This is a genomic window from Nitrosomonas sp. Is37 (assembly GCF_033063275.1).
GTDB lineage: Bacteria > Pseudomonadota > Gammaproteobacteria > Burkholderiales > Nitrosomonadaceae > Nitrosomonas.
In genome coordinates this window covers 115,343-173,013 of record NZ_JAWJYP010000002.1, presented here as the reverse complement: position 1 = coordinate 173,013, position 57,671 = coordinate 115,343, and the positions used below count along the sequence as shown (strand labels likewise).

56 protein-coding genes, 1 tRNA gene, 1 other RNA gene and 2 pseudogenes (2 of these 60 running past the window's edge) are annotated in these 57,671 nt (G+C 43.4%); 20 read left to right on the top strand and 40 right to left on the bottom strand.

Annotated features, from left to right (window positions below; all coding sequences use genetic code 11):
• The 3 genes from R2Q26_RS01855 to R2Q26_RS01845 form a co-directional block, all read right to left on the bottom strand.
• A protein-coding gene (locus R2Q26_RS01855; protein ID WP_317534705.1) for a cytochrome P450 crosses the window boundary here: on the bottom strand, positions 1–222 show its 5' portion. The gene continues 1,041 nt to the left of window position 1, outside the view; the window shows 222 of its 1,263 coding nt (coding positions 1–222); it begins with the start codon at positions 220–222; its stop codon lies beyond the left edge, outside the window.
• 30 nt (positions 223–252) lie between these two features.
• On the bottom strand, positions 253–720 hold the full coding sequence (locus R2Q26_RS01850; RefSeq protein WP_317534704.1) for a hypothetical protein: 468 nt from the start codon (positions 718–720) through the stop codon (positions 253–255).
• Positions 721–1,034: 314 nt separating this feature from the next.
• Positions 1,035–3,077: a di-heme-cytochrome C peroxidase gene (locus R2Q26_RS01845; RefSeq protein WP_317534703.1), complete on the bottom strand. Its 2,043-nt coding sequence runs from the start codon at positions 3,075–3,077 to the stop codon at positions 1,035–1,037.
• 678 nt (positions 3,078–3,755) lie between these two features.
• Here R2Q26_RS01845 and R2Q26_RS01840 point away from each other — a divergent pair.
• Together R2Q26_RS01840 and R2Q26_RS01835 are read left to right on the top strand one after the other, a co-directional pair.
• Positions 3,756–5,927: a hypothetical protein gene (locus R2Q26_RS01840; protein WP_317534702.1), complete on the top strand. Its 2,172-nt coding sequence runs from the start codon at positions 3,756–3,758 to the stop codon at positions 5,925–5,927.
• A 311-nt stretch (positions 5,928–6,238) separates the two neighbouring features.
• Entirely contained in the window at positions 6,239–7,432 is a 1,194-nt protein-coding gene (locus R2Q26_RS01835; RefSeq protein ID WP_317534701.1) for a lipase family protein, read from the top strand.
• Positions 7,433–7,554: 122 nt separating this feature from the next.
• Here R2Q26_RS01835 and R2Q26_RS01830 read toward each other — a convergent pair.
• Positions 7,555–8,622, bottom strand: a pseudogene (locus R2Q26_RS01830) (IS110 family transposase).
• Between the two features lie 681 nt (positions 8,623–9,303).
• Between R2Q26_RS01830 and R2Q26_RS01825 the strand changes: the two are divergent.
• The gene (locus R2Q26_RS01825) at positions 9,304–9,747 is read left to right on the top strand and encodes a hypothetical protein (protein ID WP_317534700.1); all 444 of its coding nucleotides are present in this window, start codon (positions 9,304–9,306) and stop codon (positions 9,745–9,747) included.
• A 102-nt stretch (positions 9,748–9,849) separates the two neighbouring features.
• Here the strand turns inward: R2Q26_RS01825 and R2Q26_RS01820 are convergent, their stop codons facing one another.
• The 5 genes from R2Q26_RS01820 to purB form a co-directional block, all read right to left on the bottom strand.
• On the bottom strand, positions 9,850–11,151 hold the full coding sequence (locus tag R2Q26_RS01820; RefSeq protein ID WP_317534699.1) for a porin: 1,302 nt from the start codon (positions 11,149–11,151) through the stop codon (positions 9,850–9,852).
• 419 nt (positions 11,152–11,570) lie between these two features.
• Entirely contained in the window at positions 11,571–12,686 is a 1,116-nt protein-coding gene (gene dnaJ / locus R2Q26_RS01815) for a molecular chaperone DnaJ (RefSeq protein ID WP_317534698.1), read from the bottom strand.
• Positions 12,687–12,888: 202 nt separating this feature from the next.
• Entirely contained in the window at positions 12,889–14,814 is a 1,926-nt protein-coding gene (dnaK, locus tag R2Q26_RS01810; protein WP_317534697.1) for a molecular chaperone DnaK, read from the bottom strand.
• Between the two features lie 74 nt (positions 14,815–14,888).
• The gene (grpE, locus tag R2Q26_RS01805) at positions 14,889–15,476 is read right to left on the bottom strand and encodes a nucleotide exchange factor GrpE (RefSeq protein WP_090570868.1); all 588 of its coding nucleotides are present in this window, start codon (positions 15,474–15,476) and stop codon (positions 14,889–14,891) included.
• A gap of 198 nt (positions 15,477–15,674) precedes the next feature.
• Positions 15,675–17,051 carry an adenylosuccinate lyase gene (purB, locus tag R2Q26_RS01800; protein WP_317534696.1) on the bottom strand — a complete coding sequence of 459 codons (1,377 nt, stop codon included), beginning with the start codon at positions 17,049–17,051 and terminating at the stop codon, positions 15,675–15,677.
• Between the two features lie 107 nt (positions 17,052–17,158).
• Here purB and R2Q26_RS01795 point away from each other — a divergent pair, with 107 nt between their 5' ends.
• A complete protein-coding gene (locus R2Q26_RS01795) occupies positions 17,159–17,776 on the top strand; it encodes a glutathione S-transferase (RefSeq protein WP_317534695.1) in 618 nt (205 codons plus the stop codon).
• A gap of 39 nt (positions 17,777–17,815) precedes the next feature.
• Here R2Q26_RS01795 and mnmA read toward each other — a convergent pair whose 3' ends face one another.
• Both mnmA and R2Q26_RS01785 read right to left on the bottom strand, forming a co-directional pair.
• Positions 17,816–18,901, bottom strand: a complete 1,086-nt coding sequence (mnmA, locus tag R2Q26_RS01790; RefSeq protein WP_317534694.1) for a tRNA 2-thiouridine(34) synthase MnmA — start codon at positions 18,899–18,901, stop codon at positions 17,816–17,818.
• 4 nt (positions 18,902–18,905) lie between these two features.
• A complete protein-coding gene (locus tag R2Q26_RS01785; protein WP_317534693.1) occupies positions 18,906–19,355 on the bottom strand; it encodes an NUDIX hydrolase in 450 nt (149 codons plus the stop codon).
• Between the two features lie 90 nt (positions 19,356–19,445).
• Between R2Q26_RS01785 and R2Q26_RS01780 the strand changes: the two genes are divergently transcribed.
• From R2Q26_RS01780 to hemJ, 3 genes are all read left to right on the top strand, one after another.
• Positions 19,446–20,171 carry a glycosyltransferase gene (locus tag R2Q26_RS01780; RefSeq protein ID WP_317534692.1) on the top strand — a complete coding sequence of 242 codons (726 nt, stop codon included), beginning with the start codon at positions 19,446–19,448 and terminating at the stop codon, positions 20,169–20,171.
• Positions 20,155–20,895, top strand: coding sequence for an arginine N-succinyltransferase (locus R2Q26_RS01775; protein ID WP_317534691.1), 741 nt, complete (start codon positions 20,155–20,157; stop codon positions 20,893–20,895). The genes R2Q26_RS01780 and R2Q26_RS01775 overlap by 17 nt, the downstream gene beginning before the upstream one ends.
• Positions 20,896–21,052: 157 nt before the next feature.
• Positions 21,053–21,466, top strand: coding sequence for a protoporphyrinogen oxidase HemJ (gene hemJ, locus R2Q26_RS01770; RefSeq protein WP_317534690.1), 414 nt, complete (start codon positions 21,053–21,055; stop codon positions 21,464–21,466).
• A 13-nt stretch (positions 21,467–21,479) separates the two neighbouring features.
• Here hemJ and def read toward each other — a convergent pair whose 3' ends face one another.
• Genes def through ligA form a run of 4 tightly spaced genes read right to left on the bottom strand, consistent with a single transcriptional unit; the run spans position 21,480 to position 25,358 of the window.
• Positions 21,480–22,013 (bottom strand): peptide deformylase, encoded by a 534-nt coding sequence (gene def, locus R2Q26_RS01765; RefSeq protein WP_317534689.1) that lies wholly within the window; start codon positions 22,011–22,013, stop codon positions 21,480–21,482.
• On the bottom strand, positions 22,003–22,749 hold the full coding sequence (locus R2Q26_RS01760; RefSeq protein ID WP_317534737.1) for an S-methyl-5'-thioinosine phosphorylase: 747 nt from the start codon (positions 22,747–22,749) through the stop codon (positions 22,003–22,005). The genes def and R2Q26_RS01760 overlap by 11 nt, the downstream gene beginning before the upstream one ends.
• A 13-nt stretch (positions 22,750–22,762) precedes the next feature.
• Entirely contained in the window at positions 22,763–23,314 is a 552-nt protein-coding gene (locus tag R2Q26_RS01755) for a hypoxanthine-guanine phosphoribosyltransferase (protein WP_317534688.1), read from the bottom strand.
• A 1-nt stretch (position 23,315) separates the two neighbouring features.
• A complete protein-coding gene (gene ligA / locus R2Q26_RS01750) occupies positions 23,316–25,358 on the bottom strand; it encodes an NAD-dependent DNA ligase LigA (protein ID WP_317534687.1) in 2,043 nt (680 codons plus the stop codon).
• A gap of 326 nt (positions 25,359–25,684) precedes the next feature.
• Between ligA and R2Q26_RS01745 the strand changes: the two genes are divergently transcribed.
• From R2Q26_RS01745 to R2Q26_RS01730, 4 genes are all read left to right on the top strand, one after another.
• Complete coding sequence (locus R2Q26_RS01745; RefSeq protein WP_317534686.1) at positions 25,685–26,503, top strand: DUF2914 domain-containing protein; 819 nt, start codon at positions 25,685–25,687, stop codon at positions 26,501–26,503.
• 81 nt (positions 26,504–26,584) lie between these two features.
• Complete coding sequence (locus R2Q26_RS01740) at positions 26,585–27,124, top strand: NUDIX hydrolase (protein WP_317534685.1); 540 nt, start codon at positions 26,585–26,587, stop codon at positions 27,122–27,124.
• A gap of 83 nt (positions 27,125–27,207) precedes the next feature.
• Complete coding sequence (locus R2Q26_RS01735; protein WP_317534684.1) at positions 27,208–27,330, top strand: hypothetical protein; 123 nt, start codon at positions 27,208–27,210, stop codon at positions 27,328–27,330.
• Between the two features lie 95 nt (positions 27,331–27,425).
• Entirely contained in the window at positions 27,426–28,820 is a 1,395-nt protein-coding gene (locus tag R2Q26_RS01730; RefSeq protein WP_317534683.1) for a hypothetical protein, read from the top strand.
• Positions 28,821–28,910: 90 nt separating this feature from the next.
• On the opposite strand, the gene R2Q26_RS01725 is transcribed toward R2Q26_RS01730, so the two are convergent.
• From R2Q26_RS01725 to tadA, 3 genes are all read right to left on the bottom strand, one after another.
• Positions 28,911–29,861, bottom strand: coding sequence for a DUF5666 domain-containing protein (locus tag R2Q26_RS01725; protein WP_317534682.1), 951 nt, complete (start codon positions 29,859–29,861; stop codon positions 28,911–28,913).
• Between the two features lie 106 nt (positions 29,862–29,967).
• Positions 29,968–30,447 carry a L,D-transpeptidase gene (locus R2Q26_RS01720; protein WP_317534681.1) on the bottom strand — a complete coding sequence of 160 codons (480 nt, stop codon included), beginning with the start codon at positions 30,445–30,447 and terminating at the stop codon, positions 29,968–29,970.
• A complete protein-coding gene (tadA, locus tag R2Q26_RS01715; protein ID WP_317534680.1) occupies positions 30,444–30,914 on the bottom strand; it encodes a tRNA adenosine(34) deaminase TadA in 471 nt (156 codons plus the stop codon). The genes R2Q26_RS01720 and tadA overlap by 4 nt, the downstream gene beginning before the upstream one ends.
• A gap of 99 nt (positions 30,915–31,013) precedes the next feature.
• Here tadA and prmB point away from each other — a divergent pair, with 99 nt between their 5' ends.
• Entirely contained in the window at positions 31,014–31,940 is a 927-nt protein-coding gene (gene prmB / locus R2Q26_RS01710) for a 50S ribosomal protein L3 N(5)-glutamine methyltransferase (RefSeq protein WP_317534736.1), read from the top strand.
• Positions 31,941–31,949: 9 nt separating this feature from the next.
• On the opposite strand, the gene rluB is transcribed toward prmB, so the two are convergent.
• The 6 genes and pseudogenes from rluB to R2Q26_RS01680 form a co-directional block, all read right to left on the bottom strand.
• The gene (rluB, locus tag R2Q26_RS01705) at positions 31,950–32,816 is read right to left on the bottom strand and encodes a 23S rRNA pseudouridine(2605) synthase RluB (RefSeq protein ID WP_317534679.1); all 867 of its coding nucleotides are present in this window, start codon (positions 32,814–32,816) and stop codon (positions 31,950–31,952) included.
• 98 nt (positions 32,817–32,914) lie between these two features.
• Entirely contained in the window at positions 32,915–33,238 is a 324-nt protein-coding gene (locus R2Q26_RS01700; RefSeq protein ID WP_317534735.1) for a YbaB/EbfC family nucleoid-associated protein, read from the bottom strand.
• Positions 33,239–33,254: 16 nt separating this feature from the next.
• Entirely contained in the window at positions 33,255–34,856 is a 1,602-nt protein-coding gene (gene dnaX / locus R2Q26_RS01695) for a DNA polymerase III subunit gamma/tau (protein WP_317534678.1), read from the bottom strand.
• A gap of 60 nt (positions 34,857–34,916) precedes the next feature.
• Positions 34,917–35,016: signal recognition particle sRNA small type (gene ffs, locus R2Q26_RS01690), an RNA gene on the bottom strand.
• Positions 35,017–35,631: 615 nt separating this feature from the next.
• Positions 35,632–35,964 (bottom strand): annotated as a pseudogene (locus tag R2Q26_RS01685) (hypothetical protein); the annotation flags it as partial.
• Positions 35,965–35,979: 15 nt separating this feature from the next.
• Positions 35,980–36,306 (bottom strand): hypothetical protein, encoded by a 327-nt coding sequence (locus R2Q26_RS01680; protein WP_317534676.1) that lies wholly within the window; start codon positions 36,304–36,306, stop codon positions 35,980–35,982.
• 329 nt (positions 36,307–36,635) lie between these two features.
• On the opposite strand from R2Q26_RS01680, the gene R2Q26_RS01675 reads away from it, so the two are divergent.
• The gene (locus tag R2Q26_RS01675; RefSeq protein ID WP_317534675.1) at positions 36,636–36,914 is read left to right on the top strand and encodes an addiction module antidote protein; all 279 of its coding nucleotides are present in this window, start codon (positions 36,636–36,638) and stop codon (positions 36,912–36,914) included.
• Between the two features lie 608 nt (positions 36,915–37,522).
• Here the strand turns inward: R2Q26_RS01675 and R2Q26_RS01670 are convergent.
• Positions 37,523–37,599: transfer RNA gene (locus R2Q26_RS01670), tRNA-Met, on the bottom strand.
• Between the two features lie 163 nt (positions 37,600–37,762).
• Positions 37,763–38,632: a PA4780 family RIO1-like protein kinase gene (locus R2Q26_RS01665; RefSeq protein WP_317534674.1), complete on the bottom strand. Its 870-nt coding sequence runs from the start codon at positions 38,630–38,632 to the stop codon at positions 37,763–37,765.
• Positions 38,633–39,508: 876 nt separating this feature from the next.
• Between R2Q26_RS01665 and R2Q26_RS01660 the strand changes: the two genes are divergently transcribed.
• Positions 39,509–41,911 (top strand): Tex family protein, encoded by a 2,403-nt coding sequence (locus R2Q26_RS01660; RefSeq protein WP_317534673.1) that lies wholly within the window; start codon positions 39,509–39,511, stop codon positions 41,909–41,911.
• A gap of 340 nt (positions 41,912–42,251) precedes the next feature.
• Positions 42,252–42,722: a DUF1348 family protein gene (locus tag R2Q26_RS01655; RefSeq protein ID WP_411182304.1), complete on the top strand. Its 471-nt coding sequence runs from the start codon at positions 42,252–42,254 to the stop codon at positions 42,720–42,722.
• Positions 42,723–42,873: 151 nt separating this feature from the next.
• On the opposite strand, the gene R2Q26_RS01650 is transcribed toward R2Q26_RS01655, so the two are convergent.
• The 5 genes from R2Q26_RS01650 to R2Q26_RS01630 form a co-directional block, all read right to left on the bottom strand.
• Positions 42,874–43,158: a hypothetical protein gene (locus R2Q26_RS01650; protein ID WP_317534671.1), complete on the bottom strand. Its 285-nt coding sequence runs from the start codon at positions 43,156–43,158 to the stop codon at positions 42,874–42,876.
• Between the two features lie 99 nt (positions 43,159–43,257).
• A complete protein-coding gene (locus R2Q26_RS01645; protein WP_317534670.1) occupies positions 43,258–43,875 on the bottom strand; it encodes a hypothetical protein in 618 nt (205 codons plus the stop codon).
• Between the two features lie 95 nt (positions 43,876–43,970).
• On the bottom strand, positions 43,971–44,465 hold the full coding sequence (locus tag R2Q26_RS01640) for a GNAT family N-acetyltransferase (protein ID WP_317534669.1): 495 nt from the start codon (positions 44,463–44,465) through the stop codon (positions 43,971–43,973).
• A gap of 78 nt (positions 44,466–44,543) precedes the next feature.
• Positions 44,544–45,146, bottom strand: a complete 603-nt coding sequence (locus tag R2Q26_RS01635; protein WP_317534668.1) for a hypothetical protein — start codon at positions 45,144–45,146, stop codon at positions 44,544–44,546.
• Positions 45,147–45,159: 13 nt separating this feature from the next.
• Positions 45,160–46,044 carry a hypothetical protein gene (locus R2Q26_RS01630; protein WP_317534667.1) on the bottom strand — a complete coding sequence of 295 codons (885 nt, stop codon included), beginning with the start codon at positions 46,042–46,044 and terminating at the stop codon, positions 45,160–45,162.
• Positions 46,045–46,467: 423 nt separating this feature from the next.
• Here R2Q26_RS01630 and R2Q26_RS01625 point away from each other — a divergent pair, with 423 nt between their 5' ends.
• Both R2Q26_RS01625 and R2Q26_RS01620 read left to right on the top strand, forming a co-directional pair.
• Positions 46,468–46,956, top strand: a complete 489-nt coding sequence (locus tag R2Q26_RS01625) for a phage protease (protein ID WP_317534666.1) — start codon at positions 46,468–46,470, stop codon at positions 46,954–46,956.
• A gap of 22 nt (positions 46,957–46,978) precedes the next feature.
• Positions 46,979–47,206, top strand: coding sequence for a hypothetical protein (locus R2Q26_RS01620; RefSeq protein WP_317534665.1), 228 nt, complete (start codon positions 46,979–46,981; stop codon positions 47,204–47,206).
• A 148-nt stretch (positions 47,207–47,354) separates the two neighbouring features.
• On the opposite strand, the gene R2Q26_RS01615 is transcribed toward R2Q26_RS01620, so the two are convergent.
• Positions 47,355–47,732: a VOC family protein gene (locus R2Q26_RS01615; protein WP_317534664.1), complete on the bottom strand. Its 378-nt coding sequence runs from the start codon at positions 47,730–47,732 to the stop codon at positions 47,355–47,357.
• 712 nt (positions 47,733–48,444) lie between these two features.
• Between R2Q26_RS01615 and R2Q26_RS01610 the strand changes: the two genes are divergently transcribed.
• Positions 48,445–49,614 carry a CAP domain-containing protein gene (locus R2Q26_RS01610; RefSeq protein WP_317534663.1) on the top strand — a complete coding sequence of 390 codons (1,170 nt, stop codon included), beginning with the start codon at positions 48,445–48,447 and terminating at the stop codon, positions 49,612–49,614.
• 91 nt (positions 49,615–49,705) lie between these two features.
• Here the strand turns inward: R2Q26_RS01610 and prfB are convergent.
• Positions 49,706–50,819, bottom strand: a protein-coding gene (prfB, locus tag R2Q26_RS01605) for a peptide chain release factor 2 (RefSeq protein ID WP_317534662.1) whose coding sequence is annotated in 2 segments (ribosomal slippage) — positions 49,706–50,737 and positions 50,739–50,819 — 1,113 coding nt in all. Because the reading frame shifts where the segments join, the coding sequence is not laid out codon by codon here.
• Between the two features lie 653 nt (positions 50,820–51,472).
• Between prfB and R2Q26_RS01600 the strand changes: the two genes are divergently transcribed.
• Together R2Q26_RS01600 and lplT are read left to right on the top strand one after the other, a co-directional pair.
• Positions 51,473–51,937 (top strand): septal ring lytic transglycosylase RlpA family protein, encoded by a 465-nt coding sequence (locus R2Q26_RS01600; RefSeq protein WP_317534661.1) that lies wholly within the window; start codon positions 51,473–51,475, stop codon positions 51,935–51,937.
• 215 nt (positions 51,938–52,152) lie between these two features.
• Positions 52,153–53,430, top strand: a complete 1,278-nt coding sequence (gene lplT / locus R2Q26_RS01595; RefSeq protein ID WP_317534660.1) for a lysophospholipid transporter LplT — start codon at positions 52,153–52,155, stop codon at positions 53,428–53,430.
• A gap of 135 nt (positions 53,431–53,565) precedes the next feature.
• On the opposite strand, the gene R2Q26_RS01590 is transcribed toward lplT, so the two are convergent.
• From R2Q26_RS01590 to R2Q26_RS01560, 7 genes are all read right to left on the bottom strand, one after another.
• A complete protein-coding gene (locus R2Q26_RS01590) occupies positions 53,566–54,303 on the bottom strand; it encodes a uracil-DNA glycosylase (RefSeq protein ID WP_317534659.1) in 738 nt (245 codons plus the stop codon).
• Positions 54,300–54,761, bottom strand: a complete 462-nt coding sequence (gene rimI / locus R2Q26_RS01585; RefSeq protein WP_317534658.1) for a ribosomal protein S18-alanine N-acetyltransferase — start codon at positions 54,759–54,761, stop codon at positions 54,300–54,302. Before rimI ends, R2Q26_RS01590 begins: the two co-directional genes overlap by 4 nt.
• Complete coding sequence (gene tsaB, locus R2Q26_RS01580; RefSeq protein ID WP_317534657.1) at positions 54,758–55,432, bottom strand: tRNA (adenosine(37)-N6)-threonylcarbamoyltransferase complex dimerization subunit type 1 TsaB; 675 nt, start codon at positions 55,430–55,432, stop codon at positions 54,758–54,760. Before tsaB ends, rimI begins: the two co-directional genes overlap by 4 nt.
• A gap of 43 nt (positions 55,433–55,475) precedes the next feature.
• Positions 55,476–56,027, bottom strand: coding sequence for an RNA 2',3'-cyclic phosphodiesterase (gene thpR, locus R2Q26_RS01575; protein ID WP_317534656.1), 552 nt, complete (start codon positions 56,025–56,027; stop codon positions 55,476–55,478).
• Positions 56,020–56,517, bottom strand: a complete 498-nt coding sequence (gene ispF / locus R2Q26_RS01570; protein ID WP_317534655.1) for a 2-C-methyl-D-erythritol 2,4-cyclodiphosphate synthase — start codon at positions 56,515–56,517, stop codon at positions 56,020–56,022. Before ispF ends, thpR begins: the two co-directional genes overlap by 8 nt.
• Positions 56,514–57,218, bottom strand: coding sequence for a 2-C-methyl-D-erythritol 4-phosphate cytidylyltransferase (gene ispD / locus R2Q26_RS01565; RefSeq protein ID WP_317534654.1), 705 nt, complete (start codon positions 57,216–57,218; stop codon positions 56,514–56,516). The genes ispF and ispD overlap by 4 nt, the downstream gene beginning before the upstream one ends.
• A 278-nt stretch (positions 57,219–57,496) precedes the next feature.
• On the bottom strand, positions 57,497–57,671 hold the end of the coding sequence (locus tag R2Q26_RS01560; protein ID WP_317534653.1) for an ATP-binding protein. Its footprint extends 1,163 nt past the window's final position; 175 of the gene's 1,338 nt are visible here — the last part of the coding sequence; its start codon lies off the right edge, out of view — the gene reads right to left on this strand; its stop codon occupies positions 57,497–57,499.

Below are 57,671 nucleotides of genomic sequence, written 5' to 3'. Positions count from 1 at the left end.
CGCATAACCACGCACCGTGAAGACGGTCGGCCGTGATAACACTTCTTGTACATCACGGAACTGGGTCACTACGATAGGTCCTTTTGCAGTAACGACAAAATTAGGTTCATTCGCACGCAGCTCGGCGAATAATTCCAGCGTATGTTGCCGTACCCAAATGTTGAATAATTGGGCCTGTTTCGGTCCGACCTCGGTCCTGCTAAATTCTGATAAGAATGACATAGTTCAAATCCCTCAGCATAATAATTTTGGCTACTGCTCTATTCTCGACAGCGCACACGTAACTAAACTGCCACTATCGATTTCTATCGCCTGGATCTCTGTAGCGATGCGTCCTCCCGAGATACCACCTTTATTAGTCAATACCAGGTCGAAATTTGTAGAATTGAAAACACCTGGTGGATTGACAATAGTAAGTGTTGCCGTTCCACGGCATGAAGGTTCAATATTGTAAGTCAGCGTTATGTTACGATCCCGAAATACTGTACCACCAATGCTCGCTGTATCTACGGCTGAGCCCATGCTATTACCATCAAACGAGAATTTCCCAACCAGCGCCACATTGATTGCGCCGTTATTGACTGTCCCTAAACAAGTGGAACCATAGTCTCCCCGGAGAGTTTTATTCGTGCATGCCGCTTCTGCGCCAGCGGCAACAGCCAATGATACTAACATGGCACAACAAAATTTAACCCCTGTTGAAGTCACTTTGCTTTTCATAACTTTTCCTTCTCTCCCTAAACGCGTATTTTCAGTAAACGTAAGTAAAACACCCCATGCAAAGCAGATACTTGTTGATATTGCTAATACTTCACAGTTGCCTATAACACCTTCAACCACCAATGACTTCTTCACTAACAGAAAGAAACGCTACTTTTGGTTATATCGTTGATCTTCCTCTTCTTGATTTCTGGACCACAATTTATCAAGCAGCCAGCGCTTGTTAAAGTCAGTTTAATCTCCTTGACAGGCAAGCTAAAAACAGAATGAAATCTGTTTTTAGCTTACTCGTTGTTAGATGTTTAAAGAGATGCTTAAAGCGATTTCAAAAACTCGATGATTGCAAAGCGCTCTTCTTCACTTAACTTTGCTCCTATACGTCCAGCAACTTTATCGTCAGTAAACAAATGACCAGTATTGCGATTACCCGGTAGCTTCGTGTTTAGCAAGAACAACCCTTTCGTGTTAAGTAGCAGCTCAACATCGGGCAAGTGCGAACCGCCTTCAGCTCTGTATTTAAATCCTACGTACTTGGCATCAAACTCGCGACTACCTAAGTAAAACTTGGAGGCCTCTGCATCACGTTCTGCCTGAGTAGATAGCAGTAAATAGAGGTTAGGTATAGAACCATTATGCAGAAAAGGAGCCGTCGACCAAACACCATTTAAAGGTCGAGCCTTATAAACAGGAACATCATTAATCACAGCGCGAATTCCATTGGGCCGGTTACCGTCCAATACAAATCGTTCATCATTACTTTTGTTGTTATCCTGGTACCAGTTGTTTTTAGTTGCCTCAACTACATCGCCTAAAGCTATACCAAAATTGGTAATCTTATGTCCGTCCGCAGGAGTCTTGCCTGAGGAACTAGGTTGAGGACAATCATGGGGAGTTTGTTCTTCCGAGAAAGGTGGAATTACCGTTCCACTATTGGGAATGCGGATGAATTCTGGCGTACTTACTGTACGATAAGCCATTCCAAACGCCGTTTTGCAATCTGTGCCAATTTCTTTCACAGGCACAGTCTTTAACGCCAGGAATTTTTCATTATGACCCTCGCCTAATTCTTGCCAATATTTAGCAGTGAAAATTTCGTCAGAATTGATAGGGGGCAAATGACAGCCAGCGCACAAGGGTTTCTGCCCGTTGTCGGGATTGCCCATATATAGTTCACGCCCCTTGACAACCAAGGTTTCATTCAACGGTGGCAAAGGTAAATTTTTCCATTCTGGTGAACGTAAACCGCCAAACTGATTTGCTTCTAGGGGATTCTTTTCACCAGCCAATAATATTTCCATTTCATGCAAAATTTGTATTGGAATGTGTGAGGAAAAGATCGTTTTCTCTGGATTGGATAAGTTGACCATCCCTTTCACCCCCATCGCTTCTCCTGCATTGCGAACCATTGGTTGCATGATCGAGCTGTTATATTGCACCCAATCAAACCAAGGAGCGTTCCAAAGGAATGGGAAGCTCACTGGCCCATCTATTGGAGACATATTTGATTTGATTTTCATTTGACTGGAAAATACTTCGTTGCCGATCCTATTCAAAGCATCGAGGCGAGTAAAACCCTCCGCCGCACCTTTCTTGATCATTTCAGTTTCAAGATCACTTTGTTCCTTGGCAGCGTCCAAGAAATCGCTGAACATCTTTTCAAGTTTTTTGCGGTTTTCTGGAGTATCGGCATCACCCAGTACGCGTTTGGCAAAACGATCAAAGCGACCGGGCAAGTATTTGGTATATGCCATAGACAACCCTAAAGCATCGCGGATTTTGTCTAAACTGATCATACCTTGCCCGCCATCGATCAAAATTCGGTAATCACCATATTCCAGTTGACCAGTATGACAGGCAGCACAGGTTAGACCAAGGCTGCGCGCATTTTTACCGGTTCCAGGAATGGGCCAATGCTGCCCTGAGGTCGGATCTAACCACTCTTCGCCCACCGCAAAGCCTACCGGCAGATTTGCTTCGTTATAAGATTTATCTGCATATTGAGAGTATTTTTTAGCTTGAGAGCTTTCTTGATAGCCGTATTTGACAACCTGCACTTTGTCTTCTAGCGAGGTTGGGCTAGGAATGAAACCCATTCTGGCAAGATAGTTTTGGTCGAAAAATAATCCAACTTCAGAAAAAGAAAGCTCTGGCTGCTCCAATGCCTTAAACCATTCGTAAGGTAAACCAAATGTGTTAGTTCCTTGCGCAGCATGATGAAACCATTGCCGCTCTTCGCTGCTCCATCCCTGATCAGCCCAGTAATTCTTAAGCTGCGCAGGGTTATCAGGCAGTTCTACATTACATCCCGCGAGCACCCCGAACATCAACATAGGCATAAGGTGTCTGATTCGACTCATAGCTTTTTTCTCCTGTTGTCTTTCTTTTAATTAAGCAGAATTGGTGGATCGTTTTCCCATTTAAGGCATTCAAAACTTTTCATCGCCAGTTGGTTTGATTTTTTGATGCCGCAGCGTAACCCAATTGGGTAGATTTTATGATTTATTTTGGAGAGTAATTAGTTAAAAACGCTTCTTTAGTAAATCTAATTAATGTAATTAATAACATACAAATTAAAAATAACATTAAAAAATATAATCATAATGTTAATAGCATATTTTATATATTATTCTCAGATTAATTAATTTCATGATTCCTTTTTTCTTAGTTTAATAATACATAATTTATACTATTATTATATTCACTATTTTAGAAGCTATATCATCGAAATATATTTAAATATCCATCTAATTTGATGACATAGTAATATCAAATTTAATTAAAATTTAAATGTTTTAAAGTGATATAGATTACCAATCAGAAGTAATCATTAATTTTGACAACTTTGATTCTAAAAAAAGGAATTTCTATATCTTCTATACCCACTTATATACACACTTAATTAGCTCGTAATAATAGTGGTAGTGCAATAACTAGAGCAGCTTTTGGAGCCTTAAAGTAATTAAAGCGCTAGCATGCAATTCGCATTTATAAGCAACATTTCGCTCATAACATCTCGCAGAAGGGAAAAAGCAAGCATGGACATCGATAGAAAAAAAAGTACCTATTTAACATTAGGCATCTTATTCGTGATATTGCTCTCGCTGATACGCTGGGGTGGCGAAACGCTGCAATATCTTTTTTATTTGCGTGTTCCGTTAATAAGCGGCGCATTGCTCTTCATGCTGCCTATAATTTGTATCTATCTCCTGCCGTCGATGCTCGGCAATTTGTTCGTTCTTAAAAACAAATGGCGTATGTCACTGGTGATCCCGGGGGCTGTCGCGACTGGCCTGGGTATCGTTATCATCGGCGGTATCATTGGTACAAATGCGGCAGCGCGTTTTAATGTTTCCCCTTGCCCCCTCTTGGAGGCGCTCCTTCAGGATGATGCGTTAACGCCTTACCTATTTGCGCTGATACTGGCATTTCCTACCGCTTGGGCTGCCTATTGGTCATCGGGTCCTGCATCCAAGGAAATGTCAAATACCGATCGTAAAATTGGTGTAGTCATCGGTTCCATTCTTTCGCTGCTACTCATGGGCGCCATATACTGGGCGCGTACTGGTGAAACCGTGAGTTGGGTTTCTGATATGTTGTTAATGATCATATCGATATTGCCAAGTGAGGCACGCGCGGGCCTTGTGAAAGATGACCAACTGACACCAGGACTTGTAACTGCTAGTGCTTTTCTCGCTGTCAGCACTATCCTCTATCTGATTGGTTTATTACTCTATCGTCCGAAAATCAAAAAGGATCGGTGGCAACTACCTGCGCTATCTTATGTGCTAGGCCTGTTACTAATATTTTCGTTTCTATTCGGTCTGTTGACGTTCGTCTTAGATTACTACCGCGTACCGGTCTTGCTATCCTTCCTTGCTGTATCTGCCCTCGCTTACAAGCTTTGGAAAGTCGACCATTATTATGATATCCGCCCAACACCCACAGAACCGCCCAAACCCGATGATTTTATTGGAGCATTAAAAGAACGGCTCGCGCACCAACAAGGGAGGCGTACTTTGGTCGTTGTCTGCGCAAGCGGCGGCGGTATTCAGGCGGCAGGCTGGACCTCCATGGTCTTAACTGGATTACAAAAACGGTTGGGTAAAGATTTTACCCAAGCCATAGGCTTGATAAGCTCAGTTTCAGGAGGCTCAGTAGGTACGCTTCATTTCCTTGACCGCTTCGGCAATGAGGGTGCGCCCGAGGATTCTGAACTCAATGCAATCTTCAATGCTTCTACTGAAGATAGCTTAGGCGCTACTGGTTGGGGTTTAGTGTATCCCGATCTTTGGCGTTTTTCTGGTTTACCATTTCTGCACACCCAACCCCGCGATCGAGGGGCGGCGATCGAGACTGATTGGAAATCCTTCATGAAGAGCCCTAATGCGACCTTACGCGATTGGGTTGATCCTATCAAGCAGGGAAAATTGCCGGTACCAGTCTTCAATGCCACGATTGTGGAAGACGGACGGCATTATCTGATTAGTCCGATGACCTTCGCAACAGAGCCTTTAGAGGGTCTGGAATTCAATCGCCTTTATCCTCAGCACGATATGGATGCCAGCACGGCAGCTTTGCTTTCAGCGACTTTTCCTTATGTCACTCCGATAACACGCAATAGCGAGGAAGGCGATAGTCAGTCAAAGGCAACACCAGTTTTTCATGTCGCTGATGGTGGGTTCTTCGATAACTTCGGGATCGTCTCTGCTGTTGATTGGTTGAATGAACAAGTGCTTCCTAAACGTGTTGAATTGGAAATAGAGCGTGTACTTCTCGTCGAAATCCGCGCATTCCCGGATGAAGAACCGCTACAAACAGCATCCCGAAAGAATGTCGGCTTCCTTATGAGTCTCTTTGGACCCTTACTGACTGTTTTAGCTGCGCGTAATTCCACACAAGCGCAGCGGAACGAGGACATTGTCAACGATCTGAAAACAAAGTGGACTGCGAAAGATATTGACATATTCGATTTCAAAATCTCTTTTCCAAAAAACATTCCATTCTTCGAAATACCTACCCAAACAGGATATGAGAATATCGATCAATACACTGCTGCATTGAAAGACGAAAAGAAAGCTTATACTCCGCCCTTATCCTGGACACTTACGAAAAAACAAAAAGATGCCATACGTAACGCATGGGAAATACTTAATCAAGACCAAAGCAGTTCAGTAGCGGAACTAGAAAAAGTTTGGAGCCGCAAATAACCTGTAGTTATTCGGAAGTTGCAGGTACTCCAGTTTGCTAAAACTTACGTAAAGATTAGCAACAAGTATTAATCTGGCTGATGTGAGGTCGATCTGAGAAGTAGCAAATCGCCCCAATATGCGGTTTCTACTAAGGTGGCTGTTTGAAGATATAAAACTTGATTGAAGTTATTTGGTAAATAAATGCAATATCTATCAAAGATTTATCAGGATAAAACTGACTATGAGAAATAGCATTATTAAGCTCATCATATCAGGACCAGTAAAATCTTTTTTTTATGCCTCCCTCATTACTATTAGGATGTGCAACTATGATAAATGAAAAAGATGTCGTAAAAGAGCAATTACGCGATGAACGCACTCATCGTGTTGATACCATAGGTTTCAAAACAAATGAAGCTAAGCAATTGCTGGAATTCTGTATCGAGCTTAATAATCAGGATGATAGAAATGCTCATCCTGATAACAGTGAATTTAAGCCCGACCTTGGTCAATGGAAAATTATTAAGGATAGCCGGGCGGGTAAAAAGGATGATCCCACAAAGAATGGTTTTGGCCCCTTCAATAACGCATGGATAGCTTTGCAAAAAAGTGCAGGTGATGAGTATGCCCTGGCAATTCGCGGTACTGTTGGTCAAGCTCGCAGCATTCTTAATGACGTGCTGGCAACGACCATTCCTGCTGATTCCGGTATTGAATTTCCTAAAAACCGAAATTTGCCAATCACATTTGCAACTACACCCCGCGCGGAAGTGCATTTAGGATTTGCTTATGCAGCCTTTTCGATACTGTTTGACAATGAGCGAGGTATTGTTAACTTGCTGCGTTCAGGCTTAATACCGCCGGGTGCAAAGTTATTTATAACAGGGCACAGTCAAGGTGCAGCTATTGGCACTTTAGTGCATGCCTACCTGCACTACGCAATTACAGATCCGACTGATCGTTATCAATTAAAAGACAAACGCCTTACTTTAAAATCTTATGTATTTGCACAACCCAAACCTGGGAATTATCAGCTTGCGCTTGATTTCGCACGCATCGCCGGACACCATGGAACTGCGTTTGTAATAAACAACAATCTGGATGCTGTGCCACAACTGCCGATCAATCAACAAACAATAGCGGAATCAATTGCCGACGCAGTAAGTGAGAATCAAGGACATGGTCGTGGCGCCAGCGGTGTATTGATCGACGGATTGGCTAAAGCAGGGAAAGCTGTTTTCTGGGCTCGTAATTTATTCGCAGAGCACATTGCCAATAAAGTCGACAAGCTTTATAGCTTAGAACAAGCTAAAAATATTGATACTTCTTATTTCGATGGCATTGCTAAGATCCCGGAGCAGGCAGTAAATTCGTTGAATTATACATTGAGTGGTACTCTGATTCCCGTATTTGGGATAAGTGGCGGTGGTAATCTTTATCCACCCGCTTCATCGGATAAACCTGATTTATTGCTTCAGCATCACGCGACCACCTATCGGAAATTGATCAATCAGCAGTTATGATGCCAAGATGTATCTGTGTCCAAACCCAGGCCGTGAAATAATTCTCTCGCACACAGTATTTCCATTATTTCCCGTTAAAAAGACGTACCCCCTTCAGGCTCATACTGATATCCTTCTAAATATCAAGCGGCAATATGTGTGCTATTGATAAAATTATTCCGCTTTTTCAAAATGTAATATATCTCTCTTGCGATATAACGTTTAAGACATCGAAGTGCCTCAAGTTTCGTGTTGCCTTGTGTTACACGTTTCTCAACGTACTCTTTTGTTTTAGCGTCTGTTCTTAGTCGCCCTATAGCAATAATATGCAACGCACTGTTTGCTGCTCTATCACCTCCACGATTCAGTCTGTGTCTATTGATCTTGCCTGATGAGGCTGGAATTGGATTTACATCGTACAGTGCTGCAAAGCCAGCCTCAGACTTCAATCGTTCTGGATTGTCTCCAGCGGCAATCAATAGTTGGACAGCAGATTCATATCCAATGGCTTTGCCTGAAATCAGCTCAGGAGCAAGCTCATCAACAATGGCTGAGATCATCACATCCAAATCCGCAATCTCATCATGTAACTCCAAATATCTACGTGCAAGCGATTTCAATGCAATTTTGTATGCAGTGGAAATATCACGATATCCACCCAGATCTGCTCTCCAGGCGGCAAGAGTACGGATTAATTGCGTGCGAGTCATTGTGCGTAGGTAATCACAAATCGACTCGGGTGCAAAGAATAATATTCATTTGGATCATTTGCAGTGCGATGCGACGAGCTGCAATAGCGGCCTTCCTGCTACCTTGAGAACCCGTAACGATTCCACCATGCCGTCACGAGTTTTAGGTGTCACGGTGCGTATCCCCGCGAATGCTGCATGAGCTGCATTCTCCACATCGATTGCGTTGTCTTTGCCGCGCTTGCGCCGTCTGCTTTATCAAGCGAGGTGACTTCTAAAATTTCGATATCAAATTGTTGTAGATACCTTAGCAGACCTACACCATAAGTCCCAGTACACCCTACACCAATTACGTTTGACTTCACCAAAGGATTGTATCCAATTCAACATTGATTTATAACCTTGTCGCGTTGTTGGGAAAGAACTGCTGGCAAGCACTCACTCATATGCATCGACTACAGCTGCAAAATGAAGGTTTTTGTGTGTATCGACTCCCCCAATGATGATTGGATGATGATTGATTACTCATTCTCAGTCCCCCTATTTTCAAATAATGTTAATGATAGGGATTCACCGAAACCGATTGCCAGGACAGGACAAGACAGTAAAGAGATAAGCGATCAGGCCCTTCTTGGGTCACAGGCAAAGGCGAGATGAAACCTCATCGCCAGAAGTTGCTAAGTAACCGACAGATCCGAGGAATGACACTAACGATGGTCGGTCAGAGTGGGGATCAGGAAACTAGGCAACCCTTACGTCGCCAGAACTCTGATAATTACTTATATTGAAATCTGGTATATATATTCTTATCGTCATAATTCTGCCACACATTTAATTTAACATAAGTCTAATATCACCTCATTGTATCTATATTATCAACAATACAGTTCATCTGTTGTTACTTATTTTTTATGCATTTAGTGGATATTATTATCATCAAGAAATTAATTTAACCAAGATCAAATCAAATTAGCAGCGCTAATGTATTAAAAATAATAATCTTATTAGAGTAATCTTAATTATGTTTGATTCTAGGAGACAGAGTAGTACACCATGTATAGCTGACAAATTAGCTATTAATATGTTTCCTAGAGAGAACGTATTGACCATATTTATAATATGGCTATTCTCAGCAAAATAACTAAACAACAATCTTTGAAGGTGAAAGGAGTGAAATTTAAGTTATCTAGTGGAGGTATCATTATGAAGGTAAGATCCTTTTTGTTGCCTGGACTGATACTCGTGTTTTTGTCTGCCTGTGCACAAATGAATCCTATGGGAAGTGTTCAAAATAACGAAATCCATAATGCTAACCGACTTGCCATAGATCACAAAAATCATGATGCTTTAGCAAAATATCACGAAAATATAGCTAAAGAGATGCAAACGAAATTACAAGAGCAAAAGAAACGGCTTCAGGAGTATGAAGATCACAGTTATTATTATGGTAGAAAAGGTCTAGATCTCAAATCTCATGCGACGGCCAATATTCGCTATTATGAGCAATCATTAGAAAAGAATTCAAAAGAAGCTGCCATTCATCGCAAAATGGCAAAAGAACAAAAAGGACTCGATTATACTGACGCAGACGACAATTCTGATTCAATAATCTCTAAAAAGACTTTAAAAAACCACTATAGAAATTGAACAAGCTGCGCCATTGCTCGCCTTATAATTTCTACAATTTTGTATAACTACCTTCCAAGAAGGGAATTTGGAGTATATCCTTATTCGTAAAGGAAGCCGTTGTCAAAAAGGCAGTAAAAAATCAAGTGAAAATAGAATTTGATCCTTATGGCCGTTAAAAGGTCTGTAAGTAGCTGCCTTATAAGCTTCAACCCTATCATAGCGTATGTTGGGGCGGATATTAAGTCTTTTTAATGCCTCCCATTTAAGTTTCAGCGTCTTAGCCACCTTCCAGTTCATCCCAACAGTAACTGCATAATAATCAGCAGGCGTAATCGTTACCCTGTTGATATCGCCTGCAAAACTGAGGGCTCTTCCATCAACAACATTGGTGGCAGCTGCGATCCTGACAGGGGAAGGATTACGAAAACCATCTACGTCACGATACCATTCCCCTCGAACACCCACTGACAAATCACTCGTTAAGTCATAATACAGATGTGTGATAAAGCTATACCATTCTGCATCTTTAACAACATTGGTGAATTTCAGATTATTCAACAAAACCCCACCGGCATGACCATACACATGATGGAGCACCAGCAGGGTTCTAGGCGTAATCCTGTGCTGGAAAACAATGTTATAAAATCCCCAAGGTTCGCTGCTTCGTGTAGAAGTTTCGCTATAAGTACCGGAGAGATGGAGGATGGTATTGCGATTATCGCTGGTCCAAGTGAAACCAGCAATTCCACCCCAGTTACCCAATTCTTTATCCCACCCGCCGTCCCAACCACCCATAGCACTGCCAGTAATCGCGCCCCCCATGATTGACCAATTCTCACTGAGATTATAGTTTGCCAGTAAACCTGTATGGGTAAAAGGCTCACCGACATTCAAGGTATAAGCGCGTGAATAAAAAAAGTTGTCAGGCGCCGGAACTGTCTCAAAACCTGTTGGGGTATAGAAGTGACCTAACTTGACATTGAGTCCATTTCCAATGGGTGCGTAAACCTCTAAGTAAGTTTGTGGAAGTGCGATACCGTAGGTACGTGTCGAAGAACAGCATAAATCCAGATCCCAATTACTTCTCTTTAATGGCTCCCCAGTATTAACATCAAAAGTTGGTACACCAAAAGCCTGTGTGAAAATAGCGTCTGTACCAAACATGAAGTCGAAGCGACCACCAAAATCCCATGCATCTCCCGTTGATACCACAGGGCGCCGCATAAACACATTTAGTTGATTGAGCTGAAACTTATTGGCTTGATCATTAAAAATGACAGGACCATTGAATCCATCTCTCTGTCTGGGATTAAAAGTTGCACCCGCATCAATCCAGCCACCAAATTCTATTCTGCTACCCCTAAGAAAGTTTATTAGATTATTAGCTTGAAGGATATCATAGGGCAAAACGATAAACAGCATACTGACTGTTAGGACCATTAACAGCCATTTTGGGTATTTCAGCATATATTCCAACTTAGCAACTACTCTGCAAAATCAAGGATAAAAAGCTATGTCACTTATAATAATTGAGAGTTGCTCACCATAATACTGCAAGTGGAGCAACTCATTAAGGCAGGAATTATGGAAGCAGTTATTAACTGTAGTCAGTCATTTAAAGAAACATCCACATTGCATTTTTTCCTGGCATGATCTGTTTCACTTTCTTTCGTGAGGTATTCAAATTACTTATTAAATTTTAAATTATCTCTCAATAAACCAGAATCCACCAGAGCAATCCTCTACCCTATTTGTGCTGATAACAGATCTCTCACCTACGACCTACTGTCTCTTGATGCACCAAGTTGAACAAAACATAAATAATCAATCCAATACCATATTTAGTTTTTTTCTGAAAAAAATTCACGCGCTTTTTTCATCCATGATTTTGCCCGTGGGCTATGACGGGAATCATCTTTCTGGCTAATATCCTCGAGTTCATGTAATAACTCTTTCTGACGTGATGTTAGATTAACAGGTGTTTCCACTACGACATGACATAGGAGATCACCTGCAGCATGGCTACGGACACCTTTTATTCCCTTACCTCGCATGCGAAAAATCTTGCCAGTTTGCGTTTCTGGAGAAATCTTGATCTTTGCATGACCGTCCAGTGTTGGCACCTCAATTTCCCCACCCAATGCTGCTGCAGTAAAACTGATGGGTATTTCACAGTGTAAATCATTACCATCACGCTGGAACACAGGGTGGCTTGATAAATGAATGACAACATACAAATCTCCTGGCGGGCCACCATTAATCCCTGCTTCACCCTCGCCAGATATGCGAATGCGATCACCTTCATCAACACCTTCTGGGATCTTAATACTCAGTGTTTTATGCTGCTTGACTCGACCCACACCATGACACGATGAACATGGCGTAGTAATCATTTTGCCACTGCCATGACATTTGGGGCATGTTTGCTGAATGGAGAAAAAGCCTTGTTGCATTCTCACCTGACCATGCCCATCACACGTCGTACAGGTTTTAGGTGAAGTCCCAGGCTTGGCACCATCACCGTGACAAGTATCGCAAGCTACCATAGTAGGAATGCGAATTTTGGTTTCGGCACCACGAGCAGCTTGCTCCAAGGTAATCTCCAGGTTATAGCGTAAATCGGCGCCACGCTGAATATGAGATCGTCCACCACCACGCATACCAAAGATATCAGTGAAAATATCACTGAATACATCACCAAATCCATGTGCTCCCGCTCCTGCCGCACTGGCATCTACACCTGCATGACCATACTGGTCATATGCCGCTCGTTTACTGGAATCAGACAGTATCTCATAGGCTTCTTTAGCTTCTTTAAAATGCTCTTCAGCTTTGGCATCACCTGCATTTCGGTCTGGGTGATATTTCATAGCCAGCTTACGATAAGCTTTTTTTATCTCACTTTCATCAGCATCTCTGCCGACACCGAGAACGTCATAGTAATCGCGTTTACTCATAAAAGTTTCCGACTGTCAGAATATAATCAAAGCAGCAAAATTTATTTGCCAAATATTTTGCTAGATATATTGGAATCCCGATTTAATTCTGATTTTAAAAGTTAATAATATTTCGATAAACACCAAAACGCAGAGTAAGCAAGGAATCCTTTTTTACCCTTGCATCTCTGCGTCCTGGCACCAATACAATAAACTGGAAAAACTATTTCTTGTCTTTCACTTCTTCAAATTCAGCATCAACCACTTCACCTTCTACTGTCTTCTCTTCTTTCTTAGCAGAGGCTGATTCAGCCGTCGATTGTGTTGATTGTGCCTGGGAATAAATCTTTTCTGCCAGTTTTTGAGAAGCTTCGGTCAGCGCTTGGGTCTTTTTATCAATAATATCTTTATCATTCGATTTAAGCGCTTCTTCCGCTTCTTTCAGTGCAGCTTCAATTTTTGATTTTTCATCCGCCGCCAGTTTATCACCATACTCTGTCAGCGATTTTCTGACTGAATGAATCATGGCATCACATTGATTACGGCTATTGACAAGCTCCAACGCTTTCTTGTCTTCTTCAACATGCGTTTCAGCGTCCTTGACCATACGTTTAATTTCTTCTTCCGACAAACCAGAACTCGCCTGTATCTTGATTTTGTTTTCCTTACCGGTCGCCTTGTCTTTAGCTGACACATGCAAAATACCATTTGCATCAATATCGAAAGTCACTTCGATTTGTGGCATACCACGTGGGGCAGATGGAATATCCGTCAAGTTAAATTGACCCAAACTTTTGTTGCCGGATGCCATTTCCCGTTCACCTTGCAGCACATGAATCGTCACTGCAGTCTGGCTATCGTCTGCTGTTGAAAATACCTGCGCTGCTTTGGTCGGGATAGTGGTATTCTTCTGGATCAGTTTGGTCATGACACCACCCAGGGTTTCAATACCCAACGACAAAGGCGTCACATCCAGCAACAATACATCCTTGACCTCCCCTTGCAAGACACCGCCTTGTATACCCGCACCGATTGCAACAGCTTCATCAGGGTTGACATCCTTCCGCGGCTCTTTACCAAAAATCTCTTTAACTTTCTCCTGCACCTTAGGCATGCGAGTTTGTCCGCCCACCAGAATGACATCATCGATCTCGGAAAAGGGTAAGCCAGCATCCTTGACTGCTATACGGCATGGTTCGGCTGTCCGTTCAATCAAATCTTCAACCAGGCTTTCCAATTTGGCACGGGTAATCTTTATGGCGAGATGTTTCGGTCCCGAAGCATCCGCCGTAATGTAAGGCAGATTGACTTCTGTCTGCTGACTAGAGGACAACTCAATTTTGGCTTTCTCTGCCGCATCTTTCAAACGTTGCAGCGCAAGGATGTCTTTTTTCAGATCGATACCGGTTTCTTTCTTAAATTCATTGACCAGATATTCAATCACCCGCGAGTCAAAATCCTCACCTCCCAGGAATGTATCCCCATTGGTAGCGAGTACTTCAAATTGATGTTCACCTTCTACTTCTGCAATCTCGATAATGGAAATATCGAAGGTACCGCCACCTAAATCGTATACAGCGATCTTACGATCGCCTTCTTTCTTATCCATTCCAAAAGCCAAAGCTGCAGCAGTCGGCTCGTTGATAATGCGTTTAACTTCCAATCCGGCAATCCGGCCTGCATCTTTGGTAGCCTGACGCTGCGAATCATTAAAGTAGGCAGGCACTGTAATCACAGCCTCCGTTACTGGTTCTCCCAGATAATCTTCAGCAGTTTTTTTCATTTTCATCAGTATTTGCGCTGAAATTTCAGGTGGCGCAATCTTTCTTCCACGCACTTCGACCCAGGCATCATTATTATCCGCGCGGACAATACTATAAGGCACCATCTTAATGTCTTTCTGTACCATTTCTTCGTCAAAGCGGCGGCCGATAAGCCGTTTTATGGCAAACAGGGTATTCTTAGGATTGGTCACAGCTTGTCGTTTAGCAGCAGCGCCTACCAGGATTTCATTATCATCCGCATAAGCTACAACAGAAGGCGTTGTTCGTGCACCTTCCGAATTTTCAATGACCTTGGGCTTACCACCCTCCATTACAGCTACGCACGAGTTAGTGGTACCCAAGTCGATACCGATTATTTTTGACATACTTGCTCGATCCTTTAATAGGTTAAAACGAAGAACTTATCTAATATCCGGAAGTGGAGATTTCTACTGAAATTTCAAGTATCTTTAGCTTTCGAGACGGCTACCATCGCCGGACGAATTACCCGATCATGCAGCATATAACCCTTCTGCAATACTTGTGTTACCGTATTCGGGGGAAGATCTGATTCCACCATACACATTGCTTGATGCTGATGGGGATCAAATTTCTCGCTATTTGGATTGATGGATTTAATATTAAATTTCTCGAAAACAGCAGCCAACTGCTTCTGTGTCAATTCCACGCCATTTTTAAAATTTTCCAGAGTCGTATTCTCAGCCGCCAGCGCAGCTTCCAGACTATCCATCACTGCCAGTAATTCATTCGAAAATTTTTCAATAGCGTATTTATGTGCATTGGTAATATCTGACTGAGCACGCTTACGGATATTCTCGGCTTCTGCTTTGGCGCGCAACCAAGCATCATGATGTTCAGCTGCTCTTAACTCGGCCTCTTTCAATAACTCCTCAAGACTGGGCATCATCTCTACTTGTGACTCGGTCTCTTTGGTACTTCTCTCTTTGGAAGCCTCAGCTTCATTTGTTTCACCACTTACCGATATCAACTCTTGTTCATCTGTTTGCGATTTGTTTGATTCTTGCATACTTACCTCTTGTTTTGGATAGTTAAATTGGGGCAGTTATTCCAATAAATTAGGGCAGCTCTATTTTAATAAATTGAGGCAGTTATTCCAATTTCAATCCATTTAACCAATTTAAATATCAAAAAATAACTTAACCACGAGAAAATCTAATAAAACACTATTTCTAAGGTACTGATATCGATGCTAAAATAGCACTCGCTAGCTACCAATTCTCGCAGCCAAAAAAGACGCTAATCCTGTGTAATTTTGTGGGGTTAATTCCAATAAACGTTTCTTGTCAACCGCTGGAATATCAAGGCTGCCAATGAACTGGTGCAAGGTTTCTTGAGTAATACCGGCTTTTCCGCGCGTCAGTGCCTTAAGCTGCTCATAAGGATTAGCTATCCCATAACGGCGCATGACTGTTTGAATAGGCTCAGCCAGCACTTCCCAGGAATCTTGCAAATCTTGCTGCAATCGTGTGGAATTGATTTCTAGCTTACTCAATCCTTTAATACAGGAATCATAAGCTAACAAGGTGTACCCAAGTGCTACGCCCATATTACGTAACACGGTAGAATCGCTCAAATCGCGCTGCCAGCGGGATATGGGAAGTTTGTCGCTCAGATGTCGGAATAATGCATTGGCCATCCCCAAATTACCCTCCGAGTTCTCAAAGTCGATTGGGTTAACCTTGTGCGGCATAGTAGATGACCCCACTTCTCCATCTTTAATTTTTTGCCTGAAATAACCCAGTGAAATATATCCCCAGATATCGCGATCCATATCGAGCAATACCGTGTTAATACGTGCATAAGTATCAAATAACTCAGCAATGAAGTCATGTGGTTCAATCTGCGTGGTATAAGGATTGAAAACCAGACCTAATTTCTCCACAAAAGCGCGGGAAAATTTTTCCCAGTCAAGCATGGGGTAGGCTATTGTGTGCGCGTTGTAATTACCTACTGCACCATTGATTTTGCCTAAAATGGATACGTTCGCAAGTTGCTCATAGCCACGCTGCAAACGATACACCACATTGGCAATTTCCTTACCCATCGTCGTAGGTGTAGCAGGCTGGCCATGCGTACGTGCAAGCATGGAAACATCCGTCAACTGATGTGCCAATTGCGTAAGGCTGCCGATAATCTTTTTGAGCATCGGCAACATTACCCGATTTCGGCTGACTTGAAGCATCATGCCATAAGAGAGATTATTGATATCCTCTGAAGTGCAAGCGAAATGAATAAATTCAGCTACTTGGCTGATTTCGGCATTTTCTGCCAAAGACTCTTTCAACCAATACTCAACTGCTTTGACATCATGGTTGGTACGCATTTCAATCGCTTTAACCGCTTCTGCATCAGCAATGGAAAAATTCTCTACCAGATTATCCAACTGTACGATCGTAGCAGTAGAAAAGACAGGCACCTCTGAGATGATTGGTTCATTACTTAATGCCTTGAGCCATTCAATTTCTACTCGCACCCGATAATGAATCAATGCGAACTCACTAAAATAAGGTCGCAAATCTGCCACCTTACTGTGGTAACGACCATCCAGCGGAGAAAGCGCGTAAATAGGGGAAAAACTCATTTTTTCTGTGTCCTTGTTTTAGCAGGTATTTTAACATAGGCCGTTATACCCATAAATGACGCAGATACGTATAATCAGTAATTAAAGCATTACTAAAGGATAACACCATGAAACTGATTGGCTCGTTGACCTGCCCCTATGTACGTAAAATTCGCATCATTCTGGCCGAAAAACACATCAGCCATGATTTTGATATAGATATTCCCTGGAATACCAACACACACGTTGCCTATCTTAATCCGCTGGGCAAAGTACCTGTTCTGATCATGGATGATGGGAAAACATTGTTTGATTCACGTGTGATCGCAGAATATTTGGATTATCTGGAGAATACCGCGTCCACTTTTCGCCTTATTCCAGAACCTGGCTCTTATCGGTGGAGAGTAAAGCGTTGGGAAGCACTGGCAGACGGTATTTGTGATGCAGTAGCATCCATTTTCCTAGAACTTAAATGTCCTGATATCCAGCAAAGTCATGAATGGATAAGCCGCCAGCAAAAGAAAATTGATCTGGGTTTGGCAGCTGCCGCAATGGAATTGGGCAGCAATGACTGGTGTGAAGGAGAAGCCATGACGTTAGCCGATATCGCACTGGGCTGTGCGATCGGCTACCTGACCTTTCGTTTTCCACAAATTGAATGGCGCAAATCTTATCCCAATCTTGCCAGGCTGATTGACAAACTGGAACAACGTGAATCTTTTATCAATACGGCACCCCAAGATTAAGCCGCGTGAATGCTTCGGCAGATTCTAGGTGGACGCAGATTATTCGCCGCCAGCAATCACTCCCCCTCCCAGACACACCTTACTTTCATACACCACAACTGATTGCCCGGGTGTCACTGCCCACTGTGTCTGTGCAAAGTCAATTTGACAACTCCCTTGATCAAGGCGCGTAATGGCACAAGGTGCATCAATCTGCCGATACCGGGTTTTAGCTGCATACACCCAATTGCAATGAGGCGTCTTGCCACTGATCCAAGACAGATCGGTCGCCCATAAGGTAGAACGAAGCAATGCTGGATGATCATGTCCCTGCACCACGATCAGTACATTTCTTGCCCTATCCTTACCTGCAACAAACCACGGCTTTTCATTGCCATCCTTAATCCCACCAATACCTAACCCCTGCCGTTGACCAATGGTGTAATACATTAGACCGATATGCTTACCCACTACTTTTCCTTCTGGTGTCTGGATTTCACCTGGTTCATGCGGTAAATACCGGTTGAGAAATTCACGGAAAGGGCGCTCGCCGATAAAACAAATACCGGTACTATCCTTCTTGGAAAAATTTGGTAATTTGTGCGCACGTGCGATTTGACGCACCTCGCGCTTGTAAAGATGCCCGATAGGAAATAGTGCTTTGGCCAGTTGTGCCTGGTTTAAACGATAGAGAAAATAGCTCTGATCCTTGTTGCCATCCTCACCTTTCAACAACTGATACGAGCCATGAATTTTACGTACCTGCGCATAGTGGCCAGTGGCAATAAAATCTGCACCGAGGGTAATAGCATGATCGAGAAACGCCTTGAATTTGATTTCAGCATTGCACAATATATCCGGATTGGGCGTTCGCCCAACCTTATATTCTGCAAGAAACAAACTGAATACGCGTTCTTTATACTCAGCCGAGAAATTGATCACTTCCAGCGGAATATCAATGATATCCGCTACCGATACCGCATCAAGGAAATCCTGACGGGAAGAACAATATTCATCGGTATCATCATCTTCCCAGTTCTTCATAAACAAACCAATGACCTCGTAGCCTTGCTCTTTTAATAATAAGGCAGCAACAGAGGAATCCACTCCACCGGACATCCCAACTATGACACGCTGTTTTTTCATATTTTCAATCGTAATGTATAAGAATTTCTAGAGGATAGCGTTTGCCAGCCAAATAATCCTCAATACATTGCATGACGAGCGGACTGCGATGGCAACTTCTTCGTTCACGAATCTCATTCAGATCAAACCAGGCAGCGCGCAAAATGCCACTATCCAGCGGTCGATTCGGATCAAAGTCGGTCACTATACCAGACAGCGCGAAACGCAAAAAAGTCGTATCAGCAGCGCAAGAATGCCAGTTATAGATACCAATCAGCCATTGCGGAATAAAAGTATAAGCCGTTTCTTCCAGTACTTCCCGGATACTTGCCTGGATAATGGATTCACCAGCTTCCAAATGCCCAGCAGGCTGATTGAGTTGCACTCCCTGTTCCTGTTGATCTTCCTCTACCAATAGATATTTGCCATTTTGCTCAATAACGGCGGCAACCGTAACATTAGGTTTCCAAATCATGATTGTTGTATGGATTAATTTAATAAAGAAGCGTATCGATAAAACTTGCTATCATCATGCTAGCAATACATTGATGAGAGTATATTTTTTATGCATATTTCAATCATTATTCCAGCTTTCAACGAAGAACGCTTGATTGGTCAGTGTTTACAGTCTGTTACTGAAGCGCTTGCCGCCAACCATAATTTTGGTTTTACTCACGAAATTATCGTGGTCGATAACAATTCTACCGATAATACAGCCAGGCTGGCAAAACAGGCCAGGGCACGCGTCATTTTTGAACCAATCAACCATATTGCACGTGCACGTACTGCTGGAGCTGCCGCTGCCAACGGAGACTGGCTGATATTTCTGGATGCGGATTGCCTGCTGAATGAAGGGTTATTAACCGACATCTTTCAACTGATCAAGGAAGGCAAACATGTCGGCGCTGGCAGCACCCTGCTGATGCCAGGACAACCTTGGTGGGCAAATGCAATATTAAAGCTATGGACAATGCTGTCTGTTTTATTCGGCTGGGCGGCGGGTGCATTGATGGTATGTAACAGCAAGGCATTTCATGAAATAGGTGGTTTCAATCTGGAACTCTATGCAGCAGAGGAAATTGAATTCAGCCAGAAACTCAAGAAATGGAGTCAAGCCCATCATCTCAAATTCACAATTTTAACAGCCCATCCACTTGAAACATCTGCAAGAAAAATTAAACTCTATAGCAGGCGAGAAGTTTTTGAACAGCTTCTGCGTCTCATCCTTCATCCCCACCGATCGCTGCATGACAAAAAATGGTTATCAATGTGGTATGACGGACGACGCTAGCACCTTAATCACTAATATGAATTCTACTGAAAATACGGATAGAAAAACTGCTCATATGCACTGGAGCCAGGTACTGCTGATTGTTCTACTCACGATCGTCATCACCATCGCTGGCACCTACTGGGTACTTAAAACTTATATTTTCGCTACAGCGTTTACACCAGTGGTACTGAATACCGAAGAAGAAAAAACCCTTGAAGCTAAACTGCATGCTATCGGTTATGAAGTTGGATTATCATCACAGACTACGAATATTACGAATCAAAAGAAAAACGGTGAGATCGACGAAAGCGGATTCCTAAAACCCGAACCCTACTCCGAAGAAAATGCTCCACGTGCAATCAGTTTCACTGAACGCGAGTTGAACGCGTTACTCGCTAAAAATACCGATCTTGCACAGAAGCTGGCTATTGATCTTACTAATGACCTCGTCAGTGCAAAACTACTCATTCCACTTGAAGAGGATTTTCCGGTACTTGGTGGCAAAACACTCCGTTTCAATGCCGGCATCGGCATAACCTATCAGCATGACAAACCTGTCATTATCCTCAAAGGTGTCAGCATCATGGGTGTCCCTATTCCTAATGCCTGGCTCGGTGGAATAAAAAACATCGATCTGGTCAGTGAATTTGGTGTCGATCCAGGATTTTGGCAATCCTTTTCGGAAGGGATCGAGGACATTCATGTGACAGAAGGTCAAATCAATATCAAGCTCAAAGAATAGTCTGCTTTCTTGCAATAAACTTGCGGCAACCTCAATATTCCATTAGTGATTTATTATTACTTTACTTTTGAATGTGCTAATTGGCAGTATCGGAAATTTGTCTTTATGTTCTTGAACGCTACTTATTTCTTTTCGAAAAATTTAAGGGTTACCCACTATGCTCTGGATTAAATCATTACACATCATTTTTATGGTTACCTGGTTTGCCGGCTTGTTTTATTTACCCCGGTTATTTGTTTATCATACTATGTGCGCTGATCAAGCGGGAATTGATCGCTTTAAAGTGATGGAGCGTAAGCTTTACTACGGTATCATGACACCCGGAGCACTATTGACGTTGATATTTGGGAGTTGGTTATGGCTCGGCTATGGTTTTTCTGGAGCCTGGCTACACGCTAAATTAGCTCTGGTCGTCCTGTTAATCGCCTACCATGTATACTGTGGCAAGTTATTAATCGATTTCAAGCATGATCGCAATCAACACGGTCACATTTATTATCGCTGGTTCAACGAAATTCCCGTTGTCATCCTATTTGCAGTAGTCATCCTCGTCGTGGTCAAACCTTGGTGATCTCAGAAGCGATCTAGTCATCCAAGACTTCTTGCCCGGGGAACAGCACATCGGTAAAACCAAATGTGCGGAAATCAGTGATCCGCATCGGATAAAGTATCCCATGTAGATGATCACATTCATGTTGAACTACACGCGCATGAAAGTCATCTACACTCCGGTCAATTGCATTGCCAAATTGATCGACCCCCTCATAACGAATCCGACTATAGCGCGGTACCATACCGCGCATACCGGGAACACTTAAACATCCTTCCCAGTCTTCTTCCATTTTTTTGGATAACGGCGTCACAACAGGGTTAATCAAAATAGTGAAAGGGACCGCCTCTGCCTTCGGGTAGCGTGGATTATAGTCCACACCAAATATAACTACTTGTTGGTCGACACCAATTTGCGGAGCAGCCAATCCTGCACCATTGAGTGCTGCCATTGTATCCATCATATCCTGAATGAGCGCATCAAGTTCAGGCGTGTTGAATTTACTCACTTTCTTCGCTTCTTGCAGCAGGCGTGAATCACCCATTTTTAAAACAGTTCTAATCGTCATTTATTTTTACCAAATGTTCCAATATATTTCGCACACTTACCATGGCTTTATCCAAAACAGCGTAAACCTCTTCTAGCGGAATTACGCGTACGCTTGTACCACGTCCCGCTGCATGATTCGCCACAGCCGCAATCGCTGCATAAGGTAATCCTAATTCCTTAGCAAGCACCGCCTCGGGCATACCTGTCATGCCTATCATATCTGCCCCATCCCGCTCCAATCGATTCACTTCTGCCACTGTTTCAAGCCGCGGTCCTTGAGTCACTGCATAAACACCCCCATCGATAATCTTCTCGTTAGCCCGTTCCGCTGCTAACAGAAGATGGTGGCGGGTTTCCAGACAAAAAGGATGGGTAAAATCAGTATAAGTAATCGGCCTGTCAGTTTTATCAAAATAAGTGCATTTCCGACCAAAGGTATAATCAATGATTTGATCCGGAACAACAACTCTACCGGGGGTCAAATCTGCGCGTATGCCTCCTACTGATACGACCGCGATAACACTTTTTGGTTTAAATAAACTCAACGCCCAAAGATTGGCCTGGTAATTCACCGCATGCGGTGGAATAGTATGGCCATGACCATGCCGTGCCAGGAATACAATTTCTTGATTATCTATTTTGCCAAATGTTAATGGACCAGATGGCTCACCATAAGGTGTTCTCACAATCTGGCGATGTGATATTTCCAGGCAAGCAAGCTTGGTCATTCCGCTACCACCAATAATTGCAAGTATACTTTTTTCCACTTTATTCCTTAATAGCGAAGATTGCAGGTAAATTCCGCCATAAACCCTTTATATCCATACCATAACCAAATACATACCGGTCTGGTAATGACATACCTATAAAATCAGCACAGATAGGCTTCGTTTTACCGATAACTTTATCTGCGAGCACGGCACTATAAAAAGCTTTTGCACCACCCTCCATAACGCGCTGACGGATCGTCGCAAGCGTGAATCCTTCGTCAAGAATATCATCTAAGACAAGCACTGCTCTTCCCTTCAAGTTATCCGGAGGTGATACTTTCCATTCAATAACTCCACCTTGGAGCGTGTGATTATAGCGAGTCGGATGTAAATAATCGAAATCCAGGGGAAAATTAAGTAACGGCAATAGCTGCCCAGTAAAAACCACGGCGCTGCTCATCACACAAAGAACCAATGGATATTGCCCTGCTAATACCGTCGTTATCTCTTTAGCCATCCGTTCAACCGTTTCCGTCAACATATGAGCAGATGCGATCAATTCTGCATTCTTTAGAAGCTGTTCTGCTTCTTTATCGGTTAGGTCGGTCATATCAAGTGCTGGCTCTGGAACTGTTTTGCAGCAATTTTAGTAGTCCTGCTTCATCAAGTATCGTAATACCCAACTCGACAGCTTTGTCATATTTACTACCCGGATCGACTCCCGCCACCACATAATCGGTTTTTGAGGAAACACTACCCGTGACTTTTCCACCCAAATGTTCAATTCTTTCTTTCACCATATCTCGTGTCATGCTGGGCAAAGTTCCTGTCAGAACAAAGGTTTTGCCATGAAGGGGGCTACTAACCTGCATTACCTTTTCTGAACTCTCTTCCCATCTGACCCCACAGCTACGTAACTGCTCGATTACCTCCCGGTTGTGCTTCTCTGCAAAAAAATCAGCAATACTTTGTGCCACTACAGGACCGATATCCGGAATCTCCTGTAACTGCTCAACGTTCATAGCCATCAATCGGTCAAGCTGACCAGCATAATTCGCCAGATCCTTGGCAGTAGATTCACCTACATGACGAATGCCCAGCGCGTAAATGAATCGAGCGAGTGTGGTCCGTTTACTTTTTTCAATCGCCAGCAGCAAGTTGTTTGCTGATTTCTCTGCTATACGCTCCAGATTAGCCAGCGCGGAAAGACCGAGTTTATAGAGATCGGCAGGGGTACGCACGATGGCATTTTCCACTAATTGATCTACCAGTTTTTCACCCAGCCCTTCGATATCCATCGCACGGCGCGAAGCAAAATGAAGAATAGCCTGTTTGCGCTGTGCAGGACAAAATAGACCACCGGTACAACGCGTGACTGTTTCTCCCGGCAGACGTACTGCTCGAGCACCACAGATGGGGCAGTGATCAGGCATTAAGAAAGGTTTTGCATGAGGTGAACGCAGCTCAGGAACAACAGCTACTACCTCCGGAATGACATCCCCCGCTCTGCGCACAATCACTTTATCGCCAATCATAATTTGCTTACGCTTGATTTCATCTTCGTTATGTAAGGTTGCATTGGTTACTGTCACGCCACCAACAAAAACCGGCATCAATCTCGCAACAGGGGTTAATGCACCTGTTCTTCCAACTTGGATATCAATACCTACCAAGTCAGTTATCTCTTCCTGCGCAGGAAATTTATGGGCAATGGCAAAACGAGGCGCACGGGAAACGAAACCAAGCTTTTCCTGCTGCGCTAAATCGTTTACTTTATAAACAATACCATCGGTATCGTAAGGCAGCTTATCACGTAAAGTAACCATCTGGCGGTAGTACCCCAACAATGCTGTTACACCGGTAACCACTTTATACTCGCTTGCTATCGGAAAATGCAGCGATTTCAAATAAGTCATCACTTCACTTTGTCGAATGTAGGGAGGAACGACTCCTTCATAGACACCAACGCCGTAGGCAAAAAAAGTCAGTCTGCGCTTCGCTGTAATGGCGGGATCAAGCTGCCTTAGCGAACCTGCTGCAGCATTGCGTGAATTGACAAAGGTCTTTTCACCATTTTTCTGCTGTTCGAGATTCAGTTTCTCAAAATCTGCTTTCAATATTAGCACTTCACCCCGCACCTCAAACAAGGATGGCGGATGTGCAAGAGGCAATCGCAATGGAATTGATTTCATGGTACGCAAATTGAGCGTGATATCTTCCCCCTTATAACCATCGCCACGCGTCGCACCACTGGTCAATACACCATTTTCATAAGTTAAATTAACAGCTAATCCATCGAATTTAGGTTCTACCGTATACTCGACACTATCTATTTTTAGTTCCTCACGGATACGCCGGTCAAATGCTTCTACTTCACTGTCTTCAAACGCATTATTCAGTGAAAGCATGGGAGTGCGATGCGTCACCTGGATAAATTCTTTGAGCGGTGCGGCACCTACACGTTGGGTAGGAGAATCAGGGGTAATAAGCTGAGGATAACGCTGCTCGAGCTGTTGCAATTCGCGAAACAATCGGTCGTACTCTGCATCCGGTATGGTCGGCGCATTCAAGACATAATAACGATAATTGTGCATATCAATCACTTCACGCAATGTCTGGATTTGCTGTTGAATTGTTTCGATAAGATCGTTCATATCAATTTTGAGATATTCACTTGTAGGCGTAATTTATGGCGCAAGTCAAATTGTAAATAATATTGCGAATTCTATTTATTCCAGACATTTTCCCATCAATAATGAGCCTAGAATAGCGATTTCCTCTGGAATACTTAAATATTATTTTTGGAGAATGAAGGCATTAGCTCAGTTTCTCCAATTATCAGCATAATCTGGCAATATACGAGATATTAGTTTGCTGTAATATTTTTTAAACAGTAATACTATTAAAATCTTCTCGCTGTTTAATCTATTGGGCTCTACAATAGTCAGCAAAGCTCATCAAGTTTTAATCTATTTTCATTATGAATGACCAGCAACTCAAGATTCGCATCAAACTTAACCAGATTCCACAGTTTCCAGAGGCTGTAAACTCAGAAGAAATAGTCAATCAAACTAAACCTCCTTTTGATTGGAGAAAAATATCTGCAGCGGGATTGTTATTTGCGATAATACTGGGTGGGATTTTATGGTGGTTTGCTGAGGAAAGTAGCCAGCCGATTAGAGAGACTTTATCATCAGAAGACACTCAGTCCATAAATTCTAATAGCTTAGTCCTCGATAAGAACATGGAATCAAATGATCTATCGGCAAATAATAGTGATACGAGTAGTGAAATCTCCGCTCCAGCCATGGAGCCAGTTCCTGAAGCCACACCTACTCCAGAGCCTATCGTTGAAGCAACAACAAATCTGGGATACACCATTATTCCCCTCAAAAAGCCTGAAATAGCTAAGAATAAAACAACCAACCAATCAGCCAAGGCAAAAGAGGCTTCCACGGATCAATCTCATGTTATCAAAGCCCAGTTGACCAGTGCTATTCAGCAACAAGAAGCCGTTGACAATATTGATCATGTCTGGCTTGATCAAGGAACAAGTCAGCCAATCTATTTTTTTCTCCACTTACGTGGATTAAAAGGTAAAGAAGTCAGTGTAAATTGGTTTTACCAAGACAAAGAAGTTGCGAAAATCCCACTTGTAATTGAAGATGATAACTGGCGCACGCATTCCAATAAAATGCTAAATAAAACCCAAATGGGTCAATGGCGAGTTGAGGTACAGGATCAATCTGGGAAATTACTTGCCGAACGTGCTTTTACAGTGAACCATCGCTCCCAATAAAACAACCGATGATCATACCAATATCGAAAAACCTATTGTGCTTAAACATTGCTCATCGACTGAGGTATCTGAGGTAAGACTATGAAATTCTGCAGTAGCTGTAGTGCCACAGTCGAGTTATATATACCACAAGGTGATACATTACCCCGTTTTGTCTGTACTACTTGTCATACCATTCACTATCAGAATCCAAAAATGATTGTGGGATGCATCCCTGAATGGAAAGACAAGATTCTATTATGCCGCCGGGCGATCGTACCCCGAGAAGGGAAATGGACTGTGCCGGCAGGTTTTATGGAAAACAACGAAACATTAGCGCAGGCAGCTGCCCGGGAAACGCTGGAAGAAGCCAATGCGCGGGTAGAAATTGGCGATCTATACGCTGTTTATAGCTTACCTCATATCAGCCAGGTCTATCTCCTGTTTCGGGCTCGTTTGTTGGATCTGGATTTTTCTCCCGGCATAGAGAGTCTGGAAGTCAAGCTTTTCGATGAGCGTGAAATTCCATGGAATGAAATAGCTTTTCGCGTCATTCATGATCCTTTGAAACGCTATCTGGAAGAACGGCGTAAAGGGCAAATCAGCTTTCATCTGGGTGTTATTGACAAGCCTTCACTGTGATTTTTTTCAATATGTTGAGTTTATTACAAAGCAGGCAATGAGATCATCGATAACGCGATAAATGTTTGAACAGGGAGACTTGAATGCAAAAAAGACCATTTCATGGTGCGGCCTCAAATGGGCTGCTGAGCAATTTTCCAGTATCGAAGAAATTCAGTACCTCATCTCAGTTCACAACAGCTAGAAACGATCATGAAACGAGCTGATCTTAGAAAAATTAAATAAATGGCTGATAGCTGATTACAGCACACCACTCACGACTCCAGAGGCAAAACTTATCATTTACATTTAATTGATCAAGATGAAACGCACACGCTATCAGCTTGCATCTTTTACTCTCATTGACTTGAAGTTAACATTATTATCGCTTGCGATAAGTGTTGTTTCACCCTCTATCGCAGGAACTTTTGAGTTCGCTAGAGAACATGGAGTCGATATCATTACTCATCCTTCTGGCTATAGAGGTGAAGGTACCAGTCTGACCGTAAGGCTTGGCATTTCTCCCTCCTCCCTTCATGCAGAAGAAATGGTGATTCCTATCCAAAATACCATCAGTACCTGGAATAATTTGCTTCCCACGATCAATAATATCGTTAAAGAGGGTAGCAATGTTCCTGCTGACCAGTTTGATTTTGAATCGGTTGTATTGCACGAAGTGGGGCATTGTATTGGACTAGGACATCCCAATCTTGCATCGGAATCAGGTTTGAATAGTGCAGACAGAAACTTTACTCAATCCACTAGGGGAGCTGACAATCAATTCAACCTTGACAAAGGTCCTGACGGCGTTAGTGGTTCTGGCGATGATTTACGTGGTGACGACATTAATCTTCACTGGTTTCGTAAAAGTAACAATAATCCATTTAGTATCGCAACAAAGGTGGATATGACAACCTACAGCCGCGATCTATCGGATCTACCACCTGGAAACACCTTTGTTGCAAATGCTGACCGTCATGTCGCTGCATTATTCGGTATTCAGAATACTGAAGCTGTTATGCAACAGGGAGTTCATGCTGGTGAAGCACAACGCACCTTGACAGCAGATGATGTAGCCATACTGCGACTGGCGATGAGTGGCTTGGACAAAGTGGCAGGCACAGCTGACGACTATTCGTTAAAGCTAGAATTTATCGGATTCACTGATGCAGCCGATATTGTTCTCAGTTTCGATAACAATAGAGCATCGTTTTCAGTTTGTGAAATTAGCGCAGAGCCAATCAATTCTTCACACTTTGTGATTACTCGTGGGCAAATTTACTTTAACAGCAATATTTCATGGTTTTTTAATAACATACCCCCTCCCTTCCCTCCTCAGCATTCAACACCCGTTCCTACTATTTTTGCCAATAGCGCAACCGATTCTATAACCCTGTCACAGAACGATAGTTTGGCTCTTACTGTGTCACTTGATCCTGGTGTCTATGGGGGAAATCAAACAAATTACTGGATACAGGCAATTACTCCGATGGGGACATTCTGGCTAAATAATAAGCTTGAATTTATCCCGTCAGAGCAGCCTCTTCGAATGCATGAGGGTGAATTATTTGCTATTGATCACTTTCCCATTCTGAATATTTCTACTGGTGAGCTCCCTGCCGGCACTTACACTCTAACCTTTACTGTTGATGACAACCAGGATGGCATCATCAATGATACAGTGAAAAGTACCGTTACGATTACGATCGCCCCTTAATAAAGCAATACTTGAACTAGCAGCTGGATCTCCGGATCTTTTTGCTAGTTCAAGTCTTTAAAAATTTAGCAGTCCTTTTTTAGATTTACACTACATGTTCATATTGCTAGGGGTGTTCATATTGCTAGGAGCGTTGTCGTCACGACCGCCATTATGATTTCTATCACGACCAAATCGATCATCATCGCGATCTTTTTTCCGTCCAAAATCATGATCATCGTCGACATTGCCGTCACGATTATCATCTACCTTGATTTCCAAGGCAATAATATGCAGTTCATTATCAAGAAAACCCTCCACTTCGATAAACATCCCCATCGCCAAATTACCACGGACAATAGTCGATGCATTTCTAATCACAGTGAGATTTACACCATCAATTGAAATGACAATATTGTTATTATTCAACTGAACAATCGTTCCTTTAACTTTAACCTCCTCATCAGGTCTTTCGCCAACTTCAATCCGGTCAGCTACTAACCTGTTATCAATGAACCTTCCTCTTACATCGACAATATCACCCACTTTCAGGGAAGTAATTAATAAGTTATTGATCTCGCGTAACTCCCTATTCCGGATTATTGTCGACGCATTAACCAAGATATCGATCCCAATAACTTTCATGAGGACATCATTATTTACAGGAGTCAATTGCTGGATTGCGCCCTGTACTCGGAAACTACCTACCTCAGCAACCTGAGCATCGAGAACCTCTATCTCTTCTGCAACGATCATTCCATTTGGGCGAAAAAAGGCTTCAATCTTAACGATATCGCCAACTTGCAACTCAGATAAAGGGATCTCAAAGCCATTTGATTCTATCTTTGTTGCTCCCGTGATAACAATAGGACCCTCAAAAGGAGGTGTGTTTTCTGTAATCAGCCTGACCGTTATCGTGCTATCACCGTCTGTGGGCATATTAATTCCTAGCACAGTGGCTCTGAATTCTAGTTCATCATTTTCTGACGATAGTGCTAATGAGCTAAAAGCCAAGATGGTCAACATTGAGAATAGCGCAAATACAAAACGAAAATGTCTCATGATTTTTCTCCTTACCTCAATTTCTAATAATTAGAAAACAGCTTAGTAAAAAAATTACTCAGAAATTTAATTTCCAATAATTAGAACTGAGAATCAGGAGAAAGATTCAATAGTTGATATCTACAGACACTCCAATTGATACCTGGTTAAATAAATCCAGCAAATCACCATTATGCATGCGAATACAACCAATCGAACCAGGTTTACCCATTTCTGCGCTATCAGGGCTGCCATGGATATAGATATAACGGCGCATGGTGTCAACCAGACCTAGCCGATTCAATCCAATCTCACACCCTGACAACCACATGATACGCGTTAGAATCCAATCCCGACCTGGATAACGGGCAGCCAGCTCGGGTGTGTAAATTTCTCCGGTAGGACGGCGCTTGATGAAAACTGTATTGACCGGCTGCTTATCCCCAATTTTAGCGCGAATAATATGCTTTCCCAGCGGCGTACAAAAACTTCCCCGTTGCTGGCCGACACCCTTCCTGGCAGAAGAGATCAAATAGCTGCTGATAACCTTATCTTCATCATTTATCAGGTCGAGTTGTTGCTGAGCAATACCGATATGAATTCTCATAATAAAACCGCTTTACCAAGATTTCGCTTTGCGATAAAAAACTGTCTTAGCAGACTGCCTGCCTCGGTTGCCAGCACACCCCCGACTACTTCCAGGTGATGATTGAGTCTTGTCTCCGCTGGCAGATTTAACACGCTTCCACAGACACCTGTTTTGGGGTCGGCAGCAGCATACACCAGGCGCTTAATCCTGGCATGAAAAAGTGCACCAATGCACATTACACAAGGCTCAAGGGTTACGAACAACGTGCAGTCTAATAGACGGTAATTACCCAGATTCTGAGCTGCGTCACGTAATGCCATCACTTCTGCATGTGCTGTCGGATCCATGGCTACGATGGAGCGATTATAGCCACGACCTATGATTTCACCATTTCTAACGACTACTGCGCCCACCGGAACTTCTCCGAGTTCCTGTGCCTTGAATGCGAGGTCAAGTGCTGCCCGCATAAAATATTCTTTATTCATTAATATCATTCATATTGTTATTTAATCAAATAATTTGAGCATCAGTGTATCTTTTATGCTACATTCGTGTCACATGCAAATACTCTTTTATTGCCAGATATGGTGACCCCTTCCCAAGAGCCTAGAGTTCCAATTATCAATCACGCCAGGAACGAACTATGCACCCTGCGCGATCTGTTACGTTTTGCTGTAAGCTATTTTAATCAAGCTGACTTGTTTTATGGCCATGGATTTCCCACTGCTTATGAGGAAGCAGCTCATATGATTTTACACACCCTACATCTTACTCCTGACCAATTAGACTTGTTTCTGGACGCACACATCACCCAGCCTGAGTGCGATCAAATCATCCATCGCATTGAACAACGCGTAGCAGAAAGAATCCCGATTGCTTATATGACGAATGAAGCCTGGTTAGGTGACTTCAGTTTTTACGTCGACAAACGCGTTATCATCCCGCGCTCGTTTATCACTGAATTATTACAAAGCCAGCTGGCACCTTGGGTCAAACAACCTGATGCTATTCATGCAGTGCTGGATCTGTGTACGGGCTCAGGTTGTCTGGCTGTATTACTGGCTCATGGATTCGAAAATGCAAGCGTTGATGCGGTGGATATTTCAGCTGAAGCGTTGGAAGTCACGCTTAAAAATATCGTCCGTTATGATCTAGCACACGCGATCAATCCGATTCAATCTGATTTATTTAATGAATTAACTGGGAAGCGCTATGATGTGATCATTAGCAATCCACCTTATGTCAATGCTGAGTCGATGGCTACACTCCCTGAAGAATATCGCCATGAACCAAGAATTGCGCTTGCTGCTGGTCCGGATGGGTTGGCTATAATACGGACGATACTGAGCGAAGCCTCCAATTATCTGACCGAAGAAGGGTTATTGATTGTAGAAATTGGTCATAATCGAGATATCCTTGAGCAATCCTTTCCTCACCTGCCTTTTACCTGGCTGGAAACAAGCGCAGGTGATCAATTTGTTTTCATGTTGAAGCGCAGTGATTTAACCTAAAGGCAGTTTTTAGGTTAAATTTAACTTACTATGTTTTGCAATAACACCAGAGGGCGAAGTACCATTAACTAGCTCTAGCAAGTATGCGGTTTCATTTTCATCCAGTTGATGCCACATGCCGCGCTTTAATCTGGGAGGCAGATGAATCGGGCCAAACCGTATGCGAATCAACCGGCTGACTGTTAAACCCAATGCTTCAAACAGGCGTCTCACTTCCCGATTCCTGCCCTCTTTTAATATCACGTGATACCACCGGTTGGCACCCTCACCACCTTGTTCCGACAAATCATTGAATTTTGCCAGTCCATCTTCCAGCTCAATCCCTGTCAATAATTGGCTCTTTTGCTCTGGAGTCAAGCGACCGACAATTCTAACCGCATATTCACGCTCTACTTGGAAACGCGGATGCATAAGTCGATTTGCCAAGACTCCGTTTGTGGTAAATATCAGCAATCCGCTAGTATTAAAATCCAACCTACCAATAGCAATCCAGCGAGATGATTTCAGTTGTGGCAATTTATCAAAAACAGAGGGACGCCCTTCGGGATCATGACGACTCACAATTTCACCTTCTGGTTTATGATAGAGAATAATGCGCGGCAAACGCTCATTGATGTTGATCCGTATAATACGCCTATTCACACGCACCAGATCTCTCGACCCTACTCGATCTCCTAATTTTGCGACCTTGCCATTGATACTGACCTGCCCCGAAGCGATCAGGGCTTCCATCTCACGCCGCGAACCGAGACCGCTTTGCGCCAATAACTTTTGAAGCTTATGAGTAACCATTGGAGCGGGCTTGAGGACAGTATTGTCACTCATGGGCGTCAAAGCCTGCCTTTTTCTCGCACTGAATGCTCGCTTGATACGCATTTACTTTACTTCTTAACAGGAAAAATTTGAAAAGGCGCTGAATATCGATAAACAAAATAAACAACCCAAGGTTTAATTTGATGCATTCAATCTCTTACTCAGAAAGGTAGTTTCATGCCGGGAGGCAGACCCAGTCCACCCGTTAAACTTGCCATTTTTTCTTGCGTGGTTGCCTCTACCCGGCGCACCGCATCATTCACTGCAGCAGCTATCAAATCTTCCAGCATTTCTTTATCATCGCCCATCAAACTATTATCAATATGGACACGCTTGACATCATGGCGGCAAGTCATCACCACTTTGACCATACCCGCTCCTGATTGACCTTCAACTTCTATCGTCGCCAGCTGTTCTTGCATTGCCTTCATATTTTCCTGCATCTGCTGCGCTTGCTTCATTAAATTACCTAAATTCGCTTTTATCATTATCCTGTCTCCATTATTCAATTGGTTTAATTGAAGAAACGATTAGTTTCGCATCAAAATTTTCTACTATTTCTCTCACAAAGGGATCTGCTTCAATTGCCGCAATCGTTTCTGATTGCTTTGCCTGTTTTTCACGCTCCTGCATGACCAGTGACGTCATACCCGTAATAGTGCCGATCAAAAACGTAACTTTAACAGGTTTCTTAAAATAGTTTTCTAATGCAGCTTTTAGCCTATCCTGATAAGTCTTTTCTAACAAATATTTATGCACTTCTGGCACCCACAGCTCAATCATATCAGCTGTGAAAAGTTTAGCTTCACAATGCTGCGCCAGCATCTTAGTCATTCCATTCAGTTTCAACTGATTTACGATTGCCAACCAGTCTTCATTAGGAGAACCAGAAATCTCAGCCTCTTTTTTCTGGATCGATTGACTATTATTTGTAGCCTGATTTATCACTTGAATGGCTTCTTGCCTAATATTCCCCTCTTCTCCAGAATTCTTAGAAATCCCCCCTGGAAATATCTGCTCGGGTATAAATGCCAGCATCCGCATTAAAGTCATCGTAAATCCTGCATATTCATCCGGCGCTAGATTCAAATCATTACGCCCATGAAGCGCGATCTGGTAATACAATTGCACATCTTCAGCTGTAAAATGTCTAGCCAATGCAAAAACCCGCTCACGTTCAGGCAATGTCTCATCAACCGTCTGAGGCGCAATTTGTGCTAACGCAAGATGATGAAGGATGGTTGCCAGCTCCTGTAAAGCGCTATCGAATGATAAGCTGCGCGCCTCCATCTCATCAGCAATCGATAGCATCTTTGCGCCATCTTTTCTCGCTAGCGCTTCTAATAAGTCATATAGATATTCTTGGTCTATTACACCCAGCATGGTATGGATATCAGCTTCTTTGACAACACCATTGCCATATGCAATTGCTTGATCGAGCAGGCTCAACGCATCTCGCATACTACCTTGGGCAGCTCTTGCCAATAATTGCAAGGACGCAGAATCGAATGTGATCTGCTCTTGCGATAATATTTTTCCCAAATGCACTGCAATCAAAGAAGAAGGAATTTGCTTCAAATTAAACTGAAGGCAACGCGATAATACAGTGATAGGGATCTTCTGCGGATCGGTGGTCGCCAATATGAATTTGACATGTTCAGGAGGCTCTTCCAGAGTCTTGAGCATGGCATTAAAAGCCGATCTGGAAAGCATGTGTACTTCATCAATGAGATAAACTTTATACCGGCTGGCAGTGGGCGCATAGCTTGCGCTCTCAAGGAGTTCGCGCATACTGTCGACTTGGGTATTGGATGCTGCATCCAATTCAACCAAATCAACAAAATTTCCTTTATCAATGGACATACAAGCTGGGCATTCTCCACAAGGCATGGATGTCACACCCGCTTCGCAATTCAGTGCTTTAGCCAGGATTCTAGCAATCGTTGTTTTACCGACACCACGTGTCCCTGTAAACAAGTAAGCATGATGCAATCGATTCTGCTCAAGTGAATGAGTAATTGCTTTAACGATATGGTCTTGCCCAGTCAATTCAGAAAAGTTTTTTGGGCGCCATTTCCGAGCAAGGACTTGTGTTTGAGACACGATATTTGTCAAATGAAGGAAAAAGGGCAGATGATTATCAATAACCTATCTATCTGTTGGGGTGGCGAGCCTAACCCCCGGCACTTGCAAAAAAATAGCTGTGGCTGCTTCCTTCCGGATCTGACCAGGTTCACTACCCTGCAATGCGGGGAGGCCCGCCATAAGACAATTTTACATCAATCAGCGTTGCTGATTGGTAAATAACAGTAACCCGGTTAAAATTTTTATAAACTAGACCACTATCACACCAGAAATAGAAACCAAGATGTATGTGACTTCTGGTGCTAAAGATTTCATTAAAAAGCCCTTTGCCAAATCTAGCAAAGGGCCGAAAATTCTTGGAATTATCTTCCGAGTAACTAAACCAGTAATTCAATGGTTGCGGGGTCCCGATACGTGCGTAATTCTACAACATTAAGGATAAGGATTGCATAAAAATTTCACCTCAAAGAGATATCAACCGTAAAAGCATGAGCACATACTGGCGGCTGTTAGCTGTCTTTGATCCGAGATAATCACGCTTGACACATTGTTTTTGATTGATTTATCTTCCGTTCAGGCGCTACAAACACCTACACTTGAGCAAAAGCGGATACCGCACCCGACAGATAAGCGGTTTTTTGTTCATAGATTTCCTATGGTCGGGTGCTGTACTGGCAGGATTCAGCGCCTTAAACTCCCTACCATCCACCTTGCCACCAGGCAACCACCTACCCAGCAGAATCAGCGACTGACCAAGCGCAGCGCGTGATTTGATGAAAATCAATTTGTTGACTCACACGAACCTCCTGCGCATAATCCCTGTCATCCCATCCAGCGCGCAAGCAATCTCAGTCTGCAATTGATCAATATCGCCATCGTTATGGATGATCCAGTCGATATACTCACCATCAATGCCGTGCTCGCTCTCATACTCGGTATTGATAGCAAACGGATTATTTTTACGCTCAATGTGCCAGATAACACCGTCATTGCGCTTGATCATTTCAGCCTCATTGTCAAAGCGCACATCAGACAACACACACTCACGGCAACTTTTACTACCATATTCGATTGCGATTTCAACTCTCTTCACCCAAATATCAGGGCGAAACATCTTTCTGCCCCAATCGGCCCCAAATGATTACATCACCTCCCTGGGTGACCTGCCAAACAAAGCATCATGCGGTTGTTCTTTCAGCTCACGATCATTGAATACATGCAAACTCATCTCGAAGATATAAGCCAGGCAGCACACCCTATCTTCTTTAAATGTCATTATGGTGACACGCTCCGATGCTGGAAGCTCTGAACGCTCTCCATCTCGCACCCATCCCATGCTGGCCAAGTTTCCAAGAACTCGTCCAAGCTCCCTAGAAGTGATAACTAGTGAGTTCTCTACGAAAACGAATCCTGGTCGAACTTCGCGAATGATCCTTGCCATTTCAACCCATAATCGATTCCCCGACATAGCCCACATTAACCGGCAGGTGCGGCATGGTAAGTATTGATTACCACACAAATATTTGACAAATGGTCTGATAGACTGGATCGGGTAATCCGCAATCAATTGAATTGTTGTCTCGCCTCAATCAAGTTGAAAATAGCAATTTTGATAATTACAGAACTATCGAAACCGGGCTGTTCAAGCTGCGCTACTTCTTTGGCAGCGACATTCATGTGTATTACACAATGCGCTAGCAGCAAATCGTTCTGCTGTTGGCGTGTAGTAACAAATCCGGTCAGAAGCGAGACATTAAGAAAGTGAAAAATATTCTTAAAATTCTCGGAGATTAGAAAATGATCATCAAAACAAGACAATTCGACATTAATGCGCATCTTAAAACGGACGAAGACATTCGCGAATTCTTGCGAGAAACTGCTAATTCCGGAACTGCATCTGATTTTATCCATGCATTGAACACTGCTGCTCGCGCCAAGGGTATGTCCAAAATCGCGGCACGTGCCGGAGTGTCGCGAGCGAGCTTGTATAAATCGCTTGCCGATGACGGCAATCCGCGATTTGACACCATCGCCAAGATTGTCAAATTGTTGGGGTGCAAAATCGTAATATCTTGAAGTGCTATGACTATACTGTTAAAAACATCCCCGTAACACCACTCCCTTTCTGCTGATTATCCCCCAGCATAGTGTTACGAGGGTGCGTCATATCAAGATATGGGATTAGCGAAGTCATTTATTCGTTGAACGATCTGTAAGGCTGCGCAGTAACCTGCATCAGCGACAGCAACAAAGGCGGAAGATCGCACCTTTCCGGCGCATCGAACCGGCTATATATGGTTTTACTTCATCATTTGATGATAAAGGCTACTAGCGCATAATCAACCAAGAACAAGCGCAAACTGAGATCGACAACATCATGCTCGCTATTCGCCAAGGCATCATCACACCCAGCACCAAGTAAGCACTTGAACAAGCTGAAGCCGAATTATCAACAGCTCAACAAAAGCTCAAAGACATCCAATCCTGGCAACCAACGCAAATACTTCCGCATGCAAAAGAAATTTACAGAAACCTGGTGCAAAAACAGGAGCATATCCAGGATGTAATATCCGCACGCGAAGCAATCAAAGCTATTGTGGGAGAGACTGAATTAAAACCGGAAAATGATGAACTGCGGATTGAAATAAAACAAGACAGACTAGCCGCCTTGAGTCAGATAACGGTGGTTGCGGGGGCAGGATTTGAACCTACGACCTTCGGGTTATGAGCCCGACGAGCTGCCAGACTGCTCCACCCCGCGTCAGAACAAAGAATAATAGCAGATTATGCCAACACCGTCAAATCATAATGCTTCATTATTCATTTGATACGGCATAACTGAATCATCGTCATAGCTCTCAGTGCTCAGTGATGACACTCATGCACCCTATTTATTATTTAATTAGTGTCGATTATAGCTAATATCAATACTGCAATTGACGGCTTGTCCAACGTTCCTGTTTGTATCTTTGCCAAGCTATTTCCTTTTTTAATGCAGCGTTAATAGCATTCAAAACACTGCTCACATTAACTGGCTTGGTTTTTTCCTCAGTATTTCCGGTTAAATTAACTTCCAAATGCAATTTTCCCCTCTGATAAAGCGACCAAATCTCTGAACCATAATCAGTATGCGCAAGCTCTGGAGCAAATCGACTTAGATAGGTAGTGACATTATCAACATCGCGTTTAAGTATTCTCTGCGCATTGTGATTACTTGCTGCAAAAATTGCCTGAGGAAAATCGATAATAACAGGGCCTTGGTTACCGATTAACACATTGTATTCAGATAAATCACCATGAACGACACCATGGCAAAGCATACGAACAATCTGTCTAATTAAAAAATCATGATACATCCTTGCCAGCTCGGCGCTCAATGTCAGATCATTCAACCTGGGAGCTACATCACCATTACTATCAGTAATGAGCTCCATTAATAGCACTCCTTCAAAAAAGTTATGATACTTAGGCGTCGGCACACCAACTGTAGCCAGATGAGACATGGTATCCACTTCGGTGCTTTGCCACGCCCCTTTCTGTGTCATCCAGCCGAAATAACTTCTTCTTTGAATAGCATGCATGCGTCGACCATTTCTAACCAGCCCGCCCTCAGTGTAACTTACACTCTGGCGAAAATTTCGTTTGTTTGCTTCCTTATAAACTTTGGCACAACGAATATCGCTGCCGCAACGGACAACGTATACCATAGATTCTTTGCCACTCATAAGTTGGCAAATAACTGAATCAACAAGACCTTCTTCAACCAGTGGCTCAATTCTTTTGGGGATTTTCATAAGCTCTTATGTAAACATGTCAATACGGACATGCTTTCCATACTCCTGTCAAATAAATGAATTCTCTCTCTTCAACTAGTGAGAAATCACGTAACTGCTACCTCACCTTCCTGCATTAATTAATTTTGCTGAATTTTGCTGAAATCTTGGCGATTTGCTTCGATGCCAGACTGTATCCTCGGACGAAATATGTTTGACATCGACCAGGGTTTTGCTCCCGTTACTCTGATCTGCCGTTAACATTTGCTTTCTGGTTCCAGTAAAGTTCATATGAAACTTATCCAATAGAACTTGATACAAATTAATTACTTTAAGTTTAAAAAACATGTCCATCTCCTTGATTGCGGTTATTACGTTGTTACGGTAATAATCAATCACGTGATTTGCATTGTAGAGAGAAAAAAACACTCTTGGAATGCGACAAATTGTCGCGCGGTAATTTGTCGCAGCCTTTTATTTGACATAAAACAACTGCCCCAACAGTTGTTTTAACATGATAGATCTGCTTGATGACAGAATTATTACCTTATTACCTTTTGATTAGTTAATTAGTTATTCTCTATGACATAATTGCTTGCGCTGATAGAATCACAGGGTGATTCCAACACGTGACATCGCAAGAAGCGCTGCAATGACTTCAAAGAAAGAGGATTTGTTTTCACATCAAGATGTGCTCGCCCAATCGCATGAGAACCGATCCCTGTCTGATAGCCGATGATAAACTAAACCGGGATTGTGTCGATGCCCTGCTCAACAATATCGATAAAATTCAGGAAATACAGCAACATTTTCAGGATAAATAACGAAGCAAGTTTCAACCGAACAGTGCGTTATCAATATACGCACAGCTTTTGAACCCCAAGCAAAATAGATTCTATGACCCCATCAACCACACAAACGATTTCTGATGCAGCACAGCAAAAGATCGTGCAGCTCATTGCCCAAGAACTCGGTGTCGCTCCTTCTCAGGTAGCAGCGGCAGTCAATCTGCTCGATAGCGGCGCAACGGTGCCTTTCATTGCGCGTTATCGCAAGGAAGTAACCAATAATCTAGACGATACGCAACTACGAAATATAGAGGAACGCCTGCAATATCTGCGCGAACTAGAAGATCGGCGGATGACAATCCTGGCTTCGATCGAGGAGCAAGGCAAGCTCACCGATGAACTGCGTCTTGCCATCGAACAAGCTGCAACGAAACAGCTCCTGGAAGATATTTATCTACCTTACAAACCCAAACGTCGCACGCGTGCCCAAATCGCACGTGAGGCAGGTTTGGAGCCTCTAGCCGATGCGTTACTGCACGACCCGACGCTAATTCCCGAGCAAGAAGCAGCGAAATACATCAAGGTACAGCCAGCCGCTGAAGGGGTGGAAGCAATCAACATTCCAGATGTGAAAACCGCCCTCGAAGGCGCGCGTGATATTCTTGCTGAGCGTTTTGCCGAAACGGCTGATTTACTCGCTGCCCTGCGCAGCAAACTGTGGAACGAAGGCATTGTGTCTTCCACCGTCATAGCAGGCAAGGAAATGGCGGAAGAGGAAAAGTTTCGCGACTATTACGCCTATTCGGAACCGATCCGCATTATCCCTTCGCATCGCGCACTGGCATTGTTTCGTGGCCGAGCACTGGGAATACTCAAAATTGATCTCGGCCTGGATGAAGCGGCTGAAACTATCGCACCTCACCCTTGTGTCGCCATGATCGCAGCACATTTTGGCATCGAGAATCGAGGACGCAACGCGGATAAATGGCTGGTAGACGTCTGTCACTGGACATGGCGTGTCAAAGCACACCTGCATCTCAGCACCGAATTGTTGCTGCAATTGCGCGAAGCAGCAGAAGCGGAAGCCATCAAGATTTTTAGCCGCAATCTGCGTGAATTACTGTTAGCCGCTCCGGCAGGCCCTAAGGCCGTGCTCGGCCTTGATCCTGGCTACCGCACCGGCTGCAAAGTGGCTGTGGTAGACGCGACCGGAAAACTACTGGAAACAGGCACTATCTATCCCCATCAGCCACGCAATGACTGGCAGGGAGCACTCGCAACCATCGCACAATTAGTGATCCGGCATGGTGTCGAATTGATTTCAATTGGCAATGGCACTGCCAGCCGTGAAACGGATAAATTGGCCGTTGAAACCATCAAGCTGGTGGCAGAACAAAAACCGGAGCTCAAGGTAGCTAAAATCGTGGTCAGCGAAGCAGGCGCTTCGGTTTATTCCGCTTCAGCTTTTGCCGCAGCCGAGTTTCCCGATTTGGATGTGAGTCTGCGCGGCGCCGTGTCCATCGCCAGGCGTTTACAAGATCCATTGGCAGAGCTGGTAAAAATCGAACCCAAGTCAATTGGTGTCGGTCAGTATCAACACGATGTCAATCAACGCATTCTGGCACGCTCGCTTGATGCCACCGTAGAGGATTGCGTCAATGCGGTCGGCGTGGACGTCAATACCGCATCGACACCTTTGCTGTCACGGGTTTCCGGCCTGAACCGCATTCTAGCTCAGAACATTGTGGAATATCGCGACGCCCATGGCCCCTTTCCGAATCGCCAAACGATACTTAAAGTGCCGCGTGTGGGTGAAAAAACTTTTGAACAGGCAGCAGGTTTTTTACGTATCAATGACGGCGATAATCCGCTGGATCGATCAGCTGTACATCCGGAAGCTTATCCCGTGGTCGAGCATATCCTCACAAGCCTGAAAAAAGGCATAGAACACGTCATGGGCAAACCAGATGTCCTGAAAGGGTTATCCCCCAATGAATTCACCAATGAAATATTCGGACTGCCCACCGTGCGTGACATTCTCATGGAGCTAGCAAAGCCTGGTCGCGATCCGCGCCCGGAATTCAAAACAGCAACTTTCCAGGACGGCATCGAGTCGCTTACTGATCTACAACCTGGCATGATCCTCGAAGGCGTCGTCACTAATGTAGCTGCCTTTGGCGCCTTCGTCGATATCGGCGTGCATCAGGATGGCTTGGTGCACGTATCCGCCCTGGCAAACAAATTTGTCCAGGATCCCCACAAAATCGTCAAACCCGGTCAGATCGTCAAGGTAAAAGTGCTGGAAGTCGATCCAACCCGGCAACGCATCAGCCTGACTATGCGTTTGGACGACAAAGCAGACACCTCCTCCACCAGCGCCGACACACGCCCTTCCCGCCCTCAGGAACCACGCAAACGGAAGTCACGTGACTCGCAGCAAAAGACCTCCCGTAAACCAGAGCCGATCAGCGCATTTGCCCTGGCGCTGGCACGTGCCAAGGAGAAAAAGTAAGCAGATGTTTTTATGAGACTATAACTTTTAAAGAAAAGAAAACATAATGGTTCAGATATAGTCTTGCATTACGCCAATCTTTGGGTTATTTTTTGGTTCGTTGGAATTAAGGAATCTGCAATGGTGAGACCGCTAAGAGCAGACCGTGGACAAATTTGGGTTGCATCACTCTACTGTTAGTCAGATTGTTAAAAGAGCACAAAAAAGTTAGATGTTATATAGCAAGACGGTATCTGGCCCTATCGTTCCGCGTAAATGTAATGACTGACACCTTTTTTTAATTCTAGTTAGGCGGCATAAAAGGGAAAATATCAAGTATCGGAAAAGAAACGTGAGTCAAATAGAACAACCAAGGCCGCCATTTCCTCCATTTGACGCTGAATCGGCAGCAAAGAAAGTAAGGCTTGCCGAAGATGCATGGAATACACGAGACCCAGAAAAAGTTTCTCTGGCGTATACTCCAAACACAGTTTGGAGAAACCGTTCAGAGTTCCTTTGTGGGCGTGAAGCTGTTGTCCAGTTTCTTGTGCGCAAGTGGAACAGGGAGCTTGAGTACAGACTCATAAAAGAGCTTTGGGCGTTCCATGAAAACCGTATTGCCGTTCGCTTTGCATACGAATGGCACGATGATTCAGGTAACTGGTTCCGCTCATACGGAAACGAGAATTGGGAGTTCAATGAAAGTGGTTTTATGCACAGGCGCATGGCAAGTATCAATGATCTCCCAATCAAAGAATCTGAGCGCAAATATCATTGGCCACTGGGCAGAAGGCCAGACGAGCATCCTGGTTTATCTGAGCTTGGTCTATGAGTCTGCCGCCTAACGTTAGGCCTTACCCAACACCGGAGCAACCATGGTTATCGCCAATCACGCGCCGAGGTCGCTAGCAAACAATCCGATTATGTGGGCCGTCACGATCTTTATCGTGATAGTCGGCGCCGCTTATATAAAAAGGTGTCAGTCATTGCATCTTGCAGAATGAACGAATTAATTGACTAACAATACTGTAATAAACATTATATTTGAGATAGATTTGCCTTGGTGTTTCTAGCAAAAGATGATGTTCGTAATCATCCATAAGGCAGTAGGCATAACATATTGCTTCATAGCGTATTATCAGCTCTGCTAACAAATCAAGAAACTGCTGTCTATCCTCATCTTCATCAAAAATAACTTCTCCACTCTTCCCCCTTGACATAACATGGTATAAACCACTCGAAAACTCCAATCTGATCGGATGTGCCATAAAACCATTCTTCTCCATATTCATTTATGGCTACGTACCATAAATGCACTTCATGCACTATGCAATGACTGACACCTTTTTACAGTTTGATACATTTGATTAATGGGTGTTTTTGATGTGACCTCCCGAGAGTCCCGCAAAGAGCTCATTGCACCAGCCTTGACGTTCAGCAAGTAAGGCTTTGTACCCCCCATGGTTCCATCCTGAAAGTTCATGGCAGATTTCTTCGATGGACAGAACATCATAAAATCCCTTGGAGGCTATAACAGCTTTCCTTCCTTCTGGTGTGACGGAGCCCCAAATAAGGATAGCACCGTGAGTTTTTATAGCTTTCCCTCCAACAAAAATAGCCTGGTCGGAAGGAAATTTTGTTGTCCTCAAAAATGCTTCAAATGCTGGCTTATTGTGGTGCTCAAGCTGCTTGGCCTGCTCCAGAATAAAATACCTGAAGTTTTGGTATTCAATTTCACATTTCATCTCTACGACGAAAATATTTCCACTGGAGCGCTCTTGAAACGTGAAATCTAACGTGTGTCCGCGGCTATCTCCGGGAGTCTTAATTGTTGGGCGACCGAGGTTTCGATATGGTGCACGTTCATCTTGTGCCCACAATGAAACAATTTCTTCTGAAAAAATGCCAAAAATTCTAGATAAAAATTTAGCGCGGTCTACCGAACTGTCTGCTCGCTTAAAGATCAAGTGAAAATTCTGCGTCATGCCAGAAACATTTTTAAGACACCCAACGGGTCACGTAACTTGCACTAAAAAGTGCAGCGCAATAAAGCTTTATAGCTTCCGAGTTGATAAGATTGTTATGGGTTTGCTCGCTCATATTTGAAAACAAATTGCCTTGGTTTAAAAAGTTCCTCGTACTCGTTTACCAACTGGAATTGCGCTTTCTTAAGCATTGAAATAGATGCTAAGTTTTCTGGTCTGGCTGTGGCATACATATAATCAGCTCCATTTGTTTCAAGCCACCAGTCCCTAATTGCAGAAAGTGTTTCTGGGCCATAACCCTTTCCGAAATGGTCCGGCATCAGTTCAATCAATATTTCTCTCTTACCTAAGTATCTATTCGGAACAAAAGCTACAACCCCGATTGAGAAGCCTTCTGGTCTAATGGATATTACGTAAAAATCGCTAAGATTTTCTGGGTGTTTCCGGATATGCGCGACAGTATTCTCAAATGTATCTAACACTCCGCCGACATGCATTTGAACTACTTCGTTTGTCTGAATCGCTGCGAGAAATTCTATGTCATCTTCCGTGGCGTCTCTAATAGATAGGCGTTCTGTTTCAATGCGCACACTCTGTCCCTTGCTACACATAACGTCCAGAATCACCGGCCTTCGCGGCTTTTCGCGCAGACTTGGTACATTGCAGGGTCAGCCCACACGCACACGCAGGACTTCCTTTAGTGGAATTACTCGGTAGCCACCAGCGCTGTATAAAGTGGTAGGGAACCTACCAACAACATATACTCCAACGAAAGGTACCTGAGAAGGCAAAATCTTTTTACTAAGCAAGGAAGCCAACTCCTCGGAAGTAGTTACGCCCGGAGGAACTTGAATGAGGAGGACGGTATTAGGGCCATAACGATTCTGTGATTTCTCCACGATTCGCTTAGAAATAGCCTCGGCCAGTGATTTGTGCGCGTTTATGCCGCTCCAATCAGCAGGTGCGTCCGGTGCGCCACGGGCTCCTTTCCAAAGGAAAGCGGCGTGTTCATTGTCATAATACGCGGCAGTGACTTCTATCTGTATCTCGGAGCCACGCGACGAATAGATTAAATCTGGCGCACGATCAGCACGACCAGCAAAATAATAATTTTCGCCAGTCTCGATGTTGAACCACCATTCGATGAATCGGTCCCCGATGCCTCTCTCAAATTCTTTTTGTATCGGATCCATGTTGATGTAAGTTAATGCCCTCACATCACCGGCAAAATAAAGCTGCGCCACTTCGCTCTGCAGCTTTATTTTGTCCATGTGCATGTGATTGTTAGGCGAGCTGAATTGGGTCATTAAATATACCATCGTCATTTCTTCTAAACCGACTTCTTTCAAGCAATGGCACTGTTGATGGAATATGATGCTCTACAGAAGTACCAAGTATGTATTTTATTATAGAATCGATGTTTTCGTACGCTTGCCGAGCATCTGCGATACCGCTAATAATGGCTGCCGCGATCACTAGCGCACCAACAATTTTATTCCATGATGGCCAATCTTCAGCTAATTCACTTTTTGCTTTATATAAATATTCTATTAGTTGTTTTTTTTCATCTTCTGGTAACGCTATGTTCTGCTCCAGTTCACTTATTGCAATTTCAATATGATTAATAATTCTTCCTTCATCAAGGTTTGATGGCCGGAAAACGTCATTATCTGTACTCCAGCGCCTAATGAAATAGTTGCCAGCCACCGTGATAAGATTTTTCAGGCGACCAAGGGTCACGAGTATCTTTTGAATTGATACCACCTCTTCCGAAAACAGACGGCGTCTGCGGTACAAATTTGAGAAGTAAGGCAAGTGGAAAAGGAAAGTATTGAAAAGCTCGCCTCTAACCCCTAAAGATCTCCTTTCCGCAGCTATGCGAAGTGAAACTTGAATACTAGCTATAGATTCAGCAAGCTTCGTTCCTTGAACTAATTCTTGAGTATTTTCGAGAAGTTGCTTATTAATCGGCCGGAGAAATGCGAGAAATTCATAGATTTTAGCCTCAAAGGCCGGAAGAATCTCTTGGATTGCCCCGAAGCTTTCCCACTGAGTAGCCCTACGAATCCCAAAAGTTAGGACTTCATCTTCACGCGCCGCTAGCTCCATAAAGAATCGTTCAATTGATTCTATTTCTTTCCGGAATCTATCTAAATCGTGATAATTCATGCTGTTATTTATTCACTTAATAAATAATTATATAGTTTTTGTGTATCATCCATATTTTTGGTATTAACAGCAACAAAATAGTTACGTTTGTTATATTTGTTAACCGTATATCATCCTAAATGAAATAATAAAGAGTTCTGAAAATCATGATAGTACTGGTTGTCACATATTGTTTAACAAAATTATTCGAGAATTTATTAAAAGAAATTGGTCGATTGGTTTTGGCAAAACTGAGGGATCACATTTAAAAAGCTCTGTTAAATTAAGTCACAACTTCTATTGATATGCACGAAGACTTCTCTCTTTATGGTTTCCCGTTTGATTGGCCTATTGATGAAGTTTAGTCTTTTTAGTTAACTCTCTGTTTTAAGGATGAATTGATTCATCCTTAACCCCTTCCCATGCCGCCGGTACCATGGCGGCATGAATCGAAAACAATCTAAACAAGATCATCATTCTTTCGGTTTGGCCGCATGCGTCATTTCTGTAACACCAAATCGTGAAATTCAGCTATTCCCTCTAGGAGAATTCCGTGCAATTGATGGTCGTCCGAAGGATGTGCCGCACTGGTACATCGATGTAGCACTGACAGCGAACCTGATAGCCGAATTTGAAAGCCGTGTAAACCGAACGGTGGTGGACTACGAACGCCAGACGCTGCTTTCTGCACAAAACGGTCAACCCACCCTGGCTGCAGGTTGGTTTGGCAAGCTGGAATGGCGTGAGTCTGGTTTGTTTGCCATCGATGAGAAATGGACCGAACGCGCAAGCCAGATGATCGAAGCTGGTGAGTACCGCTACATCTCCCTATTTTTGTTCATAACAAAAGACAGAGCGGTCACACGACTGTTACATGCTGCGCTAATCAACAATCCTGCACTGGATGGTGTAGACGGGGGTCGCAGCAGCTAAATTTTTATCTATTGAAAAAGATATGCGACTAGAACAGCTATTGGCTGCCCTACGCAAACTCACAGGTCAGAATGAAACTGCGGATGCTGAATCTGTGCTGGCCAGTCTGATCGTAACGCTTTGCTCAAAAGATGGTGCCATAGCAGCTCTCATAACTGCAGCAGATCACCCCGATTCAGCCAAGTTCATGACGATCACAGTGATGAAATGCCACTATCAAATGCAAAGATTTTTTCGTTTGTTTCCATAGTTAGTTACCTCCGACTAAGCATCTAATGTTTAGCGCTGTGGTTCGGGCGAGATGTACGCAACGTAGCGTCACCTGCAACTGCTTGCCAGGCACTTGAATTTATTTCTTCCAGGCAGACACCTTTTCACTTGCGATGTTGAGAATCCTACTAGCGCGCTTCGGGATCGGGCTGAAAGAGTCCAAACGTGTTTCCATCAGGGTCAACAAAGTACGCGTGCCAACACACGCCAGGAACCGCGAATTTCGGTAACGCGACTTGACCACCAAGCAATTCTATTTTGTCAGCTAACGTGTCGATGTCTACCACTTCGACTGAGCACACGTATGCATTTGTTCCACACTCCTGCGGTGGTGTCGGAGCTGGCCGCTGAAGTAAACCACCTCGAATCCCATCAGTCTCAATGCGCCAGTATGGAATCGGTATATCCTCATCCTTTGTAAACCGCCACCCGAAAATCTCTCGATAAAAATTCACTGCAGCTTCTGGATGAGCGGATTGGATTTCAAAATATGAAATAGTATTCACAACTTCCTCCGTGTTGGTTTAACAAGTAATTCCATTTCTAAATCAAAGATGACGCGAAGGCGAGCCGCAGACAGTATAAATAATACGGCAAGGTGAAACCGACAAAGTTAGGTTTGATTTAGAAATGGAATAACTATATGGTTTTAGTATATTTTCTAAACCTTTGACATTAACATCAACAAAGTTGTTACGTTTGTCGGGCCCTTTCCGGCTAGCAATAGCAGGAAGCTATGTATTCGCTCCAATACCATTAGGGGAAAAAATTCACCTTGCATTCATGGATAAGTCCTTATAGCAGTTTTTAGGTTAGAAAGTGATTTTTACGCAAACAAACCATTTTTTAAGATCATTTTCTAAACCCCAAAAGTAGCATCACATCGGCTTTTAACGTCGTTCATACTGGATTCGAGTGAATTGTTAATTCAATTTGCATAAATCGTCTCCTTATAACTACATAAAAAAACTACTATAAAACATAACATTAATTAAATTTACTAATTTTTATGTAGCTGAGCAGAGACATTCAGATTTCTTTCCTTATTTTCAAAGAAAACAGAACCAATTGATTCTATTATCATAAATATTTTTTGGCATAGATATTGCCTTTTGTAGAAGGAGACTAAAGAGTTTTGCTCTACAAGCAAAAAGCTAAAGCTGCTTTTAGAACAATACTCTTTAAATTCTACAAATCAAAAAAAATGGAGTCACATTTATGTCTCAAGCAAATGCTTATGAGCAATACATGCTGGAACTTATCAATGCTGAACGTGCTAAGGTTGGTGCTCAACCTCTCGCTTTCGATGGTAATCTAAACGAAGCGGCAGAAAATCATAGCAGCTGGATGATCGCAACCGACACTTTCTCTCACACCGGCGCAGGTGGATCGAGCCCAGGTGATCGTATGGGAGCAGCAGGTTACACATTCTCCGGCGCTTGGACCTGGGGAGAAAATATCGGCTGGAGGAGCACCAGCGCACCGGCTGGCCTGGTAGATGAAGTGGAGCAATTAAATACCTCGTTGATGAATTCATCTGGTCATAGGGCCAATATCTTAAATGACAATTTCCGTGAAATTGGGGTTGGTCTAGAAGTTGGTCCGTACAGCAGTTACGAAGGTGCTTTCGTTACGCAAGATTTTGCCAAAACGGCAACAAATCCTTTTCTGACAGGGGTTGCATTTGATGACTTGGATGGTGATAAGCATTACGATATCAATGAAGGGTTAGGCAACTTTACTGTGAGTGCCAAAAATAATGCAACTGGCACTGTCACAACGACACAGACTAGCTCAGCTGGCGGTTATGAATTGGAGCTTGCTTCTGGAAACTATACAGTCAGTTTTGCTGGTAACGGATTTACTCCAACCACTCTGCAAGTTAGCATCGGTAGCAAGAATATCAAGCAGGATCTGATTGATCCAGTCACGGGTGATAGTACGCCTGCTCCTGTACCAGCACCAGCTCTTGAACCAGCACCGACTCCTGAACCAACACCGGCTCCTGAACCCAATACAGTCACTGATAACTCATCGAATCCGGATACGCTGGTCACTCCTCCTGACGATAATGTAATCCCAGGTTCGGGAGGAAATAATAACAATGTCGTAAATAACGATCTTACTGGTAAAGAAGGAAACGACACCTTTGGCTTTTATACATTGGGTCATTTCCAAGTGAATGATTTTACTATTGGTGAAGATTACTTATTCTTTGATTCTGGAAAATTTGAAATCAATAGTATCGAGCAACTCGTTTCATTTATTACAAATATTGATCAAACAACGGATGGTACTACTATTGAGTTTGGCCAAGATACGTCTATTAATCTAGTTGGTATCAATTTGAATGATATTACCGCAGGTATGATTATCTTTGATCTCTGATCACTCAGGTAAAAATTAACGTGTGAAACTCCTCCGTAAACAGACTACAATTTAACAGAAGTTAGATTGTGGTCTGTTCTTTTTTCTAAATTTAGACAGCATCAACACCCTGTTTCAAACTGGCTTCGATAAAATCATCCAGATCGCCATCAAGTACTGCTTGCGTGTTGCCGATTTCAACATTAGTCCGTAAATCCTTAATGCGAGATTGATCCAGCACATAGGAACGGATCTGATAACCCCATGCGATATCAGTCTTAGCATCCTCTACCGCTTGCTTGGTCTCATTACGCTTCCGCAATTCTGCCTCGTAGAGACGTGATTTCAGCATGGCCATGGCATCCGCTCTATTCCGATGCTGGGATCGACCACTTTGGCATTGCACCACGATATTGGTAGGAAGATGGGTAATCCGGACAGCCGAGTCGGTCTTATTGATATGCTGACCACCTGCCCCAGATGCTCGGAAGGTATCCACACGCAAATCTGCCGGGTTGATGTCAATCTCGATGCTATCATCGACTTCCGGGTAAACGAATACACTGGCAAAAGAGGTATGACGGCGGTTACCCGAATCAAACGGCGATTTACGCACCAGGCGATGTACTCCTGTTTCGGTTCGTAAATAGCCATAGGCATAATCACCTGTCACTTTGAGCGTGGCACTTTTAATTCCCGCGATGTCGCCCGCAGACTCTTCAAGCACCTCTACTGCAAAATCGCGGCGCTCGCAATAGCGTAAATACATTCTTTCCAGCATGGATGCCCAATCTTGGGCCTCTGTACCCCCTGAACCAGATTGAATATCGACAAAACAATTGCTGGGATCCATAGGATTTGAAAACATGCGGCGGAACTCCATATCCGCTACCTTCTTCTCGAGTTGCGCGACGTCGGATACAATGCTTTGCAAGGTTGCTTCGTCATTTTCTTCTTTCGCAATCTGCAGTAATTCATCGGCATCCTGTAACTGCCTGTAGATCGCCTCAAGCATCGATACCACACTTTCCAGCATTTTTTTCTCGCGCCCTAGCTCCTGAGCACGCTGTGCATCGTTCCAGACTGCTGGATCTTCTGCCTGCCGTGTGACTTCAGTCAGGCGTAGCTTCTTATTATCGAAGTCAAAGATACCTCCGCAATGCTTTCTCTCGATCACTGAGATCGGCGAGGTCATGAATCAGGCTATTGAGTTGTTCTACTTCCATACGTTTACAATCCAAAATATATAATCAAAGAAATATTGTAGCGTTTATTCAGTCAATTTGCCTGATTACAAGACGAACCCAGTTCCTGACTGTATCAAGCTAGATTGATACCATTAAGATTTACCAGGGCATCTGGCGCATATCCTGCCAAAGTAACAACTATTAATTACCTTCCTCCATCCTCTGCGTCGTAAACACCAAAATTACTTAATTGAAAATCTTTTATGCTTTTTCATATCATTAGCATCAATCTTCAAAAATTCTGGGCAAGCATAGATTTTCCAGTATAGCTATAAATAATTTAGCTCTATCCTATTTGGCTAAATGAGAAACGATTGTTATGATATTAAATCTGGTGTTCCTCATTGCAATGAGTTACACAATTTGATTCCAATAGTTGGAAAAGTTTGTAAAATCTGAAACAAAGCTAATCTAATAACGTTCAGTCTGAGCTAAATGTTCTCTAGCCGAAATCAAAATGCTATTGAACAACCTTAAAAAAGATAACAAAGGTGATGATGACGATAATAAGATCAAGATTCAGTCTACTTAAAACAAGAACAAATCCAGTTTATGAACTATTTACGATCAAGTTTATAGAATTGCAAACGACTAGCAAGTTACCACGTTCAAGCACTACTGGGATATTGATATTGCTGTTCGTCTTTTTATTCAGTGGCTGTTCTACTCCCACAAAAACTCCTACCTCATCAGTATCCCGGACCAAGCAAGCTGCACCCTATAAAAATAATGCATCGTACAATAGACCCTATAAAGTAGGAGGTAAAACATATTATCCAATGTCCTCAGCAGCAGGTTATCGTGAGAAAGGAATTGCTTCATGGTATGGCAAAGAATCGGGTAATCGAACTGCGATGGGTACACGTTTTAATCCGCAAGGGCTGACTGCTGCACATAAGACCCTCCCCTTGCCCACCAAAGTAAGGGTTACCAATCTTAGCAATGGCCGTACCGTCGATGTCGTTGTCAACGATCGTGGTCCTTTCAAAAGAAACAGATTAATTGACCTATCACATGGTGCGGCTAAAAAGATTGGTTTACATGGTCTTGGTCAAGTAAGGGTAGAATACCTTGAGAGTCTAGCCAGCAATCCATAACAGCCTGGTTTCACGGGAACTATCATTCAGGAGAGTTACCGCCATAGTATTGATATTTTGCCGTCTTGCTAAGACGAAATAAAATATTCATCTAAATGAAGCACATAAAAGGTATTATTCAGCTTACGGGTAGCTATTTATTTCAGGATATAAACTGCTACTTTCTAATAAGCATTACTGAAAGATTTTAAATCGAGGTTATTTAAGGAGGACTCTTGGAGCGCGGATTCTATACGATAATGGCGGCACAATTTTTTTCGTCATTAGCTGATAATGCATTATTAGTAATAGCGATCGCGCTATTAACTGACTTGCATGCCCCCGCTTTTCTTACCCCCATGCTCAAATTCGTATTTGTGCTGTTTTATGTCATCCTGGCACCCTACGTTGGTGCATTTGCTGATTCCATGGCTAAGGGGCGGGTCATGTTTATCAGCAACTTGATTAAAATCGTTGGCTGTGCACTTTTGTTCTTTGCCGTGCACCAATATTTTGCGCTCGGAGCTTATGCTATAGTGGGGTTAGGTGCAGCGGCTTATTCTCCTGCAAAGTACGGCATATTAACTGAGTTGTTGCCACCAGAAAAATTGGTCATTGCCAATGGCTGGATTGAAGGATTAACTGTAGCATCTATCGTACTTGGCACAGTGTTTGGTGGACTTCTCATCACCCCGGCCATTTCGTCTGTCTTGCTATCGTTTGATTTTCCTTTCATTGATATAGGGTTATTAGATACACCAATAGCAGTAGCTCTTCTGCTTGTTGCAGTGTGTTATATGATTGCAGCCACTTTTAATTTATTCATACCCAATACAGGGATTGATCATCGAATACTCAGAAAGAATCCGTCATTTCTGATCCACGAATTTGCACATTGCGTCAAGTTATTATGGACCGACAAGCTTGGACAAATCTCGCTTGCTGTCACAACTTTGTTCTGGGGAGCAGGTGCCACTTTGCAGTTTATTGTTTTGAAATGGGCTGATATCGCACTTGGCTTTCCACTCAATGAAGCGGCACAATTACAAGGTGTAGTGGCACTCGGCATTGCGCTCGGAGCGGTCTTAGCTGCTAAATTAATCACTCTGCGCGATTCAGTAAAAGTCATCCCACTCGGTATTGCCATGGGATTAGTCGTTATGATAATGATTACTGTGCGAGATTTATGGATTGCGATTGTATTGCTTATTTTGATCGGTAGTCTGGCTGGTTTTTTTGTGGTACCAATGAATGCCCTACTACAGCATCGCGGACATATTTTAATGGGCGCCGGTCATTCGATCGCAGTGCAGAATTTCAATGAGAATCTCAGTATTCTTGCCATGATATCGCTGTATGCGCTGCTCATCATGCTGGATGTGCATATTTATGTTGTAATTGCGCTATTTGGTTTATTTGTGGCTGTGACCATGATTCTCATCCATAAATGGCACCTGTTTAATCAAAGCAAGCAGGATTCACTTCATATGATTGGTATGCATAAAATACATTGATGATTATCATGTAATTCCATTTCCAAATCAGAAATGACGCAAGAGCGAACCACAGACAGTATAAATAATACGGCAAGGAGAAGCCGACAAAGTCAGGTTTGATCTAGAAATGGAATAACTGCTTTACCGAGAAAATCATTGCGTTAACAAGGATTGCATAGTTGCTTTGGCAAAGCATAAATCTTCCCATGCCTTGGCTTTCTCTGCGAGTGAGCGTAATAGATAGGCGGGATGATAAGTAACGATCAAAGGAATATCTGAATAATAATGTAACTTGCCACGGAGATTGGCAATACTTTCATTGGTATGCAATAAATTCTGTGCCGCAATTTTTCCTAATGCAACAATAAGCTTGGGTTTAATCAATACAATCTGTCGTGCCAGATAAGGGTGGCACTGCTCAGCCTCGCTGGGCTCAGGATTTCTATTATTAGGCGGGCGGCATTTTACGATATTGGTGATATAAACCCGATCACCGCGCTGCAATTGAATAGCCCTCAGCATATTGTCAAGCAATTTACCTGCTTGACCAACGAACGGCTCTCCTATTTCATCTTCTTTCGCACCAGGTCCTTCACCGATAAACAACCAATCGGCCTGTTCATCACCCACTCCGAACACCGTTTGCGTTCTTGACTGACAGAGCGGGCATGCCGTACAGCCAGCAACTGCAGCTTTGAGCTGCGCCCAATCCATCCTTGAAATTTGCGCTTCTCGATCATTAGTTGCTGTTATTGTGGCATTGACTACTGGAACAGACTGATCAATCGTCAAAGTCGATGGTGCTGGCTCGCTCAGAGCATTATCTCCCCTCCGACGCCAAATAGGGGTCAAACCGAGTTCTCTTAATATCTCTTTGCGTCGTTGACTCATAACTTCAGTCTCATCACCAGCGCGTCTTCACGCCCACCCATGGCAGGATAATATCCTTTACGAATCGCGATTTGTTCAAAACCTAGTTGTCGGTATAAATTGGCCGCAACGCCATTGGACACACGCACATCCAGCAATACTGCTACAGATTGCTGTTGTCTGGCGAGATCAATGAAATACTGCAGCAGCCTGCGCCCCCAGCCCTGATGCTGCCATTGAGCTGAGATGCCAATCGTCAGAATATGGGCCTCATCTGGACCTATCATCATGATACCGTAACCGATAAGCAAATCATTTAATTCTATTACGCGGCAGTAGTAACCTGCTGTGATCGAGTCAGCAAAATTCATCTCTGTCCAGGGAAAAAGAAAAATTTCACGTTCAATGAGAATGATACGACGCACATCCTCCAAGCGCATTTCTCGGATGTGATAGACTTCTTGCAAGGAATCACTCATCGCTCGCTTTCCTTCAAAGCCACCTTGTTTCGTATATAAACAGGAGCAGCCTCTTCGGCAGCAATGCCTAATCCTTTCATCAATTTTGGAGCAGCGAGCAGCGCAATTTCTTGAGCGTGCGGATAACACCCCAACTCAATTCGACACAAACTGTTGCTATAGAGTTGGCTTAGCAGCTCATGGTACTGATCAAAACCGCTGCCACACCCAACCCAGCAGCCCTCACCCGGAGGCTGAGGGATATGTTGGGGCAAACAGAGTATGGGTGCTTGTACAATTGACCAATCATCAGCCGCTTGAATATAAGCGGCATAATAAATTTCACCGATACGCGCATCAAGCGCTGTCATGACGTGGCTTGCACCAATTCTTTGCGCCATTGCTTCCAACGTGCTAATCCCAATAACAGGCAGATCTGTCGCAAACGCCAACCCTTGCACTATGCCACACGCTATCCGTAAACCCGTAAATGATCCTGGACCGGCACCGAAAGCAAAGCCGTCTAATTGAGTCAAAGCCAGCCCGGATTCAGCCAGCATTTCCTGCAGCATCGGCAGCAGCAATTCAGTATGCTTTTGCCCAGCCAATACTTCCTTGCTCAGCGTCTCACCCTCCAGCCACAGTGCCAGTGAGCAATATTCAGTAGAAGTATCAAGTGCTAGAATTTTCATTAGAAACTAAAAGAATCTTTCTGAAGAACAATGTGATACCGCATCAGACTTCTTTCAGAGGCCAGCGGTCAAGTGAAACATAAACAGAGCCCTGATCGGTCTGTTTGGATTGCACCAACGTCCATTCATTGACATGCCAGGTAATCGAAGTCGTCAAATTTGGCAAATTTTTGCATAAAGCTTTTCTTACCAAAGTAATGTGCGGAATATAGCGGCGTTTTTCAAGCGAGAAACCTGCCTGAGACAATCTATTCTGCAAATCGTTTACCAATGCAGAAAGCTCTGCAGGACATTGGCTTGGGCCAACATGAACAATGCGGTTATGTTGCCAGTATTGAATTTCATCCATAGTCAAATCAAAGCTTAATTGTTTGACTTCATTCGCTACCTGGTGCAGCGTTTCTAGTTGCTGGCTAGTTACATTCCCAATAAATACCAAGGTGAGATGGATCAGGAAGGAGTTGATTTCCCTGCCACTACAAAGGCTAACTAGTTGGCCGGCTAGTTTACTCAGTTTTTCTTGGGCAGCGGCATCAGGCCAGACTGCAAAAAAAACTTTTATGGTCTCTTCTGGAGAAATATTTTCTTCAGTCACAAATGTCGTCAGTTTTCGCGATCAAACAGATGGCTTCGGCCACAATTCCCTCTCCCCGGCCTACAAAGCCCAGTTTCTCCGCAGTTTTTGCCTTGATATTAATATCGCTGGTAGACATATTCAAATCTTGGGCAATGTTAGCAACCATCGCCAGGATATGTGGGGCCATTTTAGGTGCCTGTGCAATTATAGTTGCATCGATATTGATGACCCTGTAGCGTTTGCTGATCAACAACCGGTACACCTCACGTAATAGCACGCGACTGTCAATATCTTTATAACGTGCATCCTTATCTGAAAAATGCTGACCGATATCGCCTAATGCAGCTGCACCGATTAATGCATCACACAGCGCATGCAGCAGTACATCCGCGTCAGAATGCCCCAATAATCCTTTCTCGTAAGGAATCGTTACCCCACCAATGATCAGATCGCGACCTTCTACCAGTTGATGCACATCAAAACCCTGGCCAACTCTTATATTCTTCACTTTGTTTCCCTTTTTTGCAAAATAAGTTCTGCTAAAGCCAAATCTTGAGGATAAGTGACTTTGAAGTTATAAGCATCACTCAGCACCAATCTGGGACGAAGACCCAAAGCCTCGATCGCGCTGGCATCATCCGTTATAGTGGTACTATCCACTTTACCCAGCGCATCCATTAAAAGACCCAGGCGAAACATTTGCGGCGTTTGCGCTTGCCATAAACCATTTCTGGATTCTGTGCACATAACACGTTGATTTGGATCAGCGCGTTTTAAGGTATCCGCGACCGGAATAGCCAATAACCCGCCAACCTCATCTACTGCTAGCACATCAATGAGTTGATCAAGCTGAGAGATAGTCAGGCAAGGACGTGCAGCATCATGCACGAGGACCCAATCATCATGACGGATAGACGCGTCTGCTTGCATTGACTTCAATCCATTCAATACGCTGTCAGCGCGCGTTGCCCCTCCGCAATACCGCACGGCCAGTTTGTCAGAAAAGGATGGCCAATCGTAATGACCCCATTCATTATCATCTGGGGCAAGAATAACAAATACCTTGAAGATACGCGAGGAACTGCACAATGTATGCAAGGCATGATAAATCATTGGTTTACCAGCCAAAGATAAATACTGTTTTGGCAATTGATTATTCATGCGCGAACCGGAGCCTGCAGCAGGAATCAATGCGATAAATCTAGCCATGCTTGGTTTCTCAACTGGTTTAATGGGATGAAGGCTGCGCAGTATTTAGGCTCTGTTTTTTCAATTCAGAAATCAGCAATGCTTACCGCAGCGGATAGTTCATGGTCTGTTATTACTTATATGAGCTTAGTAGAGTGCTTGTTCGTAATTATCTCACATCCTTTCTTGTTTGACGCATTACAAACGCAGAGGACTCAAGTAGACAAAGACGATCATTGCGCATCAATAAAAAGATGCACAATTTAAGACTGAAATAGCCTGATTTGCAAGAATTTCTATTAACGCTTTATTCTGATGATAAAAGATGCACCAATGTTCCTGCTCGGCTCGATAGATAAGGCACCATCGTACGCCTGAACAATATCCCGAACAATGGCCAAGCCGATACCATGACCTGGCATCGCTTGATCAGCTCTGACTCCTCGTTCGAGGAGCCTGCCTATTTCTTCCTGT

Coding starts and splice junctions, on each gene's coding strand:
- R2Q26_RS01850 (WP_317534704.1), bottom strand. CDS start 720: ATGAAAAGCAAAGTGACTTCAACAGGGGTTAAATTTTGTTGTGCCATG.
- R2Q26_RS01845 (WP_317534703.1), bottom strand. CDS start 3,077: ATGAGTCGAATCAGACACCTTATGCCTATGTTGATGTTCGGGGTGCTC.
- R2Q26_RS01840 (WP_317534702.1), top strand. CDS start 3,756: ATGGACATCGATAGAAAAAAAAGTACCTATTTAACATTAGGCATCTTA.
- R2Q26_RS01835 (WP_317534701.1), top strand. CDS start 6,239: ATGATAAATGAAAAAGATGTCGTAAAAGAGCAATTACGCGATGAACGC.
- R2Q26_RS01825 (WP_317534700.1), top strand. CDS start 9,304: ATGAAGGTAAGATCCTTTTTGTTGCCTGGACTGATACTCGTGTTTTTG.
- R2Q26_RS01820 (WP_317534699.1), bottom strand. CDS start 11,151: ATGCTGTTTATCGTTTTGCCCTATGATATCCTTCAAGCTAATAATCTA.
- dnaJ (WP_317534698.1), bottom strand. CDS start 12,686: ATGAGTAAACGCGATTACTATGACGTTCTCGGTGTCGGCAGAGATGCT.
- dnaK (WP_317534697.1), bottom strand. CDS start 14,814: ATGTCAAAAATAATCGGTATCGACTTGGGTACCACTAACTCGTGCGTA.
- grpE (WP_090570868.1), bottom strand. CDS start 15,476: ATGCAAGAATCAAACAAATCGCAAACAGATGAACAAGAGTTGATATCG.
- purB (WP_317534696.1), bottom strand. CDS start 17,051: ATGAGTTTTTCCCCTATTTACGCGCTTTCTCCGCTGGATGGTCGTTAC.
- R2Q26_RS01795 (WP_317534695.1), top strand. CDS start 17,159: ATGAAACTGATTGGCTCGTTGACCTGCCCCTATGTACGTAAAATTCGC.
- mnmA (WP_317534694.1), bottom strand. CDS start 18,901: ATGAAAAAACAGCGTGTCATAGTTGGGATGTCCGGTGGAGTGGATTCC.
- R2Q26_RS01785 (WP_317534693.1), bottom strand. CDS start 19,355: ATGATTTGGAAACCTAATGTTACGGTTGCCGCCGTTATTGAGCAAAAT.
- R2Q26_RS01780 (WP_317534692.1), top strand. CDS start 19,446: ATGCATATTTCAATCATTATTCCAGCTTTCAACGAAGAACGCTTGATT.
- R2Q26_RS01775 (WP_317534691.1), top strand. CDS start 20,155: ATGACGGACGACGCTAGCACCTTAATCACTAATATGAATTCTACTGAA.
- hemJ (WP_317534690.1), top strand. CDS start 21,053: ATGCTCTGGATTAAATCATTACACATCATTTTTATGGTTACCTGGTTT.
- def (WP_317534689.1), bottom strand. CDS start 22,013: ATGACGATTAGAACTGTTTTAAAAATGGGTGATTCACGCCTGCTGCAA.
- R2Q26_RS01755 (WP_317534688.1), bottom strand. CDS start 23,314: ATGACCGACCTAACCGATAAAGAAGCAGAACAGCTTCTAAAGAATGCA.
- ligA (WP_317534687.1), bottom strand. CDS start 25,358: ATGAACGATCTTATCGAAACAATTCAACAGCAAATCCAGACATTGCGT.
- R2Q26_RS01745 (WP_317534686.1), top strand. CDS start 25,685: ATGAATGACCAGCAACTCAAGATTCGCATCAAACTTAACCAGATTCCA.
- R2Q26_RS01740 (WP_317534685.1), top strand. CDS start 26,585: ATGAAATTCTGCAGTAGCTGTAGTGCCACAGTCGAGTTATATATACCA.
- R2Q26_RS01735 (WP_317534684.1), top strand. CDS start 27,208: ATGCAAAAAAGACCATTTCATGGTGCGGCCTCAAATGGGCTGCTGAGC.
- R2Q26_RS01730 (WP_317534683.1), top strand. CDS start 27,426: ATGAAACGCACACGCTATCAGCTTGCATCTTTTACTCTCATTGACTTG.
- R2Q26_RS01725 (WP_317534682.1), bottom strand. CDS start 29,861: ATGAGACATTTTCGTTTTGTATTTGCGCTATTCTCAATGTTGACCATC.
- R2Q26_RS01720 (WP_317534681.1), bottom strand. CDS start 30,447: ATGAGAATTCATATCGGTATTGCTCAGCAACAACTCGACCTGATAAAT.
- tadA (WP_317534680.1), bottom strand. CDS start 30,914: ATGAATAAAGAATATTTTATGCGGGCAGCACTTGACCTCGCATTCAAG.
- prmB (WP_317534736.1), top strand. CDS start 31,014: ATGGTGACCCCTTCCCAAGAGCCTAGAGTTCCAATTATCAATCACGCC.
- rluB (WP_317534679.1), bottom strand. CDS start 32,816: ATGCGTATCAAGCGAGCATTCAGTGCGAGAAAAAGGCAGGCTTTGACG.
- R2Q26_RS01680 (WP_317534676.1), bottom strand. CDS start 36,306: ATGTCGGGGAATCGATTATGGGTTGAAATGGCAAGGATCATTCGCGAA.
- R2Q26_RS01675 (WP_317534675.1), top strand. CDS start 36,636: ATGATCATCAAAACAAGACAATTCGACATTAATGCGCATCTTAAAACG.
- R2Q26_RS01665 (WP_317534674.1), bottom strand. CDS start 38,632: ATGAAAATCCCCAAAAGAATTGAGCCACTGGTTGAAGAAGGTCTTGTT.
- R2Q26_RS01660 (WP_317534673.1), top strand. CDS start 39,509: ATGACCCCATCAACCACACAAACGATTTCTGATGCAGCACAGCAAAAG.
- R2Q26_RS01650 (WP_317534671.1), bottom strand. CDS start 43,158: ATGGCACATCCGATCAGATTGGAGTTTTCGAGTGGTTTATACCATGTT.
- R2Q26_RS01645 (WP_317534670.1), bottom strand. CDS start 43,875: ATGACGCAGAATTTTCACTTGATCTTTAAGCGAGCAGACAGTTCGGTA.
- R2Q26_RS01635 (WP_317534668.1), bottom strand. CDS start 45,146: ATGGACAAAATAAAGCTGCAGAGCGAAGTGGCGCAGCTTTATTTTGCC.
- R2Q26_RS01630 (WP_317534667.1), bottom strand. CDS start 46,044: ATGAATTATCACGATTTAGATAGATTCCGGAAAGAAATAGAATCAATT.
- R2Q26_RS01625 (WP_317534666.1), top strand. CDS start 46,468: ATGAATCGAAAACAATCTAAACAAGATCATCATTCTTTCGGTTTGGCC.
- R2Q26_RS01620 (WP_317534665.1), top strand. CDS start 46,979: ATGCGACTAGAACAGCTATTGGCTGCCCTACGCAAACTCACAGGTCAG.
- R2Q26_RS01610 (WP_317534663.1), top strand. CDS start 48,445: ATGTCTCAAGCAAATGCTTATGAGCAATACATGCTGGAACTTATCAAT.
- R2Q26_RS01590 (WP_317534659.1), bottom strand. CDS start 54,303: ATGAGTCAACGACGCAAAGAGATATTAAGAGAACTCGGTTTGACCCCT.
- rimI (WP_317534658.1), bottom strand. CDS start 54,761: ATGAGTGATTCCTTGCAAGAAGTCTATCACATCCGAGAAATGCGCTTG.
- tsaB (WP_317534657.1), bottom strand. CDS start 55,432: ATGAAAATTCTAGCACTTGATACTTCTACTGAATATTGCTCACTGGCA.
- ispD (WP_317534654.1), bottom strand. CDS start 57,218: ATGGCTAGATTTATCGCATTGATTCCTGCTGCAGGCTCCGGTTCGCGC.